Annotated in this window: 46 protein-coding genes; 26 read left to right on the forward strand and 20 right to left on the reverse strand. The window is 41.8% G+C overall.

Annotation, left to right across the window (positions count from 1 at the left end; genetic code table 11):
- Together ACM5QX_RS15945 and ACM5QX_RS15950 are read right to left on the reverse strand one after the other, a co-directional pair.
- Nucleotides 1-479: FG-GAP repeat domain-containing protein (locus ACM5QX_RS15945; RefSeq protein WP_414754407.1), on the reverse strand; the 479-nt coding region annotated here is incomplete at its 3' end.
- 86 nt (nucleotides 480-565) lie between these two features.
- Nucleotides 566-3,313, reverse strand: a complete 2,748-nt coding sequence (locus ACM5QX_RS15950) for a TIGR03032 family protein (RefSeq protein ID WP_414754408.1) — start codon at nucleotides 3,311-3,313, stop codon at nucleotides 566-568.
- 599 nt (nucleotides 3,314-3,912) lie between these two features.
- Between ACM5QX_RS15950 and ACM5QX_RS15955 the strand changes: the two genes are divergently transcribed.
- The 3 genes from ACM5QX_RS15955 to ACM5QX_RS15965 all read left to right on the forward strand — a co-directional run bounded on the left by ACM5QX_RS15955 (nucleotide 3,913) and on the right by ACM5QX_RS15965 (nucleotide 6,563).
- The gene (locus ACM5QX_RS15955; protein ID WP_414754409.1) at nucleotides 3,913-4,887 is read left to right on the forward strand and encodes a cysteine synthase A; all 975 of its coding nucleotides are present in this window, start codon (nucleotides 3,913-3,915) and stop codon (nucleotides 4,885-4,887) included.
- 221 nt (nucleotides 4,888-5,108) lie between these two features.
- Nucleotides 5,109-5,438, forward strand: a complete 330-nt coding sequence (locus ACM5QX_RS15960) for a (2Fe-2S) ferredoxin domain-containing protein (RefSeq protein ID WP_190566990.1) — start codon at nucleotides 5,109-5,111, stop codon at nucleotides 5,436-5,438.
- 249 nt (nucleotides 5,439-5,687) lie between these two features.
- The gene (locus ACM5QX_RS15965; protein ID WP_414754410.1) at nucleotides 5,688-6,563 is read left to right on the forward strand and encodes a DUF5331 domain-containing protein; all 876 of its coding nucleotides are present in this window, start codon (nucleotides 5,688-5,690) and stop codon (nucleotides 6,561-6,563) included.
- Between the two features lie 27 nt (nucleotides 6,564-6,590).
- On the opposite strand, the gene ACM5QX_RS15970 is transcribed toward ACM5QX_RS15965, so the two are convergent.
- The 6 genes from ACM5QX_RS15970 to ACM5QX_RS15995 form a co-directional block, all read right to left on the reverse strand.
- Entirely contained in the window at nucleotides 6,591-7,634 is a 1,044-nt protein-coding gene (locus ACM5QX_RS15970; protein ID WP_414754411.1) for an adenosine deaminase, read from the reverse strand.
- Between the two features lie 91 nt (nucleotides 7,635-7,725).
- Nucleotides 7,726-9,456 carry an ATP-binding protein gene (locus ACM5QX_RS15975; protein ID WP_414754412.1) on the reverse strand — a complete coding sequence of 577 codons (1,731 nt, stop codon included), beginning with the start codon at nucleotides 9,454-9,456 and terminating at the stop codon, nucleotides 7,726-7,728.
- Between the two features lie 1,110 nt (nucleotides 9,457-10,566).
- Nucleotides 10,567-12,627 carry a ribonuclease catalytic domain-containing protein gene (locus ACM5QX_RS15980; protein WP_414754413.1) on the reverse strand — a complete coding sequence of 687 codons (2,061 nt, stop codon included), beginning with the start codon at nucleotides 12,625-12,627 and terminating at the stop codon, nucleotides 10,567-10,569.
- 214 nt (nucleotides 12,628-12,841) lie between these two features.
- On the reverse strand, nucleotides 12,842-13,057 hold the full coding sequence (gene rpsR / locus ACM5QX_RS15985; protein WP_010998584.1) for a 30S ribosomal protein S18: 216 nt from the start codon (nucleotides 13,055-13,057) through the stop codon (nucleotides 12,842-12,844).
- A gap of 2 nt (nucleotides 13,058-13,059) precedes the next feature.
- A complete protein-coding gene (rpmG, locus tag ACM5QX_RS15990; protein WP_010998585.1) occupies nucleotides 13,060-13,254 on the reverse strand; it encodes a 50S ribosomal protein L33 in 195 nt (64 codons plus the stop codon).
- 44 nt (nucleotides 13,255-13,298) lie between these two features.
- On the reverse strand, nucleotides 13,299-13,859 hold the full coding sequence (locus ACM5QX_RS15995; RefSeq protein ID WP_011318155.1) for an RDD family protein: 561 nt from the start codon (nucleotides 13,857-13,859) through the stop codon (nucleotides 13,299-13,301).
- Between the two features lie 138 nt (nucleotides 13,860-13,997).
- On the opposite strand from ACM5QX_RS15995, the gene ACM5QX_RS16000 reads away from it, so the two are divergent.
- The 7 genes from ACM5QX_RS16000 to ACM5QX_RS16030 all read left to right on the forward strand — a co-directional run bounded on the left by ACM5QX_RS16000 (nucleotide 13,998) and on the right by ACM5QX_RS16030 (nucleotide 22,340).
- Nucleotides 13,998-14,489, forward strand: coding sequence for a DUF1499 domain-containing protein (locus ACM5QX_RS16000; RefSeq protein ID WP_414754414.1), 492 nt, complete (start codon nucleotides 13,998-14,000; stop codon nucleotides 14,487-14,489).
- 357 nt (nucleotides 14,490-14,846) lie between these two features.
- Entirely contained in the window at nucleotides 14,847-17,060 is a 2,214-nt protein-coding gene (locus ACM5QX_RS16005) for an Hsp70 family protein (RefSeq protein WP_414754415.1), read from the forward strand.
- The gene (locus ACM5QX_RS16010; RefSeq protein WP_414754416.1) at nucleotides 17,057-17,503 is read left to right on the forward strand and encodes a LysM peptidoglycan-binding domain-containing protein; all 447 of its coding nucleotides are present in this window, start codon (nucleotides 17,057-17,059) and stop codon (nucleotides 17,501-17,503) included. Before ACM5QX_RS16005 ends, ACM5QX_RS16010 begins: the two co-directional genes overlap by 4 nt.
- Complete coding sequence (locus ACM5QX_RS16015; RefSeq protein ID WP_414754417.1) at nucleotides 17,503-20,235, forward strand: peptidase M, neutral zinc metallopeptidase site; 2,733 nt, start codon at nucleotides 17,503-17,505, stop codon at nucleotides 20,233-20,235. The genes ACM5QX_RS16010 and ACM5QX_RS16015 overlap by 1 nt, the downstream gene beginning before the upstream one ends.
- 13 nt (nucleotides 20,236-20,248) lie before the next feature.
- Complete coding sequence (locus ACM5QX_RS16020; protein ID WP_414754418.1) at nucleotides 20,249-20,863, forward strand: molecular chaperone DnaJ; 615 nt, start codon at nucleotides 20,249-20,251, stop codon at nucleotides 20,861-20,863.
- Nucleotides 20,856-21,440: a nucleotide exchange factor GrpE gene (locus ACM5QX_RS16025; protein ID WP_414754419.1), complete on the forward strand. Its 585-nt coding sequence runs from the start codon at nucleotides 20,856-20,858 to the stop codon at nucleotides 21,438-21,440. Before ACM5QX_RS16020 ends, ACM5QX_RS16025 begins: the two co-directional genes overlap by 8 nt.
- Nucleotides 21,441-21,461: 21 nt before the next feature.
- The gene (locus tag ACM5QX_RS16030; protein WP_414754420.1) at nucleotides 21,462-22,340 is read left to right on the forward strand and encodes a hypothetical protein; all 879 of its coding nucleotides are present in this window, start codon (nucleotides 21,462-21,464) and stop codon (nucleotides 22,338-22,340) included.
- 43 nt (nucleotides 22,341-22,383) lie between these two features.
- Here ACM5QX_RS16030 and ACM5QX_RS16035 read toward each other — a convergent pair whose 3' ends face one another.
- The 6 genes from ACM5QX_RS16035 to ACM5QX_RS16060 all read right to left on the reverse strand — a co-directional run bounded on the left by ACM5QX_RS16035 (nucleotide 22,384) and on the right by ACM5QX_RS16060 (nucleotide 26,240).
- Nucleotides 22,384-22,665: a type II toxin-antitoxin system YafQ family toxin gene (locus ACM5QX_RS16035; RefSeq protein WP_414754475.1), complete on the reverse strand. Its 282-nt coding sequence runs from the start codon at nucleotides 22,663-22,665 to the stop codon at nucleotides 22,384-22,386.
- The gene (locus tag ACM5QX_RS16040) at nucleotides 22,646-22,876 is read right to left on the reverse strand and encodes a hypothetical protein (RefSeq protein WP_414754421.1); all 231 of its coding nucleotides are present in this window, start codon (nucleotides 22,874-22,876) and stop codon (nucleotides 22,646-22,648) included. The genes ACM5QX_RS16035 and ACM5QX_RS16040 overlap by 20 nt, the downstream gene beginning before the upstream one ends.
- Nucleotides 22,877-23,034: 158 nt before the next feature.
- On the reverse strand, nucleotides 23,035-23,163 hold the full coding sequence (locus ACM5QX_RS16045; protein ID WP_414752710.1) for a hypothetical protein: 129 nt from the start codon (nucleotides 23,161-23,163) through the stop codon (nucleotides 23,035-23,037).
- Between the two features lie 149 nt (nucleotides 23,164-23,312).
- Complete coding sequence (locus ACM5QX_RS16050; protein WP_414754422.1) at nucleotides 23,313-23,699, reverse strand: VOC family protein; 387 nt, start codon at nucleotides 23,697-23,699, stop codon at nucleotides 23,313-23,315.
- 4 nt (nucleotides 23,700-23,703) lie between these two features.
- Entirely contained in the window at nucleotides 23,704-24,987 is a 1,284-nt protein-coding gene (locus tag ACM5QX_RS16055; protein WP_414754423.1) for a vWA domain-containing protein, read from the reverse strand.
- The gene (locus ACM5QX_RS16060; protein ID WP_414754424.1) at nucleotides 24,984-26,240 is read right to left on the reverse strand and encodes a vWA domain-containing protein; all 1,257 of its coding nucleotides are present in this window, start codon (nucleotides 26,238-26,240) and stop codon (nucleotides 24,984-24,986) included. The genes ACM5QX_RS16055 and ACM5QX_RS16060 overlap by 4 nt, the downstream gene beginning before the upstream one ends.
- Nucleotides 26,241-26,489: 249 nt before the next feature.
- On the opposite strand from ACM5QX_RS16060, the gene ACM5QX_RS16065 reads away from it, so the two are divergent.
- The 3 genes from ACM5QX_RS16065 (at nucleotide 26,490) to ACM5QX_RS16075 (ending at nucleotide 28,669) form a co-directional block, all read left to right on the forward strand.
- Nucleotides 26,490-27,152 (forward strand): ATP-dependent Clp protease proteolytic subunit, encoded by a 663-nt coding sequence (locus tag ACM5QX_RS16065; protein ID WP_011318142.1) that lies wholly within the window; start codon nucleotides 26,490-26,492, stop codon nucleotides 27,150-27,152.
- 79 nt (nucleotides 27,153-27,231) lie between these two features.
- Nucleotides 27,232-27,825 carry an ATP-dependent Clp protease proteolytic subunit gene (locus ACM5QX_RS16070; RefSeq protein WP_414754425.1) on the forward strand — a complete coding sequence of 198 codons (594 nt, stop codon included), beginning with the start codon at nucleotides 27,232-27,234 and terminating at the stop codon, nucleotides 27,823-27,825.
- A 220-nt stretch (nucleotides 27,826-28,045) separates the two neighbouring features.
- A complete protein-coding gene (locus ACM5QX_RS16075; RefSeq protein ID WP_011318140.1) occupies nucleotides 28,046-28,669 on the forward strand; it encodes a J domain-containing protein in 624 nt (207 codons plus the stop codon).
- Nucleotides 28,670-28,831: 162 nt separating this feature from the next.
- Here the strand turns inward: ACM5QX_RS16075 and ACM5QX_RS16080 are convergent, their stop codons facing one another.
- A complete protein-coding gene (locus ACM5QX_RS16080) occupies nucleotides 28,832-30,163 on the reverse strand; it encodes a Rieske 2Fe-2S domain-containing protein (RefSeq protein ID WP_414754427.1) in 1,332 nt (443 codons plus the stop codon).
- Nucleotides 30,164-30,343: 180 nt separating this feature from the next.
- Here ACM5QX_RS16080 and ACM5QX_RS16085 point away from each other — a divergent pair, with 180 nt between their 5' ends.
- Nucleotides 30,344-30,604 (forward strand): MoaD/ThiS family protein, encoded by a 261-nt coding sequence (locus tag ACM5QX_RS16085; RefSeq protein WP_011318138.1) that lies wholly within the window; start codon nucleotides 30,344-30,346, stop codon nucleotides 30,602-30,604.
- A 47-nt stretch (nucleotides 30,605-30,651) separates the two neighbouring features.
- On the opposite strand, the gene ACM5QX_RS16090 is transcribed toward ACM5QX_RS16085, so the two are convergent.
- Both ACM5QX_RS16090 and dxr read right to left on the reverse strand, forming a co-directional pair.
- Nucleotides 30,652-30,849, reverse strand: a complete 198-nt coding sequence (locus tag ACM5QX_RS16090) for a hypothetical protein (RefSeq protein ID WP_011318137.1) — start codon at nucleotides 30,847-30,849, stop codon at nucleotides 30,652-30,654.
- Nucleotides 30,850-31,327: 478 nt separating this feature from the next.
- A complete protein-coding gene (gene dxr / locus ACM5QX_RS16095) occupies nucleotides 31,328-32,524 on the reverse strand; it encodes a 1-deoxy-D-xylulose-5-phosphate reductoisomerase (protein WP_011318136.1) in 1,197 nt (398 codons plus the stop codon).
- A 533-nt stretch (nucleotides 32,525-33,057) separates the two neighbouring features.
- Between dxr and ACM5QX_RS16100 the strand changes: the two genes are divergently transcribed.
- A complete protein-coding gene (locus ACM5QX_RS16100; protein ID WP_414754428.1) occupies nucleotides 33,058-34,362 on the forward strand; it encodes a mannosyltransferase family protein in 1,305 nt (434 codons plus the stop codon).
- Between the two features lie 209 nt (nucleotides 34,363-34,571).
- Complete coding sequence (locus ACM5QX_RS16105) at nucleotides 34,572-35,759, forward strand: hypothetical protein (RefSeq protein ID WP_414754476.1); 1,188 nt, start codon at nucleotides 34,572-34,574, stop codon at nucleotides 35,757-35,759.
- 60 nt (nucleotides 35,760-35,819) lie between these two features.
- Here the strand turns inward: ACM5QX_RS16105 and ACM5QX_RS16110 are convergent, their stop codons facing one another.
- Both ACM5QX_RS16110 and ACM5QX_RS16115 read right to left on the reverse strand, forming a co-directional pair.
- Nucleotides 35,820-37,367 (reverse strand): ArnT family glycosyltransferase, encoded by a 1,548-nt coding sequence (locus ACM5QX_RS16110; protein ID WP_414754429.1) that lies wholly within the window; start codon nucleotides 37,365-37,367, stop codon nucleotides 35,820-35,822.
- Nucleotides 37,368-37,389: 22 nt separating this feature from the next.
- Nucleotides 37,390-39,825 (reverse strand): hypothetical protein, encoded by a 2,436-nt coding sequence (locus ACM5QX_RS16115; RefSeq protein WP_414754430.1) that lies wholly within the window; start codon nucleotides 39,823-39,825, stop codon nucleotides 37,390-37,392.
- A gap of 1,274 nt (nucleotides 39,826-41,099) precedes the next feature.
- Here ACM5QX_RS16115 and ACM5QX_RS16120 point away from each other — a divergent pair.
- Nucleotides 41,100-42,017, forward strand: a complete 918-nt coding sequence (locus ACM5QX_RS16120) for a polysaccharide deacetylase family protein (protein WP_414754431.1) — start codon at nucleotides 41,100-41,102, stop codon at nucleotides 42,015-42,017.
- 384 nt (nucleotides 42,018-42,401) lie between these two features.
- Here the strand turns inward: ACM5QX_RS16120 and ACM5QX_RS16125 are convergent, their stop codons facing one another.
- Complete coding sequence (locus ACM5QX_RS16125; RefSeq protein ID WP_414754477.1) at nucleotides 42,402-47,090, reverse strand: glutamate synthase-related protein; 4,689 nt, start codon at nucleotides 47,088-47,090, stop codon at nucleotides 42,402-42,404.
- Between the two features lie 755 nt (nucleotides 47,091-47,845).
- Here ACM5QX_RS16125 and ACM5QX_RS16130 point away from each other — a divergent pair.
- The 9 genes from ACM5QX_RS16130 to ACM5QX_RS16170 all read left to right on the forward strand — a co-directional run bounded on the left by ACM5QX_RS16130 (nucleotide 47,846) and on the right by ACM5QX_RS16170 (nucleotide 57,634).
- Complete coding sequence (locus ACM5QX_RS16130; protein ID WP_414754432.1) at nucleotides 47,846-49,828, forward strand: phosphodiester glycosidase family protein; 1,983 nt, start codon at nucleotides 47,846-47,848, stop codon at nucleotides 49,826-49,828.
- A 278-nt stretch (nucleotides 49,829-50,106) separates the two neighbouring features.
- The gene (locus tag ACM5QX_RS16135; protein WP_011318128.1) at nucleotides 50,107-50,529 is read left to right on the forward strand and encodes a phosphomannose isomerase type II C-terminal cupin domain; all 423 of its coding nucleotides are present in this window, start codon (nucleotides 50,107-50,109) and stop codon (nucleotides 50,527-50,529) included.
- A gap of 484 nt (nucleotides 50,530-51,013) precedes the next feature.
- A complete protein-coding gene (locus ACM5QX_RS16140; protein ID WP_414754433.1) occupies nucleotides 51,014-51,352 on the forward strand; it encodes a HesB/IscA family protein in 339 nt (112 codons plus the stop codon).
- Nucleotides 51,353-51,449: 97 nt separating this feature from the next.
- Nucleotides 51,450-51,833: a 30S ribosomal protein S12 gene (gene rpsL / locus ACM5QX_RS16145; protein WP_006196398.1), complete on the forward strand. Its 384-nt coding sequence runs from the start codon at nucleotides 51,450-51,452 to the stop codon at nucleotides 51,831-51,833.
- A gap of 487 nt (nucleotides 51,834-52,320) precedes the next feature.
- Nucleotides 52,321-52,791 carry a 30S ribosomal protein S7 gene (gene rpsG / locus ACM5QX_RS16150; protein WP_010998477.1) on the forward strand — a complete coding sequence of 157 codons (471 nt, stop codon included), beginning with the start codon at nucleotides 52,321-52,323 and terminating at the stop codon, nucleotides 52,789-52,791.
- Between the two features lie 140 nt (nucleotides 52,792-52,931).
- Complete coding sequence (gene fusA / locus ACM5QX_RS16155) at nucleotides 52,932-55,010, forward strand: elongation factor G (protein WP_414754434.1); 2,079 nt, start codon at nucleotides 52,932-52,934, stop codon at nucleotides 55,008-55,010.
- Between the two features lie 22 nt (nucleotides 55,011-55,032).
- Nucleotides 55,033-56,262: an elongation factor Tu gene (gene tuf / locus ACM5QX_RS16160; protein WP_011318125.1), complete on the forward strand. Its 1,230-nt coding sequence runs from the start codon at nucleotides 55,033-55,035 to the stop codon at nucleotides 56,260-56,262.
- Nucleotides 56,263-56,464: 202 nt separating this feature from the next.
- On the forward strand, nucleotides 56,465-56,782 hold the full coding sequence (rpsJ, locus tag ACM5QX_RS16165; protein ID WP_010998474.1) for a 30S ribosomal protein S10: 318 nt from the start codon (nucleotides 56,465-56,467) through the stop codon (nucleotides 56,780-56,782).
- 201 nt (nucleotides 56,783-56,983) lie between these two features.
- Nucleotides 56,984-57,634: an LON peptidase substrate-binding domain-containing protein gene (locus ACM5QX_RS16170; protein ID WP_010998473.1), complete on the forward strand. Its 651-nt coding sequence runs from the start codon at nucleotides 56,984-56,986 to the stop codon at nucleotides 57,632-57,634.
- Nucleotides 57,635-57,671: the final 37 nt, after the last annotated feature.

Consider the following 57,671-nt stretch of genomic DNA (forward strand, 5'->3'; position numbering starts at 1 on the left):
GTGCCGTCCCGTTCCCCAACGATCGCATCCAAGTCGCCATCGCCATCGATGTCAGCTAAGGTGGGAGTACTGCCAAACCCCACATCAATGCCATTGAAGGGGTTGGTTGTGCCTGTTTGCACTGTGTAGACTGGGTTGATGGCACTGCCCGTGTTTTTGTAGTGCTTGAGTGTGCCGTCCCGTTCCCCAACGATCGCATCCAAGTCGCCATCGCCATCGATGTCAGCTAAGGTGGGAGTACTGCCAAACCCCACATCAATGCCATTGAAGGGGTTGGCTGTGCCTGTTTGCTCTGTGTAGACTGGGTTGGTGGCACTGCCCGTGTTCTTGTAGTACTTGAGCGTGCCGTCCCCTCCCCCAACGATTGCATCCAAGTCGCCATCGCCATCGATGTCGGCTGAGGTGGGAGTGCTGTAAGACCCTACATCAATGCCATTGAAGGGGTTGGCTGTGCCTGTTTGTTGGTTAAATATTGCCATTTTGATTTGTTTTCCTTGATTTGAAATTTATCTTGCAGCCAAGCCTTTTTGGTGTGGCGGTGATCTGCCCACCGGATTAATCTTGCTCATTTATCCCCCACTAAGTTGGCAAGATTTTGGTGTGCTACTGCCAAATCGGGCTTGAGTTGAATTGCCCGTTGATAAGCAGCGATCGCCTCTTCTGTCTTCCCCTGCATCTGCCAGATGGCTCCCAGGTTGCAGTGCGCCTGGGCAACGTTCGGATTGAGGCTGAGGATTTGTTGATAAGCGGCGATCGCTGCGTCCAGTTGCCCCAACCCCTGAAGGGCATTGCCCAACTGGTTATAGGCTGCGATATAGTCTGGTTGCAGTTGGATTGCTGCCTGAAAACAGGCGATCGCTCTGGTCAGATCCCCCTGACGCGCTTGGGCTTTGCCCTGGTGAAACTGTGATCGGGCAGTCTCAACAATTGGGTGATTGGACAACGACTCCCGTTGCTGCAATCGAAATTTACCCGTAGCTTCATCCACCACAAGGCGCAGCATCTGTGTTAAGCCACGCCTTTGTAAAGCTTCGTTAACCGCCCGCTCCGAATATTGCCGTTGCATCAGCATTTGTTGATGGGACAGTCCGTTAGGGTTGATCCGGTAAAAGTAGAGTGGTTCCTCTAAATGATAGATTTGCGTGACTTCTGAAACCCGCAACGACAAGTCGTAGTCTTCCGCAGGCGCAAATTCAGGATTGATCCCGCCTACGGCCTCAAAAATGGCTTGTCGCAACAGCCGAAAATGAAAGGTCAGCATATTAACTAATAACCCCATCGGACTGTATGGCATTTGACATCGCTGCCCCAACCCCTGCGGCTGACCGTGTGTGTCCATATTGATGTGGTTGGTGTAAACCATGCCATAATCTGGGTGGCTATCCAGAAAGCTTACGGTTGTTTGCAATGCGGTCGGTGCCAGTTGATCGTCCGCATCTAGCCAACCCACATAATCCCCTCGCGTCAGACGATGCGCCTGGAGCAACGCCTTGCCCCGTCCCTGGTGTTCCCCAACATAAAACCGAATCCGAGCATCCCGTTGGGCATAGCTTTGAGCAATGGTCACCGACCCATCCGTTGAACCATCATCCCAGAGGATCAATTCCCAATCGGTGAAGGACTGTGCCAGCAGTGAGTCTAATGCCTCAATCAAGTAAGCCTCGGTGTTGTAAACTGTCATCACTAAAGACACTTTGGGGCTAGTTGCTGCGGGTAAGACTAGAATTTTGTGCAATTGCTTTTCCCCATTTTGGGTAATTTGTGGTGAGTGCCAACCTAGTTTTTGTAACAAAGGTTTGAGTGCCATCTTTGTTAAGGCTGTCGGCTGGTAAATTACCTTTAGCTGATGGCAACCTTCCGCCACCAAAGCTTTCTCTAAATACTGCAACAGCTTGGTAGCAATACCCTGTTGCCGATATTCTGGGGCGACAAACAGCGAAATTAACTCTGCCGTTGCTTCTGGTAACATTTCCGCAATGGCAAACGCCACCATTTCCCCCGCCACGGATGCCGAAATCCCCACCAATTCCCCCCGTTGGGGTTGGGTTTGCCATCGTTGCTGCAAACTGGGAAAAGTGAAAGCATCGTAATCAGCTAGGCTGCTGGGGGTGAGGTGATAAACGCGTTGGTATTTTGGGGCATCGGGAATGGGCGATGGGGCATTGGGGGATTCTTCAGTGTTTGAAGTTTCCCAGATTTGCCTGGGTAATCCGGCGACGGGGGCTATGCTGCCGACACTGGGGCGTTTTGCTGTGGGTTTGGTCGTGACAATGCCACCAGAACCAGGAAAGGTGACTAGGCGTTCGATTGATTCTGACTGGAAGCCTAAAGCCTGGGGTTGACGTACCCCTGGTAGCACTACTACATCAAATAGTTCTTCCACTACTCCATCTAGTTGCAGCCAATGCACTGTTTCCCCAGTGTTGATATCAATTACCATCAGCCCACACTGGGAAGTTTTGCCTAGATTAGTCAGCCTTTCTTCTAGGGGTAGTCCGCTAAAAGTAGGCGATCGCAATTTCGACAAGCCCACAAAGGCGAAGTTTTCCCAAAATGCTAACCCCCGCACAAACCCCGGACAAAAGGTAATCGGCACTAATTTTCCATCTTCCAGGTAGCCAAAATCCCCACTCCCCGCATTCAACATCCACAGTTTGCCTTGATACCAGCGCGGCGAGTGGGGCATAGATAAACCCGTGGCGATGATGTCGTTAGTTTGCACATCAATCACCACACCCCCTCCTACTCGATGGTTACGCCATCCGGCGGCGGTGTCAGTGGTGCTACAGGCGGTGACGTATCTTGGTTTCCCATCGCGCAACCCCAACCCATTGAGGTGACAACGGTCTTCGGCGGCTAATTTGGAAATAAAGCTTGGTTGCCACAGGGGAACAAAACTATAGTTGTGGCTGATGGTGGCAAGACAACTAAAATCTGTATTGACAAAGACGATATTTTCTGAGTCATCCAGCACGACATCGTGGACATTCAAATCACCAGTGGTATATGCAGTGCGAGGGATGTAAAGGCAGTCACTTTGCTGATATATTTCTTCTGGTAAAAGTAAATTTTTAAACCGCCAAATTTGATAACGTGTGCTGACATATAGGCTTTTATTTACTGCATACATCCCCATTGGCTTGTCAAACAATCGCTCGTGAGCCGCTACTCTACCTTGATCATTACAGCCAATAAAAAACAGTCGATTAGTTTGATAAGTAGTGAAAGCGAGACTAATCTCCTGAGTTTTTAACCAAGGCGCTAACTGCGGTGAGCTGCTAATATTGCATTGAGATGTAGTTAATAACGTCATAATATCATCATGTTACAAAATGTTTTTAAAAAATCTGCCGAGGGTTCATTCATAACTTTGGACACAAAAAAATTGCCCCAATAACTTTAAAAAAGAAAAATTTTTGGGGTCTAGGTTTATTTGATTTGTATTTTGTTTAGACAAGTTGTAAGTAATATTACGGCTAAACTTGAAATTGTCGCAGTAAGTTTATGAAAAATTCAACAAATACATATAAAAAATGTTGTTAATTGCTAATTTTCTTGTTATTTCACCAAAGGCGGCGGGAAGCCTGCCCCTTCAAGAGGTGAGATGAGCTTAAAGCAATTAATCTTTTCTTAATTACTTGAAACAGGGAAAAATCGATTTTTGCAGATTTTTTAGTCAAGACTAAATTGCTCTGATGTACTACAGACTAAACATAATACGCAAACGTAAAGGCAGAAGCTTTTGCATTGATGGGTTGCAGGCGTTTAGCTCCCCGATTTTTTAAAAAAGTCAGGGAGCTAAAGCGTTATCGAAAAACTTAGTGCGATCGCCTAACGATTTGAATTAAGTGTATATCCTGCCACCGCTATAAGTCACAATTTTTATATGCACTCCACTCAAGTCAAGACACAATGGATATCAAAAATGGCTTTGTAGGCACTGTTGGCAACACACCACTGATTCGTTTAAATAGTTTTAGTGAAGAAACAGGATGTGAAATCCTGGCTAAAGCAGAATTTCTCAATCCCGGTGGTTCAGTTAAAGACCGCGCCGCACTTTACATCATCGAAGACGCAGAAAAAAAAGGACTACTCAAACCAGGCGGAACCGTTGTAGAAGGAACTGCCGGTAATACTGGTATTGGATTAGCGCATATTTGCAATGCCAAAGGCTACAAATGCTTGATAATTATTCCTAACACCCAATCACAGGAAAAGATTGATGCACTCACAGCCTTGGGTGCAGAAGTCCGTCCTGTGCCGGCTGTACCCTACAAAGACCCAAATAACTACGTTAAACTTTCTGGCAGAGTTGCTGCGGAATTAGACAACGCAATTTGGGCAAATCAATTTGATAATTTAGCTAACCGCCGCGCTCACTACGAAACCACAGGGCCAGAAATTTGGACACAAACCGATGGTAAAGTTGATGGCTGGGTAGCTTCTACTGGTACTGGTGGCACATTTGCCGGTGTAGCCATGTATCTGAAAGACCAAAATCCTGCTATTAAATGCGTAGTAGCTGACCCACTAGGTAGCGGACTATATAGTTATATCAAAACTGGAGAAATCAAGATAGAAGGAAACTCTATCACCGAAGGTATTGGTAACAGCCGCGTCACAGCTAATATGGAAGGCGCGCCAACTGATGATGCCATCCAAATAGATGACCATGAAGCTTTGCGGGTAGTTTACCAACTGTTGCGGAAAGATGGCTTATTCATGGGTGGTTCCACAGGTATTAATGTAGCAGGTGCTGTGGCTTTAGCGAAGCAATTGGGGCCTGGTCACACCATTGTTACCATATTGTGTGACAGTGGTTCTCGCTACCAATCCCGCATATTTAACCGCGATTGGCTTGCATCCAAAGGACTAACTGTAGATTAGTCATTAGTCATTGGTCATTAGTTATTAGGGTGCGTCAGTATGAATAATTTTTTGGTACTGCTAGATTTTATCGCACTGACGCACCCTACCTACATCTTGAACTATTGATGTCCTAACACTACTGGCGACAGCTATATCAAACGAGGAGAAACATTGGCAAACCCGTGTTAGGCGAGGCGAACAACAGCACAATGTAACCGAAAAGATTTCAGGGTGAAAAGATGACTAACATTACGCAACCATCAAACTTGCCTTTAACAGAGCCTTCCACTCCTAGATGTGTACGCGTATGTCAACATCGCACCTGTAAAAAGCAAGGTGCAAAAGAGGTGTTAAGAGCTTTTGCAGCTTTACCTGTTGTAGATGTGACTGTAACAGGTAGTGGTTGTTTAGGTCAGTGTGGAAACGGGCCGATGGTGCTGATTTTACCCGATATGGTTTGGTATAGCGGCATTCAACCTCATGAAGTACCTCTATTGGTAGAACAACACTTGCTAGGTGGTCAAAAAGTCCAGCAGATGCTTTATTATCGGTTTCATCCCCAGGGATAATACCAATTCAAAATTTAAATTTCAAAAAATCATATATTAGGATTTATATTTGATTTTTGCAATATACGTAAGCTGGGTTGTAATTACTAAAAATATGATACAGTAAGCATTGCCTAACTTACTTAGGACTTGTTCAAGAATCAAATTAGATTTCTTATCATTGGGGATCTCAGGTTTAAATCTGTTTCCCTGTTTTAGAGAATTGGTACATACAGGTCTGCACTATTTTTGACTGAAGCGAGGCATCCGATGGACATTCAGGAGCTGCGTCAATCTTTAAAGATCAAGTGGCTGAGTTATTACGAGCAAAATCGTTCTTGGTTGGTCAAAATGAAGGTTTGGGCTACTTATAATGGTCTGCGGCGACCTTCTTCTGGATTTATTTTGGCAACGCTATCTGTTTTAGAACCACAGTTTGAACAGACACTTGCTTTTATTATGGAACTGAATAATAACCCCGATGAGATTGTTGCTGCTTTGGGTCTGAATTTTAATCCCGATGTTGAATTACGTTTAACAGACTCTCACACCAACCAAGAAAAACAGCAGACAGAAAGCGAAGCCATCACATTAAATGAATTTGCTCTCAAGAATGTTTCCCATAAACAACATTGGGAAAACCAACCTGTTTTGTCACTGGTAGATAAACCTTTGCGATCGCTTGCAGAAACTCAGGAGGCTGATGATACACATCAACTTAAACCAGCAATTCTCTCTTTGAGAAATGCTCAAACAGCAATCAGCTACAATACATCCAAGGTAAACGCAGTTTCTAGCAATTCTCAGCTAGGGCGATCGCCTGCAATTAACCGTAGGTCATCTCCATCTGTAACTATAGAAACTCCTGATAAAACTAAACCTCTACCATCTTTAAGATTAGCTTTAGCTACCGAATCTCACCGTAATGGTAAAGCAGTGAGAGTACTAGAAATTATCACTAATGTTTCAAGTCAGCCAAAAACTCTACCATCACCAACAATAGCTACGGAAGTTACCCAAAACGGACAATACGCAAATAAACAAACACCAGCACCGAACCAAAAATTTCAGCCATCACTTGGTACTCATGCCAGTAGTCTAGCTTCTTGGGTGGATGAGTTTTGTCAGGGTACTGGGTGTTATTAAAATAAAACTATTTCCATATTTGAGTGATTAGTCTTTCAGTGCTAAAACTTTGGTAGTTTCCGGTTGTAGTAATTCATTCAATAGGGATGCAGGACGTTCACCATAAGGCCAAGCAAAGGCATGGCGGAAAGCTGCATCCTGACAAGCTTGTAACTGTTCAAAGTTGATAATGTCATAAGTCAGGAGATTTTCATACTCGAATGGCAAACGTACATTATGCAGCCCGGCATTATCAGTACAGATAGCAATATCTACCCCAGCATCAAAACATCGGTCAAAGACTAACTTGAGTTGACGGATGTCTTGTAAAGTACCTGTTTGAATATAAGTTGTGGGACAGACTTCTAAACACTGACCACGCCTAGCTACATCTGGTAGTAGCTCTGGATACAAGAGTGGGATTTGGATACCGTGACCAATCCGCATTAGGTAAGGTAGGAGTTGGGGGTAACAACCAGATGGGGTTTCATAAAAGTGTCCAGTGGTTTTAATCCCTAGCGATCGCGCATACTCATATAAACTGATCCATTCAGAAAGGCGATCGGCGTAATGGCTATCACCCCCAGCTACATCTATTCCACACACATAATTTTTGTTTTGCGCCGCCAAATCAATAATTGCCTTGTTCACCTCATAAGGTAAGCGTGTGTGCATACACAAGATTTGGCTGGTGACAATAGGATATTCTGGCTGGCTACTAGCCTCCCCTACAACTTTGACAATTTCTGCCATCTTGTCAATTCTTTGGGACTGGCTGAGATGTTCTGGTGTCCGTAAGTAGGGGGTGTAGCGCAGTTCCAGATAAGCCAAATTCTCAAAAATGTAAGCACCCCGTACCAAACGATAAATAAAGTAAGGCAGGGTTTCTACAGTTTGTACACTTTCCACAAGAGTATGCAGTTCTAAATACTCATCTAGGGTATTGCGGGGACGGGTATAAAAGTCTTCAAACTCCGGGTACTCGGCAAACCGGGAAATCAACTCTGATGAGTGTCGCTCAAAATAACGCCATAAGACACGGGGGACAACAGAACCACCCAGGTGTCTATGCAATTCTGCATATAATGCCATAGTGTTACTTTTTGATAAAAATTTTAATAATATTAACAAAATTACTGAGATAAAAAATCTATATCTTCAGGAAGATTCTGTAAATTCACTGTTAATTCTCAGTGTGGACAGTATGAATTGTCTGTACTAACTCTTTAGCTGTGCAGGGTTTAGATAAAAATGCCTTTACTCCCATGTTAGCAATTGCACTCTCATGGGGTTCCGATAGCAGCCCACTAATAGCGATAATTTTGATCTGGGGATTAATCTTTTGTAATTTGCGGATAGCGATCGCCCCATCCATTGATGGCATCATCATATCTAACAACACCACACTAATTTGTTCTTGGTGTCCTGTATAGATTGATACGGCTTCCTCGCCATCACTAGCAGTCAATACTCGATAATTATATGCTTCTAGAGATGATTTAGTAATTTCACGAATAATAGCTTCATCATCTACTACTAAAATTAATTCTCTATTACCAGTAGGCGATTCCATCTCTACAGAATCAGCTAAGGGAGTTTCCATATTAGAAACTAAAGCCGGCAAATACACCTGAAATCGTGTACCTTTACCTTCCGTACTCTGCACATTGATAGAACCACCATGATTATCAATAATATTCAGCGCTGTAGACAGTCCTAAACCTGTGCCTTTGCCTACCTCTTTTGTAGAAAAGAATGGTTCAAAAATTTGCTTTTGAATTTTAGCGGGTATACCTAAACCCGTATCTTCTATAGATAACGTAATATAGTGCTTACCCTGGGGAGAAAGCACCACATTATCAGCCGTTATTTTCAATATCCCGCCATTAGGCATGGCATCACGCGCATTCAACACCAGATTCATCAACACTTGATGTAGTTGGGTTGTGTCTCCTGATACATACCAAAGATTTTCGGGAATATATGTTTGGCAGATAATTGATTTAGAGAATGTTTGCTGGACAATTTGCTCTATTTCTAATATCAACATCCTGACTGGCACAATTGTCTTTTTCCCTTCAATACCTCGTGCAAAAGATAACACTTGCCTAAGTAAATTCGCGCCCCGTTTGACATTACTCTCTAAAGTATTCAGCACCTTTTGTATCTGCGGTTCATGGAGTTTCATCTGTAAGAGCTGAACCGCCATTAAAATAGGAGTTAAGATATTGTTGAGGTCGTGAGCAATGCCACTTGCCAGCGTACCGATACTTTCCAGACGTTGCGATCGCAATAGTTGCGCTTCTAGTTGTTTTTTGGGTGTAATTTCTGTATTTACACTTAAAATAGATTTGGGTTGTCCTTCCTCATCCCTAACCAAAACCCAACGACTTTCAACAATGATTTCCTCACCATCTTTGCTGAGTTGATGTAACTCTCCTCGCCACTCACCTTCACTCATTACGGTGGACAGCGCTGATTTTAACTTAGTTAAGCTTGGTTGGTACAAAAGTTCTGTAATATTTTTTCCAAGTGTCTCCTCAGCTTTCCAACCATACAACCGTTCAGCACCTTTATTCCAAAAAATAATTTGATGGTCAATACTACTTACTAACACAGCATCACTAACTACATTCAAAATGGCAGTTTGTTCACGGATCTTCTGCTCTGCCTGTTGACTTTTGGTAATATAGAGACACAGTAATTTATATAAATAAGTTAGTAATAAGAGATTGACAAAAATTGCTAAACAAAATGCTACTAGAGTTTTGTGTTCTAAAATGTAGAGATATGGCTGATTTTCCATCAATCTTGTAGTATGACTGTAAGTAATTACAGTGTTTGTCAATAAAACTACCAATGCTATGACAAACAATACTTTCAGCTTGTGAATGACCGAAAATTCTTTCCCCATGCGATCGCCCTTAATACCCAGACACCTCCAAATAGTTAGAACTAAAACATAAAATTACTGAATCTCAAATTCACAAACAGATTAAAAATTTAATAATTACCGTAATCTCTAGCTAACTATAATTATTTACAACTATGCAGACACAATAACCGCAATAAAGGTTCCTTTTCCTGAAAAAAGAGCTTAGTAAAAATTGCCCCAAAACCCGTGAAAAAGGCATCAAAGTATTTTCAAATCAGAACAACTGGAAAAAAACAACTATGTTAAATATTGTAAAAACAATAAGATTGAGTTCGTAGTAAGGACTTTAATCCTTGTAAGGTTCTCACTACAAGTCTTTAATTATCCACCCTGTTCTACTCAGTTCATTTAAGGCTAACAACTTAGACGTGGTGGTAAGTTGAAGCCGTCTCTCCACTGAACTGTATTGATATATAACCAACAAAAAAGGCTTGGTCGGGCCAAGCCTTTATGTATACCAAGCATTTACTACACCAAGCTTAATTTAAACCCTCTAGCACTTTAGTTCATCTGTCTTTAGACTGTATGCAAATTCTTTCAAACCTGGTATGAACTGGCATATTTACATACAAAAAAGGCTTGGTTCAACACCAAACCTCGATAATTGCTGTGCTTAACAACGTACTAAATTAATTTAAACTGGATTGTTGTCCTTATCATCTTCCTTTAGTATGTGTTGCCAAAAAACAAAAAATGATAAGTGATTTTGACTTTTCAGGAAAATACTTTTGATCAAAAATAAATATTTTAAATATAAAATAGAGGCTTGAATAACATTTCAGCCTCTATATTTACCAGGTGTTTACCATATATCTCTAATTTATTCCTTTATTAATAATAGTTCATCTATCGAATTGGTGTGTACAAAAAGTTAAAAATTTGGTAATACCAATTTGAAAAAAGAATGGCACAAATAAACCATTTGTTTGTAGAGACGCGATTCATCGCGTCTTCTTCACCCAATGATGTGTTGCCCATTTCAGGCGTAGGGCGTGTCAGATATCAAAAATTTGTTGATTGACTCACCCTACTAGTATGGTTGCTCAAAAACTACTCAAGAATAGCCAAGGCGAAAATCGCTAATTTGCTCTAATTCGCTGCTGTCTGGGCCTCTTGATAAATTATTTCTTGGAACTGAATTACATCCTTTTGCGGATCAGAGATACTAACTTTTACTAATACCTGTTCACCGAGTCTCACCGATCGCTTGAATACCATCGGTAATTGTAAACCCAAATCTTCTAAAAGAATCAGTGCCAAGTTACTATCTTCCCGTAACCACATGAGAACTGTTACTTGCCAAATCTCTTCTGGATGACGACGCAAATATTCCAACGCCCAGTATCTATTCGTCTGACGTTCTACCATTGTCAGCTCTTGGGTGGTGCTGGTGACGGTCATCATCACTTCTTTGAGTTCTTCGGCGGTAAAGGGAGGAACTTCACCCCGCAGGTGGGCTTTGAGTTGAAAGTGCGTGAGTAAGTCACTGTAGCGGCGGATGGGGGATGTGGCTTGGGTGTAGGTGTCCAAACCTAAACCAGCGTGACGCACAGGAGTAATACTCATTTCACTCTTGGGCATACAACGCCGCATAGCACAAGCACGGACAAATCCGGCTGGCAGTCTGAGTAATTCGTCTTCTGGGGGTAATTCCGGTTGTGGTTGACCACGAAAGGGCAAGGGTATGTTGTGTACTTGACCGTAACGGGCTGCTACTTCCCCAGCTAAAATCATCATTTCTGCTACTAACTGTCGGGAACGGGAATCATCTAAAATGTCGATACTGATATCGTCATTTTTGACTTTAATCATCGCCTCTGGCATATTGATGCTGATCGCACCTTGATTATACCGCCAAGATTTGCGCTTAGTTGCCCAAGTAGCGATCGCCGCAATCTCTGGTTCTGCTTGTACCCCTAATTCCAGCATTTCATCTACATCTTCGTAGGTGAGGCGATAGGTAGGCTTGATTAAGCTGGGATGAATAGTAAAGTCTTCTACTGCCCCTGTCTCATCTAAGACAACGCCAAAACTCAAAGCACAGCAGACTCTTCCCTGTACCAAACTCATGGGGCCAGTCGCCAATATTTCAGGGAACATGGGGATCATTCCCGTGGGTAGATAAACTGTACTACCTCGCTTCCTGGCTTCTAGGTCTAAATCATCTTCTGGTGCTAAGTAGCGGGTAGGATCGGCGATATGCACCCACAATCTTTCCCGGCTATCGGGGAGTTTTTCCCAACTCAATCCATCATCTATTTCAGTGGTGCTTTCATCGTCAACTGTGTAGACCTTCAGGTGAGTCAAATCGAGGCGATTTGTGTCTAAGTCTGTCGGCGGGAAATCCAAACGCTGTTGCGCCACTTCTAATACCTTGCTAGGAAACTGAACTGGAATTGACGAACGACGCAGGAACAAGTTTTCTGTGGCACTCCACCACCCCAAATCTACCAGTAATTGAAAAGCGCCTTGGGGGGTCGCGGGTCGCCCCAGCATATTCATTGTTTCTAAAACTAGGGCTGGGGGAGGATAGGCACGCGCCAGAGAATCATAGTTTAGCCCCACCTTTACAATGTCAGCCAAAAGTGTTCCATACTTTTCCAATCCTTCTAGGCGTTGGCGGTCATGACGCTGCCACTCTACTGCTTCCCCTTGGAGTGCTTGTTCTACACGCGTCAAAAATTCCTGCTGTCCCCTAGCTTTGAGGGCTTCTACTTCTATCTGGTGTTTGCGCTCTGCTACTTGAGCCGCCGTTCTCGGTTCGTAAGCATCACCTTTTTGTTTAAAATATAACTTGTCATCTGATAACAAGCAATGAGCAGCATAACTGGGAGCTGAGTTGGATTCTGAAAACAGTAGATTAGCCATTTGGGATGGCGTGACTGTTTCTCCATCTTCTACTAGTAATTCCCACGCCACTTCTAAGCTGGAGGGGTCGAGATAAGGCTTGACTTCCTCCAAAAACTTGTCAATATCCGATGGCTTATAAGTGTTGCCGTTAACTGTATATGTAATTTGTCTAGGCGCGAGGCTGTGGGATTGACCGCGTTCATCTACCACAAACCAACGGGTTTTTCCATCTGGGCGGTCTACCACGCCCAAACGGCGATCGCCTTGAACCCTAAATTCAACTAGCGTCCCCTTCTCCACAACTCTCGCAATTAATTGGTTAACAAATAGATTTTAGATTTTGGAGTTCAATAATGACTACTAAATCCAAAATCCGGTGATTTTAACTGTAGAACAATATCCTACACTAATTGAGATTTTAGATTATGGACTCAGACGATTTAAAGCTACATAACACTGTTTATGTAGCCACTTCCGTTTATCCAAAATCTAAAATTCTCGCCACTGACTAGAATTAGCCTTCCGCATTGATAAATGGCAACAAAGCCACAAGACGGGAACGTTTAATTGCTAATGTCAATTCTCGCTGTTGTTTAGCGGTTAGCCCAGTAATTCTTCGGGGTAGTATTTTACCACGCTCGGTGATAAATTTACGCAACAAATCAACGTCTTTGTAATCAATCGGTTCTCCAGGCTTAATTGGAGACAGGCGACGACGGTAATAGCTCATCTTTACTTGATTTCCTTGTGAACGGTATGTTTATTACAGTGGGTACAGAACTTTTTCAGTTCTAGACGATTGGTGGTGTTACGACGGTTCTTGGTTGAGGTATACCGGGAAACACCTGGCGATCGCTTGTCTGGATTTGTCCGGCATTCAGTACACTCTAGTGTGACTATAATGCGCGCACCTTTACTTTTAGCCATAATCTTATCAAACGCTAAAGCCTGAAGAGAATTAACACAAATGACTATCGTCTCACATTTCGTCGTAAAGTTCCAACTATTCGCTTAATTTTTAAATCAAGAGAATAGCCCCGACTCGACGAAACTATGAAAGTTCCAGCGTAGCGGTCATGCCAAGCCTGCCGCATCTGGGTATCAGAGAAAGCCGCACCACAGTCAATTGCCAGAGGAATCACTAGCAATATGGCAGTAGGGTTGAGTCTAATGTTGCCCAAAGCAATGGACAGCAAAAGAACACCAAAGCCAATTATAACTTCTCTCTTGAACAGTGCCAGCAATTCAGGAATCCTGGGGACAACTTCCCCGTTTTCCACTTCCAGCACCTTTAAATCAAACGCCCAACGCCCTAAACTCTGTCCTTGGTTGTTAAAGACAACCAACACCCGCAAAATTAACCAACCAATCACAAAAACTAAAATTTGCACAACTTGAATACCGATACCACCACTATTACCCAAGAAGGAACTAACTAACCAAACACCAAGAAAATCGACACCCAAAGCGAAACCTCTTCGCCAAATATCAGCCTTAGGATAATGTTTTTTGGGAATGCGTTCGATAGTCATAAAAATGGGGGGTGGGGAGTAATTCTTGTTGCTTATATATTTTAGGACTTACACAAACAGGTTGTCTGTTGAGACCGGTGTAAGGGTTTCCAACATTTATACTCGAATGGGTATTAAACTTTGAGGAGTATATTGCTCATGTTACGTCTACTAAAACCTTTCGCTTCTCGCCAACTCCTATGGGGTATGGTTTCGGCAGTATTATTCTTGACAAGTATGGTCATATTTCCTGCACCTACTTGGGCTTCTCATTCTGGGTTGGGGGTTGATAGCGGTCATTTAAGTGCTTGTCCGAGTTCCCCAAATTGTGTTGTCAGTCAAAATGCTGATGTTAAACACGCCATTGAACCAATTCCATATCATGTAGACCGCGAAAAAGCACGAGAAACTTTACTCAAGGTGCTGACAGTTGTACCGCGTACGGAGGTTGTAGAACAGACTGATAACTATATCCATGCCCTTTCTAAGAGCCGTATTTTTAAATTTGTTGATGATGTAGAATTTTATTTACCTGCAAATGAGTCAGTAATTCATCTGCGATCGGCATCTCGTATCGGAGATTCGGATCTTGGTGTTAATCGCAGGCGTATGGAGCAAATTCGTCTGGCTTTACAGGATTTGAATATTTAAGGGAAAATCAAACCATAAATTATCCGCAATTGCTGGTTTGGTGGGGTGCGTCAGTATGAATAATTTCTGAGTATAGTTAGGTTCTATCGTACTGACGCACCCTACACTTGGATATTTTTTTACAAGAATTATTGCCTAGTATTTTATAAACAACGAGTTAGCAGTTATAACTGCATATAAACTTTTGCTAACCTGTGGGTTTGACAGTAGTTTTGCTGAGGTTGGTTTTCAAGCGTTTTGTATAACATTGGTTGAGCAAAGTCTAAGTAATTAATGAAAACCCTTAATAAATAGGGGTTTTACTCGCATACAAGCTTAGTTTTTCTCAACAATTTATACAAAAAGTCTTGGGTCAGCATGGGTAAGGCAATCGGGATTGATTTGGGAACAACTAATTCTGTTGGTGCGTTTAAGTTAGCGGAAGTAGAAGTGGTGACAGCTAACGATAATACGCCACCAGATAGAAAATTGACGCGATCGCTTGTTGCCTATGACCAGGATAAATTATTGGTGGGAAATCAGGCTTACAATCAGTTACGGGCTGACCCTGAAAATGTGATTGTTTCGATTAAACGGTTAATAGGTAGGGGTTTTAGTGACCAAGCAGTCAAAAAACAAAGGTCAGAGGTTGGTTACAAAATTACTGAACCTAGCTACGGAACCGATAACAGCATTGCGGTTTGGCTAGGAGGTAAGGAATACAGTCCAGAGGATATCTCGGCTGAGATTCTTAAAAAAGTCGTATCTAATGCCCAAGCTTATCGTCAAGGAATTGGCAAAATAGACGAAGTAATTGACCAAGCGGTGATTACTATCCCTGCCTATTTCAACGACCAGCAACGCCACGCCACCCGTACCGCCGCCCTCAAAGCCGGACTGACACCGTTAGAATTACTACCAGAACCGACTGCTGCCGCCATATCTTACGGTTTTTCGCCAGATAGCGAAGATGTGAAGACGATTTTGGTTTACGACTTTGGTGGCGGTACATTTGATGCTTGCTTGATCACCGCAGCTGGTACTTCATTTATTGAACAGGGGAAAGCGGGAGATTTATGGTTAGGTGGGGATGACATTGATTCTCAAATTATGAGCTTTGTGAAAACCCAAGTCGCCCAGGAGGAGAGAATTGCGGATATTGATGGCTTAATAGCCAAAATGCCTTATTACCAAAGGCTAAGATTTAACGCCGACCTGAAAATGGCGGTAGAACGTGCCAAGGTTGAATTAAGTAGCGCCCAAGTAGCCAGGATTAGCCCAGCAACTCAATTACTGGATGAATTAGGCATTGCTATTCCTATTGAGGTAGAAATTACTCGTCAGCAATTTGAGGCGATGATTAGCGACTTGGTTGATCGTTCAGTGCAGATTTGCCGCCTCGCCTTACAAGATGCAGAATATCACTTGGAAATGGTGGATATAGTGTTGTTGGTTGGGGGGTCTTCCCAAATTCCTTTAGTACAACGCAAAGTTAAGGAAGCCTTTGGTAATAATAAGGTGGTTTTGCATCCGCGGCCGATGTATGCGGTGGCGGAAGGTGCGGCGATTGTGGCGGCTGGGCAAACGGATAAAGTCACAACAGTATCCCGTGATTACTACATTAAGTTACTAGACGATCGCTATAAAGTGATTAACCGCAATGATATTCTGCCTATCATCACATCCCACACCTTCAAAACTGTGGCTGATGGACAACGGTTAATTCACTTCCAGTTTTTTAGCCCTGACCAGGTGAGGGAAGAATTGGATGGGGTCGATAAAAAAGAAAGTATTGGGGATATGTGGTTGGGTTTAAACCAGGTTTATCCCAAAGGAACGGAAATTTTAGTTAATTTGGAGTTAGACGAGAAAAATAGCGCTTTGAAAATGACAGCCACCCTGAAAAATGACCCGGCGGAAAGAGTAAGCTGTACATTTTCGCGGGGTCGCTCGGATGAGAGAATTTATAGGGAATTAGAAGTAGCGATCGCTGAACTCAACAAGCAAGACTTAACTCAACTTGGCGTAGAAGAAGCATTGAAGCTAGCAGTTCCAGTAGTCAAATTAGCTAACAGTATTATCGACCCGAAAACTGAGGAAGAACGCATTGATAAACGTGAAGACGCTCAAGTAAGCTTGCAGAAATTCCAAGTTTCCATGTCTAAGGAAGCTTTAGACGCGGAGTCTCTGATGAATGAATGCGATCGCATCGTTCAAATCTGCGGTTTCCTCATTCCCCCACCACAAAAGGAAAGATTACAAAAGCTGAGTCAAGATTTGCAAGGGGCAATTAATACCCATGACCTATCGAGAATGGAATCTTACAGCGAAGATGCTAGACGGGAACTGGATCATCTACCAAATGAAGTCCAAGTCATTCAAGCTAGTTTGTTAGCTATTCGCCAAGCCAGGCAAGTTGCACCCACCCAAGCCAGCGCCATGTCGGATAAACTCTATCGTCTACTGGAAGCGATGGAAAGTGGCAATCCACAAGAAAGCGATCGCTTGTGGCAAGAACTACAGCCAGATGTCAAACTTTGGCTCAATCAGGAATTACCTAGCAATATGATTGCTACAGGAATCAGCCGATGATGCAAGTTAATTGTCCTGTGTGCAGTTACCAAGATATTACAGGCGATACTTGCCCCAATTGTGATGCCGATTTGCGTGTAATTCGGATGCTGCAAGCGTTACCGCAAGTCCCTACTCAATCGCCGTGGCCATTAAGAATTGCCCTGTTGCTGCTAATTATTGCCATAGGTGTGGGAGTGGCGACGAATTTGATATTTTCTCGACCGCAGTTAAATACAGTAGTTATTACTCAACCAAGCCCTGTTACACCCCAAAAGCCCCCAGAACCAACCACCTACACAGTTCAACCAGGAGATAATCTCAGTGCGATCGCACAAAAATTGTGTGGTCAGGGAGTTTCTTTGCCAGCAATAGTACAAGCCAACCCCCAACTCATAGGTAGAGAAAATTATCTAGAAGTGGGACAGGTGTTGAAAATTCCTAAGTGCCAGGAGGGTATTTGATGAACCTGCTGGAAAGCTTGAATAGATTAACTAAAAATCATTTGGGGATAGGAATTGTTGATGCTTGGTTGCAAGCACCACAAACTAAGGAAGCTAGCCAAAAAGCAGCACAACTAGCTCAAACAAAACACCTACGGGAGGCTGTCACCATAGCCGAAAAAGCCCTGAGTTGTTGGTCAAGAAAACCGGGGTTTTGGGAACGGTTGATTTGCCAAATCCTCTTAGGTAAGTTGGTCAATCAACTAACTCAGCAATTACAAGAATGGCGCAAACAAGTAGGGACAGTTGACAAACAACTTGCTAGCGCTAAAACTCTACTCAAACAAGATACTGGCGATCCTTGGGAAACAACAAACCTGACAAATATCATCACCATTTATCAGCGTTGTAGCAAAATCCTCTACGACGAGAGGATTTTGCAAGCCATTCAAAAATGTCAACAAGAACTACAGAAACGCCACCAGTTCCAAGAATTGGTAAAGCAAGGCCAATCCCTGGTAGAAAATCTGTTTTTTAAAAATGCGATCGCCACTTACCAGCAAGCTGAACAACTTTACTCCACCCAGCTACTAACTCAAGCCATTGCTACCGCTACACAGCAAGTTCCACAAGAAGAAGCTTACGGCGCTAGTTTACAAAGAGTGCGACAAGGGGAAGCAGAAGGAAAGTTACGGGGAGCGATCGCCCTTTTAGAATCGGCTTTAGCTAAATTTCCCCGCACCGACGGCCATGAGTTACTACACAAACTTAAATCACTCGTTCAAGGTAGAGAACTATTTCGCCGAGGTTTAGCCGCAGAAAAAATGGGTGATTTTACCACAGCTATTTCTTTATATGAAAATGCTGAATCTTTACTACCAGAAAATACTAATTGTCGGATTCGTTTAGGCTTAGTCACAATTAAAACTCAAGCCTGGGAAACAGCACTATCTTACTTAGAAGATTTACCCGGAGAACAAGCTGCATATCTACGGGGATTTGCTTATGCACAACAGGAAAATTTACAAATAGCCTATCGAGAATGGCAAGGATTATCTGGTGTAGAAATCAGCGAACAAAGGGAAATTCTCAAAATTATCAGCCAAAGACAACGCCTGTTTTGTCTACAAAATATTGAAGAATTAGTTAAAGCTGAAAATCTAGAACAAGCAAAAATAGCTAGTAGAGAATTTGCTCAAAAATTTGGTTTTAACCAGGTAGTAGAAGAAAATCTCCAACAACATATCCAGCCACGTTTAGAAGCAGCATTTTGGCAAGGAACTAACTGGCAAGTTATTAGCCAACAAGCTGAAAATGATTGGATTGCCGAACCTGATATTATTACTTTACATAATTGGGCGGTAGCTAGTTATTATCATGCTCAAAAGGATGCAAGTCAACTGATAAATTTAATTATTTCTTTATCCACAGCCTTAGCAAATCTGCATAAAGATATAAATCTTCAAGATGTGTCTTGGCTAGGAACCCAATCTGTTGATTTTCAATTAGTATTTAATCAAATCAAAAACAAAATAGAAACATCTATTGATTCTGCAAAAGATAAAAATATTGACGATTATCTAAAGTTCCGTGATTACTGGCGTTTGGAAATATTAGCTCTAGATTTAATGGGTAACCCCCCAATTACAGGCATAAAAATCAACGATATATTTTTAACTCCCGGTTGTTATAATCACTATCTTAATTTCGACAATAATAATAATAATTTTAACCCAATAGATCCTAAGCAAGAAATTCTACATTGCTTATACACAAATTGGGGATTATCAGTAGCAGCTTGTGTGGCGGGAGATAGCCCAAGAGCAATTAAACTTAAACCGATAAATCCAGCCATTTCTGATTTAGAAATATTTGCTCATAACTTTGTAGCTTACCATGAAGGATGCTATTACCTACAACAATATAAATGGCGTGAAGCAATTAACCCACTCAAGCAAGCAAAATCAGCAATTCAGGTTAATCAAGAATGGCAAACAGAAGTAGATAGACTTTGCCTATTACAGCGTCAAAACATCTCCGAAGACCACGAACATTTAACCTTTGCCCAATTTTGGTACGATATTTTAAATAGTACCAAGGCGAGCGCTTATTTAGCTGAATACAAGGCAGAAAGAATTAGAGAGCAACTTGCTAATAAACAAATATCGAAGCAGAAAGCTCTGCAAGAACTAGAGAAAATTAAACTAATTGATGCTGATAACCCTATTGTAATCGATTTAATTCAGCGAATTGAAGTAGCATTGGCAGTAGAAGTAATTGAAGAATTTTTGAATAAAAATAATCTGGAAGGAGCCGTTAAATTTGCCAAACAGAATCCATATCTGAAGGTTAAAAATATAGTCACTGAAATTTGTGTAGATATTTTAGTTGATGGATTTAAAACCAGAAAATTAGGCTTTGAAGAAATTTATGATTTAGGTCGTTGGGCTTATGAACTTAGTCCTGATGAGCCAAATATTCAAGAAATTTATCTGATTAGCCAAGAACTCCATAAAATCTATCATCTCATCAAAGGCGATCGCCATCAAGAAGCCGTTCGTCGCGCCAAGTCTTCAGAATATGACGCTATTCGTTCCTATGTTGGCGATTATTTGATGATGACCTTGATTAGAGGACTTAAAAGTGAAACATTACCTACCCATTTAGTCCATCAATTAGGTCGTTGGGTTTATCAACTCTGTCCTGATGACCCAGATTATCAAGAAATTTACCACCGACTAAATATTCGTTGAAAAAAGGTGAAACATGGAACAGAATCCCTACGATATTTTGGGTGTATCTCAAGCAGCATCAAAAGCTGAGATTACCAAAGCTGTAGCAGTAGCAATGAAGCGCAAGCAATATCCTGTAGATGTGATTGCAAAAGCGCAAAAAAGCTTGATGAAGCCAGAAGAACGCATCATCGCCGACTATTTACGTCCTATATTGCCTCCCATCAAACGTTTTAAATATAGCGACTTATCAGCCTTCGCAGAGTCCGCCCCCACCTTAGCTATATTGCCAGAATTTGATGGATTGGAAAAGGCGATCGCTCAAGCAACCCAAGAAGAAAACCGAGAACGAGAACCCTTAACCATCCCCCTAGCAGAACTCTTAAGCGAGGGTGTCACAGCTTGCCAAGAGAGACGTTACCCCAAAGCCATAAAATACTTAGAAGACTACTGCCACATCTGTCAAGACCGTGATACTCAAGCTTATATCCAAGCCCAGATGTGGCTCATCAAAGCATATCAGCTAGGTGGACAATTACAAAGAGCCGTGGCACTCTGCCAGATGTTAGTCAATCATCCCCATCCCCAAGTGCAAACTTGGGCAAATAAAACTCTACCTCATTTATCAAAAGAGATGTCCCGTGTCTGATTCACCCTCAATTTATCTCCAAATCACCAACTGGCTAAAATCCACTTTTTTGGGTGCAAAGCCAGAAATCCCCACATCTTCCCCAGATGTAGCGACATTTATCGAGAACCGCTATCTGCTGACTCAAGCACAACGGGACTGGTTAATCCAAGAATTTAGCAGCTTACAAAAGCAAAATACCTCACTCCAGCAGTCCCTACGAGAACAACAAACTCAAACCACAGCCAATACTGAAGATTTATTCTTAGAACTCCTAGAAGTTACCGACGCACTCGAAGCCTTACTCAATTACCTAGAAAACAACCCAGACCCCAGCCCAGAATTTTGCCAACGCTTACCCAAATCCGTAGGCGCAGTCTATCGTAAATTTCTCAGCGTCCTCAGCAAGCGCCAAGTTTTACCTATAGAATTACAAAGTGACCAACCCGATTTTAATTTCTGCCGAGTGGTAGACCGGGAAATTAGAAATGATGTAGAAGACCAAACAATTACTAAAATAGTCCGTCAAGGTTTCCTCATCGGTGAAAAAGTTTTACGTCCCACAGAAATCATTACCTCAAAATCAGAACAGAATTAAAAACAGCAACCAGAAAAATTCATGACTGGTAATACTGGAACTAGATCATTACATATACCGATAAAGCAAAACTATCAACCACAAGCGGCCGATACAAATATCGATGCTGATATTTATTTATTTACTCGTTTGCAGCAACTTTCCATCAGTCAAAGAATAAAAATGTTGACTGCACATGAGCGTGGGATAAAAAAATTATGCCTAGCAGGGATTAAATCTCGCCATCGTGGTGCTTCCTTAGAGGAAATTAAGTATATATTTGCGTGTGCTGTACTAGGGGATAAATTAACTCCTCATTTCCGACCAACAGGTATTGATGAAAGTATGTGGATTCAAGACTCAATTACCCTTGCAGGCGAACTACATCAAATTTTTGAGTCAATTAATATTTCTTACTATGTTAGTGGAGGTGTGGCTAGTTCCATTCATGGTGAACCTCGTTCCACCCGTGATTTAGATTTGGTGATAGAAATCCAACCCGACCAGATTGACTTACTGATAATAACGCTAGAAACTGCGGGTTATTACTGTCCTTTAGGGGCGGTTGAGGACTTGAAGCGAGGACAAGAGCGAATGCTCAACATCACTCATACGGAAACGATCGCTAATGCTGACCTTTATATCACCGATACTTCACCATTTGCATCATCGCAGATGGCGCGTCGCATTTTACCTGATTTAGATGGTATATCCCCTTTTTGGGTAGCTTCTCCCGAAGATACAATTTTACAAAAGTTGTTATGGAGTCGCAATAGTCAATCAGAAAAACAGTGGCGTGATGTATTGGGAATACTCAAGTTACAAGCGATTAATTTAGATTATGCTTATCTTACACAATGGGCGGAAGACCTCAATTTAGTTGATGCTTTCAGCCGAGCCTTAACCGAGGCTGGTTTATAATCTTCTTCAACTGGTCGCGGCATTAGTGAGCGATATTGATAATTTAATAAACTTCATCGTGGCTACCAATATCAACCAATAAAATAACCATTTCTAACAAATTTTCATCCTCAGAGAAAGTAAATATAATTCTACAATCATAAGTAACAGAACAAGACCACAAACCAGCTAAATTTCCTGTTAACTTATGAGACTTTAAAGAAGTTGTAAATGGGTCGTCTGCTAAAAGCCTTAATACCTTAACTATCTGATCTTTTAATTGTGGTTTTTTCTTGATAATTTTCTTAAAAGAGCGCTTAAATCCACTACTCCAGACAACTTCCATCATCGTCTCCTAGTAAATCAGCGATCAAATCATCAACGCTTCCTCTATGAGCTGTCCCATCTTTCAAAGCCTGCATTACTTCCTGACTATTAGCCAAAATTTCAACCCGTCGATTCTCAATTCTTTGCTGGCGAAGAAACTCAAATAAATACTCTTGATCTTCTGTGGGTAAACTTTCAATAGAATTAATAATTTCTCGTAAAGTCATCATAGAACTTCCTAAGCAAGTAAATTCTACCTTTCCTAACTCTATTTTAACGTGAGTTCGACAAGTCTTTTCTGACCTCTCCCCCAGCCCCTCTCCGAAGCGGCTAAGGTGTACACACAAGTCTGAAAATTCCCTTTAGTACTTGGTTTCGTCATCTAGCTTTAGGTTGTGCGATCGCTATGAAAACCTGTCATTGCGTTCGCGTTAGCGTCTCGTAGAGAGGAGGAACGACGACGCAATCGCAAAAACCACGGGATTATGTGATTACTTCGCTGCGCTCGTAATGACATTTTAAGGGGCTATAACGCCTGAAACCCTTGCAGATAGTACTTGTGTGTACACCGTAGCTCCGACGCGGAGAGGGGAGTAAAGAAACCCGGCAATTTGCAGTTAGGTTTAATTTAGCCCTTATACTTAGAGGATGTTTGAAAATTTTCTATTAATGTTCATATATTTCTAACGGCAGATCATCCGGGTCTTTAAAGAAAGTAAATTTCTTACCAGTAATCTCATCGATTCTGATATTTTCTACCTCTACATCATGAGATTGTAAATAAGCAACAGTCTCTTCTATACTTTCAACAGCAAAGGATAAATGTCTTAAACCACAAGCTTCTGGAGTACTTGGTCTTTGGGGAGGATTCGGAAAAGAGAATAATTCAATTTGGGTATTTTCGTTAATGCGTAAATCTAATTTATAAGAATTTCTGGCAGCACGAAAAGTTTCTTGAATAATTCCCAATCCTAGAACTTCCACATAAAATTTTTTTGATCGCTCATAATCTGAGCAAATAATCGCTACATGATGAATACCAGTGGTTTTCATATAATTAAAAACTTTGTAAAACTGTCTTAGACACAATTCTAGTCTTCTTTAAATCTGCATTTGAAAGTTTTTCCCCAGCTTGCAGGCGGGTAGCAGAAGTTTGTAAAACTGTGGCTGCATTATTATCGCCGATTTGTAAAGCTGTTTTGGCTGCTGTTTGTAACATTGTCGCGGCACCAGAGCGATCGCCTTGACGCAATTTTGTCTCTGCTAATTGAGTTTGGCGATACTTAGCCAATGTCAAAATAGATTTATGTACATGGGGGTCAAAATCCGCTTGATAGGCCTGCATCACATTTGCATATATCGGCCAAATTTGTGAAAGCAGCCCCTCTTCATGCAAACTCGGATTATCATAGCGGACTTGTACATTACCAATTACCTGCTGTCCTTCCGGTAGCTTTCCCAGGTAAAGATTCGCTAAAACCACCCGGTTCTCATCTTTCATCAAATCTCCCAAACGAATAATAAAACTCCCATCTGCTTCTGGTTCTACCGGTAACTCAATAATATCAGGGGCAACTTGGGCAATAGGCCGCAGTTCTGCTAGCCGGACTTGGGGCGCAAGAGACAGTATGAGGTAAGCATTAGTTAAACCCACCGATTGCACCCTCGCAAACAGGCGATTAAAGTGATGGACAGCTTGTTCTGGACGCTCAATGTGAGCTAGAGTACCACCACCAGCATCAGCAATTGTTTCTAATAAATCCTGATTCCAATTATTACCAAAGCCCAAAGTATTGATAGTGAGGTTGATTTTTGCCGCCTTCTTGGCAAATTCCCGACAACGCCTGCTATCATCTGGGCCGATTTCCCACTTCCAAATTTTGAGACTATCTTCACCATGACCATCCGTAAGGAGGAATGCTTGGGAAACAGCCCCTCTTGTCCCCTTCATCAGTTCTGTAATTCCCTGTTGCAAACCCTCAGCAATAACTGTACCGCCGCTAGCCTGTAGCTTCTTTCTAATTTGGGTTTTGATACTTTCGGGGTCTTCGACTATTTGATTGGGGATAATGACTGTCGCAGACCCAGAAAACGCCACAACTGAAATCCGATCGCCTGGCTGTAACCTATCTAATAATCTCTCAACAGCCGCAATTACCATTTTCAACGGCTTACCGTGCATGGAACCACTTTGATCTAAAATCAAGCATAAATTGAGTGGTAAATTTTGCTCAAACTGCTCGGCGACAGCAGAAATGGAAATTGCCAATTGACGCTGGCTGCTCAATTGAGTGGCATCAATATTAGTATCACTTAACGCTCTTAGCAATTGAACTTTCATTTAGGAGGGATATCTTGCAAGACGGTTTTGGAGACAATCCGGGTTTTCTTGCGATCGCTTTCTGATAAATCTTGCCCAGCCTGTAATTGAGTCGCAGAGGTTTGTAAAACTGTCGCCGCACCTGTGTCACCCATTTGCAGGGCAGTTTTGGCAGCAGTTTGCAACATAGTAGCCGCACCCACGCGATCGCCTTGTTGCAATTTGGCTTCTGCTAGCTGGGTTTGCCGATACTTAGCTAAGGCTAAAATCGACTGTTGCACCTGGGGATTAATAGCTGGTTGGTACTCCCTAACAACATTGGCATAAACGGGGATATTGGGAGTGAATAACCCGGTTTGGTCTTGTGCTGGGTTATCATAACGGATCTGCACATTGGCAATGGGTTGTTTACCCTCTGGCAATTGACCCAGATAAATATTAGTCAAAATCACCCTTTCTACATCCTTCATCAAATCTCCCAGGCGAACAGCAAAACGGCCATCTGTTTCTTGTTGCAGGGGTAACTCAATTGTGTCTGGGGCAACTTGGGCAATGGGTTTAAGTTCTGCCAGACGGACATTAGGCGCAAGAGACAATAGCAAATAGGCGTTTGTCAAACCCACCGTTTGTATCCGACTAAACAGACGACCAAACTCATCTACCGCTTGTTCGGCTTTCTGGATATAAGACAAGCTTCCCAAGCCTGCATCCGCAATTTTTTCTAGAACATCTTGGTTCCAGTTGTCGCCAAATCCCAGAGTATTCAAAGTCAAGTTATAACCAGCAGCTAATTGAGCGAATTTCAAGCAGCGATTGTTATCGCCGTGTTCATTTTCCCCATCGGTTAACAAAAAAGCTTGAGAAATCGTTTCTTTTTTCCCCTTGGCTAATTCCTCAATTCCCAAACGCAAACCCTCATCAATGGCTGTCCCACCATCCGCCGCCAGCCGATTGATTTGTTTCTTGATTTGTTCTGGGTTGTCGATGACTTGATTAGGGACTAAGACCTTAGCACGGTGATCAAAAGCTACCACACTCAGGCGATCGCCAGTCTTGAGACGGTCAACTAAGCGAATCGCCGCCTGTTTGACTATTTCTAACGGTCGCCCATTCATCGAGCCGCTATGGTCAAGAATTAGACATAAATTAAGCGGTACAGTGCGGTCTTGAGGTTCAGCACCAGCTGAGATGGAAATTGCCAACTGACGCTGGCTGCTTGGCTGTTGTGCATCCAAATTGGCATCATTGAGGACAGGCTGCAAATTAACTTTCATAACCCTTAATTCCTGGTTAGTATATATACATTCATGAATAACTCCAAAACGCTACACCAGCGCTACGGAAAACTTTATTAAAGTCAATCCATTAATATATTTCAGATAATATATTCAGAATATCTTAGGAGCCACCTGTTGGCAGATGCTCTGTTACCTCCGATTAGCGAGAAAACCGCACTTGAAGAGAGCTAGCATCGCGCTAGGATGTATTACAGTTAACGGCACAATATCAGGCGATCAGTTGCTATGGACATTTCCCCCATCAAGGCTGTTCAAGCCCCTTACTACGGTGACAACTCCTACAGGACACCGCCACCAGATTTACCCTCCCTTTTACTCAAGGAACGAATTGTCTATCTGGGGATGCCACTGGTTCCTGCTGTTACGGAATTGATAGTCGCTCAACTATTGTATTTACAGTCCGACGACCCCGACAAACCAATTAAAATCTATATAAACTCCACTGGCACCTCCGGTTATAGTGGCGAACCTATTGGCTTTGAAACTGAAGCCTTCGCCATCTACGACACCATGAAATACATCAAGCCTCCAATTCACACCATTTGCATCGGTTCGGCGATGGGGATGGCAGCAATGTTACTGAGTGCTGGGACAAAAGGTTGTCGCGCTAGTTTACCCAACGCCTCAATTATCCTGCATCAACCCAAGAGCTACGCCCAAGGTCAAGCAACGGATATTCAAATTCGAGCCAGGGAAGTCTTGGTAAACAAAGGTTCAATGGTTGATATTTTCGCCCGCACCACCGGACAGGCACCAGAAAAAATCACCAAAGACATGGATCGTCTCCTATACATGACTCCTTATCAAGCCAAGGATTACGGTTTGATTGACAGAGTTTTTGAAAAAGAAGAACTTGCAAATCCACCACTACCAGCAAGTGTTCTTTAAACAGTCAATAGTCAATAGTCAACAGTCAATAGTGAATGAACTAATGACTCATCACTAATTACATACGGAGTCAAAAAAAATGCCTATAGGAGTTCCTAAAGTTCCGTACCGGATGCCAGGCGGCCAATTTACCGATTGGATTAGCATCTACGATCGCCTCTACCGGGAACGGATTATTTTCCTGGGACGCGACGTTGATGATGAAATTGCTAACCAAATCATCGCTGTTATGTTGTACCTGGATTCGGAAGACCCAGGTAAAGATATTTACTTGTATATCAATTCCCCCGGTGGGATGGTAACATCCGGCTTGGCAATTTACGACACAATGCAGCACATCAAATCAGATGTGGTAACCATTTGTGTAGGTTTAGCCGCTTCGATGGGTTCCTTCTTGTTAGCTGCTGGTACTAAAGGTAAGCGCCTAGCATTACCCCATTCACGGATCATGATTCACCAACCCTCTGGCGGCACCCGTGGACAAGCAACCGATATCGAAATCGAAGCCAGAGAAATTCTGCGGATTCGCCACCAGCTCAATCAAATTTATGCCAACAACACCAATCAACCCATAGCCAAAATTGAAAAAGACATGGATCGGGACTTCTTCATGTCAGCTCAAGAGGCAAAGGAATACGGCTTGATTGACCGTGTGATTGAAGAACGCATCTAGAAATGGGGGCAGGGGATGAATCAATTCAAAATTCAAAATTCAAAATTCAAAATAAATTCCATCCCCAGTCCCCAATCCCCAGTCCCCAATCCCCAATCCCCAATCCCTAGAAAAACTGTCAAATGTGAACTATAAATTATAAGATTATTGTTTATTATTAAAACTTTCAGCAAAAAGCTCATCGCTGATGGCTGAATATTACAGAATTAAGTAGATCAAAATGGATCTCGGAGATTGCTACCGTTTATTGGGTTTAAGGTCGGGAGCTTCATTTGCTGATATTAAAGCCTCTTACCGACGGCTGGCGCAGCAATATCATCCTGATATCAACCCTAGTGATAAAAAAGCTCAAGATAAGTTTATTGCCTTGACTGAGGCTTACAGATTTCTGTTGACGGTAGTACCTCCAGAGGACACAGCCCCAAAGTCAAAGCAATCACCTGCGTCTAGTAGTGAAAATATCAAAGCAACTCACTCAGAGAAAGCGCCTACGGCTACCGTCACAGATGAAAAGTCAGCCCCATCAAAACCACCGAACATTATAGAAATTGAACAACGGTTAAAGTGGAAGACTTACGAACAACTGCAACGGTTTTTGCGGGAAAGAAGGTTTCCCCAAGCGATCGCCTTAGCAGAAGCTTTAGCCGCCCGTTTGCCAAAAGATCCAGAAGTACGCCAATGGCAGGCGATCGCCTATCAAATCTGGGGACGCGCCCTCATTAACGAAAATCAACTCCTCAAAGCCAGAGTCTACCTCAAAAAAGCCTTAAAAACTGACCCTCATAACAAGGCATTATGGGAGGAAGTACAGCGCGATTTCCAAAAGCTGGAACAGATATTTTAGTCAATAGTCATTAGTCAAGCGTTTCTTTGTGACTTCCAGATAAAAAATATCCAAAATGTAGGGTGCGTCAATATGAACAATGTCTGAGTATAGTTAGGTTCTATGGCGCTGACGCACCCTACTAAACCATGAATTTTGGATAATTTATTTTTTGTTGTTCCCTTATTTTTCAGCGTGGACATAATCTACAAAGTAAAATTTCGGCACCAGCCAAAATTTTAGCCAGGAGTAAAGTCCCAGTCCTAAGATTGCTGTAATTATTAAGGGTAAACCTAGCCGGACTCTTAAGGAGTCAGGTATAACGGCAACCCCAGAAATAACAAGGGCGAAATAGCCTAGTAATATCAGTTGTAGTCGCTCGATATTCTTCAGGGTATTACGACAGCTGCTGCAATGCCGGGTGTGTTGTTTGTATCTGTCTAACAAGACATCCCGGTTGTCGTTAATTGCGGCAGCTTCAGGAATGGGGATTCCCACTTCTTTCCAAGGTAATCCCCCGTCACAGTATTTATCAAACCACTTGCGAAATTCAATTACCAGGCGATCGGCGCTTGTTGGCATCTTGTAGGCTGTTTTCCAAGTGGCTGATAATTGTCTTTGTTGGATCAAATGCTCTTGCTGATTGAGCAAAATCATATCCCCATCAAGTACTAAATTACGCGTTTTGATGTGATCCCACCATCTGGGTGTAAGACGATGAAGTGTTTTAGCAAAATTGCGAGGAAACTGAGCGACAATTCTTGATTTGCCAGGAGATACAGGAAGGCAATAAGTGACAAGTCCTAACTGTTTTCCATCATTACCAACACTAATGGCGTACTCTAAACGACAAGGCGGTTCAAAAGTAATCTTGGCTGTGACTAGTCCATCTGCGACAGCCTCAATCAAACCTGGCGTTGATTGCATAATACTAATAGGTCTAGCCCTGCCTTGTTCTCGATTACCCTGCACTCCATGATGGGCAAAAGGAACATGACTAGGATCTGCCACATTTTCTACTAGAGTTTGCCAGTCGTATTCTAAATCGCGCACGAAAGAAGTCCACACAAAACCTTTGCTAGCGTCTACTTGCGGTGACAGAGGTAATGGTGTTTGATGGGCTAATTCCTGAGAGTTCACATCAGGCCAAACCCAGAGTAAATCATTCTCTTGGCGTACAGGCAAGGAAATAACACAAAAGTCTTTTCGGTTTTTGGTAACTATTTCTGGATTCTCAGCTTGAGGAATGCGGGTACAAACACCCTCAGTATCAAATTGCCAGCCGTGATAACTGCACATTAAGTTACCGGTTTTATCGTCAATACGCCCTTCACTTAAGGGTGCGAGACGGTGAGGACATTGATCTATAAATATCCGAAAACTATCTGATGATTTTGGTTTCCAGATAACTAAACGAATTCCTAAAAGAGTAACAGGGGTTGGCCGTTTGGGGTCTAAGTCTTCTATGGGTGAGACAGGATACCAGTGCTGAAAAAAATTGAATTCAGGTTGCATTTTACCTTAAAATTGAATAAATTTTATTAAGTGTATGTAAAATCAGATAAATTCAAAGTCAGCAATCAACTTGCTGTATCAAACTGCCAATTTCTATCATTACCTAAATTGGTGACTATTAATCCTCTCATCTAAATCTTTGCCAAAATCCTCGCACAGTAAGATCGGGGACAAAATATTATGTCCAATTCTGCAATCACTATCACCATCAAGTTATTTGCTGTTTACCAAGAAGCTTATGGAATACCAGAACTGGTGTGGGAATTTCCCAATGGTACACCCGTTAGCGCAGTGTGCGATCGCCTCATAGCAGAACGCCCAGAACTGGCTCAATGGCGAGATATCACGCGCTTTGGGATTAATCTAATATTTGTCGAACCCGATACAGTTTTAAAAAACGGGGATGAAGTAGTGTTAATTCCCCCTGTAAGTGGTGGTTAGGCTCAGATAGTCGTCCAAATTCTCTCATCCCTAGCCTCAATTCGCCCCTATTTCCCACCCTGTACTTGTGATAAAGTTTGTGCAAACTGCATGATTTGATGCCAAATATCCTGCGGTGTGATGCCAAAACCAATGTTTAACAAGATGAGAATGGCTGCAATAGTTAAGGCATTGGTAAGAGTTGCTTTTAATACCTTCCAAACTATAACAAATACAATCCAAGCTAAAATAAGCGTAGGAATCATAAATATAAATTCCTCAAGATTTATCTCTAATTTTCAAGGGACTTGATTAGTAAGTCTATATTTTCCGGGAAATAACTACCTATAATTTTTGTCGGGAGTGTAATGTTTTTAACATCATATTATGTCTAGCAATACCTGAATCTTTGGGCAACTATTGCAAAATGACTATACATAGAGGAATTGCTTGATTCCGGAATTTAACATGAATTTTTAGACAAATTCATAGGACTTACGCAAGTGTCATAATCAAACTAACTCTAGGGTGCGTCAGCCCCAATAATTGTGTACACATTAAAGAATTTTCCACATCTGACGCACCCTACTATTGGGTCAGTTGTGTAAGTCCTGATTCACTAAAGAGATTTTTATTTTCAAAGAATTAATAGGGGCTAAAAACCTCTGTATCTTGATGCCTTATGTGGTTTTAGATTTTTCTTACGTAAGACACCAAGATACTAAGTATTTGCAATTTCAGTGCTTAGTTGACGGAAATTATCTGAGGTTGGCTTGCTAAATTTTTAGTAGCTGTTAAAACTTCTTGTCTTGCCCATTGATCTGCTGCCAAAATATCATCTAAAGAAGGATTTGCACAGTTATCATTTTGATGGCGATCGCACACTAATTCGATACACCGGGGAATATCTAAAAATTTGATTTTCTCATCTAGGAATAATGCTACAACCTGTTCATTAGCAGCATTTAACACTGCCGGCATGGAACCACCCGCCCTACCAGCCGCATAAGCTAACTGCATACAAGGATACTTTTGATGGTCTGGTTCACGGAAGGTGAGATTGCCAGCTTTGACTAAATTTAAGGGTTCCCAGTCAGTGTAGATGCGTTCCGGCCAAGACAAAGCATACAGTAAAGGTAAGCGCATATCCGGCCAGCCGAGTTGGGCTAAAACTGAGGTATCTTGCAGCTCAATTAGTGAATGAATAATACTTTGGGGATGGATGACAATTTCGATATCTTGATAATCTAACCCAAACAGAAAATGAGCCTCAATTACTTCTAAGCCTTTGTTCATCAGGGTGGCTGAGTCTACAGTAATTTTTCGCCCCATTGACCAGTTAGGATGTTTTAGGGCATCGGCCACCGTCACTTCTGCTAATCTTTCCACATCCCAATCCCGAAAAGCACCACCGGAAGCCGTGAGTAAAATCTTCCTTAAGCCGCCTTTTGGTACACCTTGGAGGCATTGGAAGATGGCAGAATGTTCGGAATCGGCTGGCAATAATTTAACGCCGTGTTTTTCTACTAAGGGTAAGACTACAGGCCCGCCGGCGATGAGAGTTTCTTTGTTTGCTAAGGCAATGTCTTTACCAGCTTCGATGGCGGCGATTGTTGGCAGTAAACCAGCACAACCGACAATACCTGTCACCACTGTTTCGGCATCACCGTAACGAGCAACTTCGATCACTCCGGCTTCGCCCCCTAGTAAAATAGGTTGGGGATCAAGGTCTTTAATAGCTGCTTGCAGTGCTGGTAATTTTTCGGCGGCAGAAATCGCTGCTATTTGGGGACGGAACTGACGAATCTGTTCTGCCAACATTTCTACATTGCTTCCCGCCGCCAACCCCACAATCCGAAACTGATCTGGGTACTGACTGACGATATCTAGAGTCTGAGTACCAATTGAGCCAGTGGAACCAACAAGAGTAATACTTTTCACAATTGCTTAAGGATTTACCGACAACTCCCACTATAAATTGCTGAGGACTCATTAATATAGAGCGATCGCCATAATTAGGGGATTGAAAGCTAGGGATGAGGGACTGGAAACAAAACTCATGGGACATTTGAGAGATTATGTGTCTTTAAATACTAAATAACGTGATGTGCAACTTATTTTTAAAACCTCTCTCCATAGCGCTGAGCGCTTCTGGTAGAGTACCTATCCCCTACAAGGGGGGAGCTACTGCGTTGTGCGGGTTCCCCGCGTTGTAGCAAGTGGCGTAGAGGCTTTAATTATTACTTCCCTTTCCTTGTAGGTAAGGGGTTGGGGGTTAGGTCTGAGAGAAAGTTGCACATGGCGTTAAAGATTTAGTTTTAAATATTTAAAATTTTTCCGAAAATTATTGAATGACCGTTATTTTGTAGTGGCATGAAAGCCAATCATAGTTATACTGAATTTTGTCCAATTTTCTGTTGTTTATTTCTATAAGAAAAAAATGCGTAAGGGATTTTTGGGAAAGACTCAACTCTATGTTTGAAAAGCGAATATTCATCAAAAAATTTTTATGGAAAACTGATTTTCTCTTTCCTGCAATCCTCTGGTTTCTTAGCCGCATCCTGATTTGGATAACGATGTTGTTGGTTGCGCCGAATTTACCATCAGCACCAGAAAGCCTATCTAGCTTAGGTTGGGGAATTTTTGATGCTTGGGATGGGGTGCATTATAGGGCGATCGCCACTACTGGATATGAATTTGTCGATGACGGTAAGCAGCACAATCTAGCATTCTTTCCCTTGTTTCCCTTCTGTATTCGGGTATTAATGAATTTGGGTTTGTCTTTTGAAGTAGCTGGTCTTTTAATCAACAATGTGACATTTTTGGCAGCACTTTATATTTTGTACTTCTGGCTGAAAAATTCTTATGGAATCAGTATCGCTAGATGGGCTACATCCGTGGTTTCTTGTTATCCATCAGCGATGTTTACAGGGGTAATTTATACAGAAGGACTATATTTGTTTTTAAGTACAGCCGCTTTACGGGCTTTTGATCAAAAGCAGTATGGCTGGACAAGCTTCTGGGGTGCCTTGGCGACAGCAACACGTCCCACAGGAATGGCTATGATTCCCGCATTGGCGATCGCTGCTTGGAAAGAACGCAGACCACCAATTGCTTATATTGCAGGTTTAGCCACCGCGACAGGGGTGATCGTCTTTAGTTTATATTGTGCCTTCCGCTTCCACAATCCTCTCGCCTTTATCGCTGCACAACGAGGCTGGCGACCATCTCTAGGCTTTGATTGGCAAGGATGGTTAGGTATGCTGATGAAAATTGTCGTGGGGCCGCAAAACTGGCAGTTTGGTTGGGTTCAGCCTACATCTGGTTGGATTAATGATCCTTGGCATCCTTTGTTGTTTATCCTGATTGTTGGTGGAGGATATTGTTTATACTCCTTCCGCCAGTATTTACACTCCGTCAAGATCATTTATGGTTGTTACATTTTAGTGTTGTTTTTGTTACTACTGGCACCAGAAGACTTAATTAATCGCTTACTGAATGTATTCATGGTCTTTGGTGGTAGTTATGCGTTGTGGCGTTTCCGTAAAAACCTAACTACTGTAACTGTTATGTACGGCTTTTGCGGTATCGGACTGCTGCTTGCTTCTGGGGGAACAATATCCTTAAGCCGCCTAGCTTATGGCATAGTACCTTTGAGTATAGCGATCGGTGTGCTGTTATCTCGCTATCCTCGTCAAGGATATTTTGTTCTAGGTTTATTTATCACACTACTCGCTAGGTTAGCTGTGGGATTTGCTCAAGAACAGTGGGTAGGGTAGAAAAATTAGTGTTTTGTATGTGCTAAATACCTTCTTCTCTGTTGCACGCGTTTATGCAGCGTATGTTTTCGATATGCTTCCAGGTACTCTTCCAGAGAAGCAAGATACGTGCAACTGGCGTTACTTGCAGATAGAGTGGTGTTTCGCCAGTTTCCCTCAGTCATATATAATAACCACAATTTCCAGACACACCGTCCCATATGCCAGTTATGACAAATACTTCAGATAAAAGATTATTTAAACTCATTAAATATAAATCTAAAACGTTATTAAAAATATTTCCTCACCAAGTTCCCAATGATTTAACTATTGCTATTATCTGCGCTGTCCTCATTCGGTTAATTTGTGTTCCTAATAAATCCTCTGACTATACTTCTTTTTTAGCTCCTTGGTATGATTTTATAGCCGCTAATGGTGGGTTTAGTGCTTTAAAACATGGTTTTGCTGACTATACACCTCCCTACCTCTACTGGCTTGTATTGGCAGCCACTCTACTTTCAGGATTGCCTAAAATATTTTCAATTAAGCTTTTCGCTATGGCTGTTGATTTTGTTTGTGCTTTCTTCACTTACAAAATTGTTAAACTTAAATATCCACAAGGTAGACAACCAATTTTTGCTTTTATAACAGTTATATTAAGTCCTGTAGCTATCTATAACAGTGCCATTTGGGGACAGTGTGACGGTATATATACAACAGGATTAATTGCCTGCATTTATTTTTTATGTATAAAGAAAGAAATTCCGGCATTGGTGAGTTTTGGGATTGGACTTTCCTTTAAACTACAAGCAATGTTTCTTTCTCCTTTAATATTAATAATGTTACTTAAACAAAGAATACGTTGGTACTATATACCAATAATTCCTTTAGTATATTTATTAGCAATATTGCCCGCTTGGTTTGCTGGAAGACCGATGTCGGAACTATTATTGGTATATTTTAATCAAGCCAATAAATACAAACAATTAGCTAAAGCTGTCCCTAATCTTTATCAATGGATTCCTAATGATTTATATAATATAGTTGTTCCCATAGGCTTAATATCAACTATATTTGCAGTAATTTTATTAGCTTACGTTGTAAATAAAAGTAAATTAGAAATTACGCAAGAAAGATTGATACATTTAGCAACAATATCAGTTTTATTAATGCCTTATATACTGCCAAAAATGCACCAGCGATATTTTTATCCGGCTGATATTTGTTCTATTATTTTAGCTTTTTACTTGCCACAATACCGTTGGGTAGCAATAGCAGTACAGTTGTCATCACTTTTTAGTTATTTGGGAACTCCTATACATATCAAGTTTTTCTCTATTGTTTTGGGTTATGTACTTTGGTTTGTGATCCGCAAGTGTGATTTGATTTTTCCAAAATTAAATACTGCATTGCGGTAGTAAATTAACGAATTTTGAACTTTAATCTAAATTAAAGCAATAATTAGACTTTTACCTAAATTAATTTTTGGATGGAGCAATCAAAGTAAAGTTTTCCACTGTTCCTAGAATTTCGTTTCCAGATAAGTTTATTTTTTCTAAAGTTGTATTATCTAAAAGCAAATAATCATTACTTCTTCCCATTTGCTGTGAAATTGATGGCTCAGTCAGAACTTGACAATCACAGTAAAAGTCTAGACTAGGGCGATTATAGGCGAAAGAAGTATAAATCTTTGTGCCTGGTAAAACGTGTTGGCGGATTAATGCGGCCACTGGTTTGACTGGAAATGCTTCGTTTAATTCCCAAATCCATGACTGGGAACTCACAAACATAATTAAAACTAAATACATTCCTGTAAATAAAACTGGAATAAAGTTGCGATCGCCTTGATTAACCAGCCATGCTACCGTAGCCATACTCACGGCTAACACAAGACTCATAGCAATGAGAACAGGCTGGGGTTCAGTAGTCACAAAGTAGACACAACCACCTAAACCTGCGATCGCCAGTATGACAAAGAATACTACCCAAGTTATTGATTTAACATGATGGTACTGCCAAACATCAGCCAATTTAGCACCAATGGCCAGAGCTAAAAATGGATATATCGGCATAACATACCAAGGTAGTTTCGTTCTCATCACGGAAATGCTGACTAAGTAGACAATTGTGCCGACAAGAATTAAACAACCCCAGGAAGTGTCACGCTTTTTTGCAGCTAAATAAAGTCCTCCAGGCAAGAACAATAGCCACGGAAAACCATATTTGAGTATTTCCAATACATAGTACCAAGGTGGGCCACTATGTCCTTCTACAGGTTGAAAAAGTCGGTTAAAAGTTTGTGATTGCAAGTTTATTTGTAAAAAACTACCTCCATAATGTTGCCATTGAGCAATATACCAGGCGATCGCTGGCGCACTTCCTAAAAACAGCCCTGACCATAAATAAGGGCTGGTTAATAAAGTTAATTGTCTATTTGCTAAAAGAAACAAACCAGCAATTCCGCCTAATAGCAAAACCATCATCCCTTTAGTTAGAGCAATTAGCCCTAAACCGATACCCACACCTAAAGCATATTTTTGATTTTGGCGGGCTTTTATTAGACAAAACAAAACGAATAAGAAAAAGGTGATGAGTGTACCATCTAACATTGCTAGTCTTCCGTGACGTACCACAGGCAACATAGTTAAATACACTAATGCGGCAAACAAGGCTGGTAGACTGCGGTTAAAAAGCGATCGCCCTAACAAGTACAACAAAGGTACTCCCAGCGCAGTGATAAATGCGCCAGGAAAACGTGTTGTCCATTCATTGATACCACCAATCGAGTAAGCCCAGGCAATTAATAAGTGCATGAGAGGTGGCTTATTATGATAGGCCTCCCCCGCCAAGGTGGGATAAAGCCAACGCATAGAACCAACTGGAGCCTGCCAAATGTCACGAGCAACCTGTGCTATGGTACCCTCATCCCAATCTCTTAAAGGTAAGTTACCTAAAAATGTGAGCCACAAAGCCAAAGCAGCAACCAACAAAACTAATAGTAATTTTTTTTGTGTGATTGGGCGCATATTAAAACTTTTAGCTAATTTTTTAAAAGTGAACTAATGGCAAGAATTTCATAATATTTGTTACAGTTTTCAATGTTTTTAATTCCGGTATGTTTGGTTGCAGTTGTTCTGCGATCGCTAACTTTTCCTCAGCTTGTCTTGGTTGAAAGTCATACAAATAAACAAAGGCTAGATACAGCCATACATAAGGATTTTGTCTATCGTATTGAGTTAACTTGGTTAAATTCTCGATTAAATCTGGAACTTGCCTTTGTAAAAGTTGTGACAGCACCAAAGTGTAACGCCAGTTTAAATTATTCGGCTCATTTTGCAGATGATAACTGGCTGCAAATTTAATTTGGTTTAAGTAATCTTGAGTAGGATCATATTGATTAAAATTAGATATTTGCTCAAATATATTATCTAATTTACCCTTTTGTAATTCTAATCCTAATTGGGACATTCTAGAAACTAAATCTAAAGCTGGTGCCTTTTCTACTATCCCCGTATCGGACACATTTACGGTAATATTAGCAATATTCAAAGGTGTAACTTTACCATTTCTTCTATCTAAATAGAATGCTGACAGTTGATATTTTCCTAAAGGAATGGTTTTGGGAATAAATGCGGCGAGATTTTCTGTTACCTGAAAAATTCCTTGAGGATGGCATTGTAGACCACAATATAAGTTACCTAGAGCGATCGCGTGATCATGATAAAATGATGCTTCTTCATTTTGCCATTTTAATAATAATAAACCATTTTGTAATTCATCCCAAGCACCCGTTATTTTATAAGTAACTGAGTTATCTTTATCTGCTACAAAATTGTTACCAGTTATAACTTGTTTTAAAATAACCTGAGAATCGCCATCATTTAACTTTTCAACGACTACAGCAGGATTTATACGGTGATACAATCGTAATTTATCATTTTGGGGCAATTGCCATTCATCCTGTAATTTTAAATCTTTAGAAGATTCCACTAAAGATTTCAATTTTCTTTTAGTTTCTCCTCTTTCTCCAGGTTCGTCAGGTTCATTTTCTCTAGTAACATACCAAGAAAAATACTCTAAATCTTGCTCTACTTGAGATAATTTCGTGGTCAATTTTCTGCTATATACTCGAAAATCAGCTAATGTGCCAAAATAGTCTAAAGTAAACTGATTGACTTGAGGTGTTGAAACTGGAATTACGCCTAAAGCTGACCTTAAATATGGATTTCTTTGGTTAATTTTGTCTATTAGTTGGGAAAGTGGATATTTTTTTGCTTTATCATTAGGAAAATGCTTAATCCCCCATTCTTGTATCATAGGTATAGGAAATAAACTATTGAGTAAAATGATGAAACTCAATCCAATAGTTGCTATTCGGAGTCTATTAAATGATTTATTATCAATCAAATTACAAAAATAAGCCAGAATTAAACTGATTATCGGAAAACAAGGCAGAATAAACCTACTATCCTTATTAGTACCAAGAGAACAAATTACATAGCTACTCAGCAAAAAAATGATTAACCAATTTAAACTTGAATGATGCCCCCTATTTTTAATTGCATGAAAATCAAATTTATTTTGCCACAAATAAACTAGTAAAGTCCCTATACTTACAAATAATATCGGTAAGCCAACACTGTCTGGGATCATTTGTGGATAAACTAACCATCCGGCAATAGTGGTAGCTGGAGGATCACCTTCTCTTTGACCTACTCTATTAGCATTTAACGCAGATGTAATAATAGTTAACCAATTTAAACCATACCAAAAACCACAAACTAGCCAAGCTACTATCAAAGATAAACCCGTTTGGATTAACTTCAGATAACTACCTTTTCTAATAAAGTTAATTAATGTCAGTATCCCAGGAATAAAAATAAAAATAAAACCTGTTGGCTTTGCTAACATAATCAAACCTAACCCTATTCCTACACCCAAGGTTAATAACCATGTTAAAAAGCCTGTTTTTCTGTCTTTCCAAATAGTTAATATAGTGAATGTTAAAACAATAATTGCTGTTAAACCATAGTCTAATAAATAGTCTGTTCGGATAATTCCCAAGACAGGAAATAGTGAGCAAAATATACTGGCTGTTATGGCAGTTTTGCGATTTTTAAATAAATAAATGCCTAAGTGATAAACTGAAAAAATGATAATAGCTGTATATAAAAGGTTTACTAAACTTGCTTGGTCATATCCCTTACCAAATAAAAATAAGAATGGCACAGTACAAATATATACAAAAGGAGCGCGATAACTAGGAGTTATTTGCCACAGAGATAACCACCAATCACCAGAAAAAATATTAAAGTCTTGAAAAATTCGATAATGGTGCAATACCGTTGTTAGATGTGCGCTTTGATCATAAGCGGGAATAGATTCGTCTATGAAAAACCAAATTCTGTCTATGACTAATGTGATAAGAAAAATTATCAACAGGATGATATAGTCTCTTTTGATTTGAGAATCTGAGTAATTCATATTTACGGCAAAATATTAGTACAACTGACTATTATTAGTCAGCTTTGCCAATTCAGTGGCAATGAATAATGAGTATCCTAAGTTACAGAAAAGGCTAGCGATCGCTTCTTATTCATTCAACGTCACAAATCTTACTATATATGTGTCGGCCAATTAAAAAAAGATTTTAAGCTGGTCAGATTACACCCTACAATAGCCATGACGCAGCTAATCCAGTCCTGTCACAAATAAGAAAAGCTAGGTATGAAGATTAGACAACCAATCATCTATGTTAATTAAAATTCATAATAAAATTAAAAACACTATGAGCGATCGCAGTTCAATACTGATCCACAGACCCTAAAATCAGACTTTTATGTAATTTTTTAACATTTAACCCCGTTTTTCCCGTGTAAACCATGATTTCCCTTGCCAATATAGGCTCTTTTGTAGTGGTTAAATATTGCGAACTTGAGACAATTTCAGTAAATATACTGTAACAACATATATCTAATTTTTATATTAATAGGATAGTAATATTAATTCTCTAGAGACTTAAAGTAGCAAATATCAAGCTAATGTGATTTTTACCGATCCCATATATTGAACAACTAAAGTATTTTTATACATTGAATTCGGTATCTTGTCATTAATTTTGCACAAATATTTCAAAGAGTATATAGATTAACTAATCTAAACTTCTTGGTAATGCGAAACTATGTTTGAGCAAGTGTCGTCTATCTGTTGGACAACAAACTTAAGAGGCATTCAGTGAACTCAAAATTTAATTTTTTCTTTAAAAGGTAAAAATGGTAGTTAGCAGTAAAATATTTCTTATCAACAAGCAAACTTATACAGAATTTTTTAGGTGAATGGAATATCTACATCGAATAACAGTAGTTTGTCTATTTGACAATAACTGATAATTTAATGACTTTTCCTACCTTAGCTTAAGCGTTTATGTACAGTGTCTAGAAGCTATGATCTAATTCATGTATTTCATAACTCTGACGCAAAAGCATAAACATACACTCTACACTGTGAGCATAAGTTTATTTTGATATTAAATAATAGGAGTTATTACATAGACTGTCAGTCTATCATATTTCCTGTTTTAGCTGATGAATCTAAGCTAATTTAGCCATAGCTGGTATATCTTTAAATTTCTTTTAATTTGTATTAAAAATTTCAGGATTAATAGAAATTGGCTCAGTATCTAAATATTGATACAGAGATGTACAAAACGTTACAGTCTTCCTTGTCACAAATGATTCTACCCCCGAAGGAGCTATGAAGTGGAAAACAATAAGTCTTTTCTTTGGCCACAAGGAATATTATTTGCATTGTTAGCTCTCAGTGCTAGTTTGAGTGTTGGTGTGATGATGTTGCTCAAACCAAACGCATCAGATGCACAAAGCAGAGTCAATATAAACAATATCAACATAACTAGTACACCCGCTAAAGCAGGCACTCAGCAGCGAATTGAGAAATTCAAATCGATGATGCTGACTAGTTGGCAGCAAGAAGCAAAAACTAAGGGTTTGTCTTATGCTGTTCCGACTCGTTTTCAAGGTGCAACTATCAAAACAGCAAAACTTACCCACGGACAGAAAGTCATTGCCCTTACTTTTGATGACGGCCCTTGGCCTGAAAGTACGACACAAGTATTAGATATTCTTAAACAAAATAATATTAAAGCAACATTTTTCGTTGTTGGACAAAACGTAAAAAATTACCCAGATTTATTAAGAAGAGTGGCTGCTGAAGGACACGCAATTGGTAACCATACTTGGCACCATTGGTACCATTTCATGAATCCACAAGTAGCAGCTTATGAAGTTAATAATACAACCAACCTTATATATCAAATAACAGGTGTGAAAACAGACTTATTTCGTCCACCGGGAGGCATGATGAATAATGGACTAGTCTCCTATGCTAAAAACAATAAATATGCGGTGATCATATGGTCATCCGACTCAATGGACTACTCACGCCCCAGTGTACCAAAGTTAATTAATAATGTGTTTAGGTTAGCAAAACCTGGAGGAATTGTACTTATGCACGACGGCGGTGGTAATCGGACTCAAACTGTACAAGCTCTACCAGAAATTATTGCTAGATTTCGCAAGCAAGGTTACAGTTTTGTAACTGTTCCCGAACTTTTAGAAATGCAAGATAAAGATGAAAAACTTATTGCCAATCAAAAGTAATTCTTAATTAAAAAAGACGCGAGATATCGCGTCTTTTGTTTAATTGAATATTTAGCTATTCCTAATCATTGGCATATTAGTCATAAATAATTAGGACTTACGCATAAAAACGAAACATCAAGGATTTGGACAATGGTATAGGGGTATGAATCAATTCAAAATACTCTACGGGAAGCTAAAGCTACAAAATTCAAAATAAATGTTTGAAACCCCTACACCCCTATACCCTCATACCAATTCTCTATGAAGTTGCACCAATCAATGATGTAGAGACGTTGCATGCAACGTCTCTACAGTCCAGAATAAAGCACATCTTCATTAAGATACCCTACACCCGGTCTCAACAGAAAATCCGGGTGTGTAAGTCCTACTAATAACCAGTGACTAGACAGAACTCAGATATTTCTCTACTACAGCTTGGGGGTTAGCTTCTGGGCTTTCAGCCTCTGAAGGTGGGACTAATTGCCAGAACTTAGGCAAATATTCCTGCCAATTGTCCAAGATTATCTGACCTTTTGGCGAACCTGTACTTTCTACATGAGCTTTAATTAAGTCTTGCAGTTGTTTCTCGCCAGCTGTGGTTAGCACCCGTTGAATTTTCACAATTTCTCGGTTGACTAATTCAGGGAATGAACCATCTTCATCTAGGAAGTAAGCTAACCCACCAGTCATCCCCGCAGCTACGTTGCGTCCTACTTTACCAAGGACGACAATTGTACCACCTGTCATATACTCACAACAGTGATCACCAGCCCCTTCAATCACGGCTACACCTTTAGAGTTGCGGACAGCAAAGCGTTCTCCGCCTAAACCATTGGCAAATAACACCCCACCAGTAGCACCGTAGAGACAGGTATTACCCACAATGACATTTTGTGCGGGATCATAAGTAGCTTCAGCTGGTGGCTTGATAATAATTTCACCACCGTGCATTCCTTTACCTACGTAGTCGTTGGCTTCTCCCTCCAGGGTGAGAATGATTCCCGGTAGGTTGAAAGCACCAAAGCTTTGACCGACGCTACCTGTGAAATTAAGGTTAATTTGTCCCTCAAAACCACTATCTCCGTATTGAGAAGCGATCGCCCCAGCTAGTCTTGCCCCCAATGTTCTGTCAGTATTGACTATAGGTAAAGTCTTGGTAACAGCAGACTGGTTGCGAATGGCTGCTTGAATGTCGAGATCAGCCAGTAATTGGTCATCCACAACGGGGCCGTTGCTGTGGACTTCTTCATGTATCAACCAACTACGATTTTCTCTCGTGTCTGGTAGTTGGAGTAAGCAGTTGAGGTTGATAGCTTGGGTCTTGGTGAGTCGCGCATCCTTACGCGTTGTCAAAATATCAGCCCGGCCGATGATTTCTGACAAAGAACGATAGCCGAGTCTAGCTAACAGATGACGCACTTCTTCTGCAACGAAGTAGAAGAAATTTACAACGTGTTCGGGAATACCTGTAAAGCGTTTGCGTAATTCTTCTTTTTGGGAAGCAACACCCACAGGACAGTTATTGGTGTGGCAGATTCTCGCCATAATACAGCCTTCTGCAATCATGGCGATGGAACCAAAGCCAAATTCCTCTGCACCCATCAACGCACCAATTAATACGTCCCAACCACTCTTAAGACCACCATCTACACGTAAGACTACGCGATCGCGCAGACTATTTTCCATCAACACCCGATGTACTTCACTCAAACCTAGTTCCCAAGGTGAACCGGCGTGTTTAATGGATGAGAGTGGTGATGCACCTGTACCACCATCATGGCCGGAAATTTGGATGATATCCGCGTTGGCTTTCGCCACACCAGCCGCAATTGTCCCAATACCAATCTCTGCTACTAATTTCACCGATACTTGGGCTTTGGGGTTGATTTGGTGTAGGTCAAAAATCAACTGTGCTAGGTCTTCAATGGAATAAATATCATGGTGCGGTGGTGGTGAAATCAAGGTTACACCAGGCTTAGACCGCCGTAACATGGCAATGTAAGGACTCACCTTTGGCCCTGGTAGCTGTCCACCTTCTCCTGGTTTTGCACCTTGGGCAATTTTGATTTCAATTTGTTTGGCGCTGGCTAAATACTCTGGTGTGACACCAAAGCGTCCTGATGCGACTTGCTTGATGGCGCTAGAAGCTGTGTCTCCGTTCCGCAAACCTCGCAAATGGGGGAGAGTTGGCGAGTGTCCCGATGCGTCCACATCATCCAATACTTTGTAACGTACTGGGTCTTCTCCACCTTCCCCAGAGTTGGATTTACCACCAATCCGGTTCATGGCGATCGCCAATACTTCATGGGCTTCCCGTGACAATGCACCCAAGGACATCCCCCCAGTACAGAAGCGCTTGACAATATCGCTGACTGATTCTACTTCTTCTAGAGAAATAGGTGCGCGATCGCTGTGGAAATCTAGCAAGTCTCGTAAGGCTGTAATTGGTCTACCTTGCAAGTACTGTTTGTAAACTTCGTAGTGGTCGTATTTCTTCCCATCTACCGCCTCATGCAGGGCTTTTGCTAGTTTGGGATTGTTCATGTGATACTCGCCGGTGGGGCGGTAGTTGACAAACCCTAAGTTTTCTAATTTGTGGGTTGCTAGTTCTGGAAAAGCCTTGCTGTGGATGGAAAGCACCTCTTGGGCTAACTCGCTGACACTCAAACCACCGATACGGGAAGCCGTACCTTGGAATCCCAAAGCTAACAAATCGCCACCAATGCCGATGGCTTCAAAAATCTGCGCTGCTTGATAGCTAGACAGCAGCGAAATTCCCATTTTCGAGAGAATCTTTAACAAACCAGACTCTACGGCTTTGCGATAGTTGGCGATCGCCTGTTCTAACGAAAGGCTTGTAATCTTACCCCGTTCCATGAACTGTTGGGTTGCAGGGTCTGACCACCAATTCCGCACAGTATCCAACGTCATGTAAGGACAAATAGCACCTGCACCATAGCCAATTAAACAAGCAAAATGGTGTGTACTCCAACATTGAGCCGTATCAACGATTAAAGATGTCTTCGTTCGCAATCCTTCCCGAATTAGGTAGTGATGCACTGCACCTACAGCTAATAGGGGCGGAATGTAACTATATTCTGCGCTAATACCTGCGCCTACGCGATCGCTCAAAATCAGAATTTTCGCACCAGCCCGGACTGATTCCGCCGCTTGTTGTTGCAAGGCGTGGACTGCTGTTTTCAGTCCATCTGGCCCATTAGCGATCGCAAACAAGGTAGACAATTCAGCTGTAGCAAATCCCGATAGCTTAATGGCTGCCAATTCTGACTCTAATAATACTGGCGATTCTAGCTTCAGTCTTCTAGCGTATTCTGGTTTGGGTTCCAATAAGTTACCCCGTTCGCCCAGTTCCACTTTCAAAGACATCACCAGCTTTTCCCGTAATGGATCAATTGCTGGGTTGGTAACTTGGGCAAAACGCTGTTTGAAATAGTCATAAAGCAAGTGGGGCTTGTCTGTCAGCACTGCCAAGGGGATATCATCACCCATACAGAAGGTCGGTTCTGAACCAGTAGCGGCCATTGGTTGAATGACCATTTCTACATCTTCGGTGGTGTAACCAAAGGCTAGTTGCTGGCGTAGTAAGGTTTCTTTATCAATCTTTGTGGTGTTGACATGACCGTTATCTCCTACCCGGTGACCATGACCATTACCGTTACCATTGCCATTTACCTGACTGGTAAGCTGCTTGAGTTCTTGACGGTACTTTTGCAGCCATTCTCCATAAGGTTGCTGTTTGGCAATGCGCTGCTTAATTTCCCAATTTTTCAGGACTTCATGGTTGACTAGATCCACCGCAATCATTTGACCAGGGCCTAGTCTACCTTTCTCAATAATGTCTGCTTCAGGGAAATCTACTACCCCTGCTTCCGAAGCCACTACTATATAGTCATCTTTGGTAATGAGATAACGAGCAGGTCTTAAACCATTCCGGTCTAATGTTGCCCCTACTGTTTTACCATCCCCAAATACCAACAGTGCAGGGCCGTCCCATGCTTCTTGCAAACCACTGTAATATTCGTAAAAATCAACGATTTCGGGATAGTTACGCAAGGATGGTTGATTTTGGTAAGCCTCTGGCACCATAATCATCAAGGCTTCCAAGGGGCTACGTCCAGAATGCACCAATAATTCGAGGACGTTATCGAGAGTTGCCGAGTCACTGTTGCCCATGAGAACTGATGGTCTGAGTTCATCAAAGCGATCGCCCCAAATGGGATGACTCAAGTTAGCTTCTCTCGCCATCATCCAGTTAATATTTCCCAATAGGGTGTTAATTTCCCCGTTATGACCTAATAGCCGCATCGGTTGCGCTAATGGCCACTTGGGCATAGTATTCGTACTAAAGCGTCGGTGATAAACAGCAAAGGCGCTCTTATAAGCTGGGTTTTGTAGGTCTAGATAGAATGCTCCTAAAACCGCCGATCGCACCATCCCCTTATAAACAATGGTGCGACTGGACAAGGAACAAATGTAAAATTCTTCCGAGATACTTTTTACGGCTTTGAATAAACGCTTACGGGTGATAAAAAGTTGTCTTTCTAGGGCATCACCACTGTTATCGGCGCTTAAAATAACTTGCTCAATTCGGGGCTGATTTTCTTTTGCCTGTATCCCCAACAAATCCGGCTGTACCGGAACTACTCGCCAGCCCAATACAGTAAATTTTTCTTCCGTGGCAATTTGTTCAAAAATCGCTTTGGCTTTTTGGGCAATTTCTGCATCTTGTGGCAAAAAAATCATACCCACAGCAATATTCTTGCTTGACAAAAAGTCTATCTGTCCTTGGGGATAATCTTGCTGTAACAACTCCCAAGGAATAGCGGTTAATATACCTGCACCATCCCCAGAATCTTGGTCGGCGCTACAACCACCCCGATGTTCTAAACAGGTCAAAGCCGCTAATGCTTTAGCCACAATTTCGTGACTGCCATGATTTTGACGATGAGCGATAAAACCTACACCACAGGCATCTCGTTCTTCTACTAACCACCTTTGCCCCTGGTAGGTATCCCCTGAATTATTATTCGCCGTGATTTGTTGGTTTTGATGCGTCGAGTTATCATTCATAGCCTGTTCCTGAGATCGTTGAGTCACGAATTGCGCCACTGTTTGTGAGAAAAATTACTAAATTTCGTGTCCTATGAATACATAAAATCACTGAAATTTAGAGAAAAAAAATTTTAACTCCGGCTTTTTACTACCCCCGTTAAAATTTTGACGTTATGTTTTATGTGTTTATTCTATGGAAGACAAAATTTCTGTGCCTTGACAGTCCTCTACTTAATATCGTCTAGCTTGATATTTTCTCAATTTCTTTGTTTTAATTTTTCCAGCAAAGCCTATTTCTGAGTGCTAGCTATCACCTAAGGTGGGGCATAGCCCATCGCATATCAACTTCACTGTTCTTTGGCTAGAAATAATCCTGATTTAGCAGCAAAATCAGCGTAGTACAATATATACCCCTTTGACAATTACTAAAATATTTTCATTGTTGTGAGATTTTCACTGTTGCCACTACAGCCCCTACTGTGTAACCTTCACTCAAGTAGCAACAGCAGGAACAATGTATCAGGATCTAATATCTTATCCAAATATAATAACCAAAACTACTATTTCTAGTTTTGTTATAACTAGTGCTAGTTAAAGCATTCAGTTACAGTGGTTTTTGCTGCAAAATCTTAGCTTGTCATCTTTAAGAGATAAGAAGCCAATATATATCATATCACATTTACTACTAAATTAGCTCTTTATGTTTCAAGATTTCCGCACAATTAGCTAACTAGGTCGTTGGGTGATAGGTTGCAAAAGTAACTATGTAAATTATGGACAAAATGACAAATTATTGCCGACGAACAAATCACAATATTGTTACCAAACCATTAAAATACGGATACTTTCGGACTCTTGTATCCCCCATAACGGCAATATTACTTTGCTTGTCTGCTACCTATGCCACTAATGCCCAGCAGCCATCACAGGTTCTGCCAACATCGCCTGCATCACTCAGATTATCGGCCGGTAGCCAAATTATCCTTAATGGTCGTAACTTACCAGGAGCTTGGTTACAGCAACCAGGAGCAGCAAATCAAATAACAACACTAATTAATGATGGCGCTCTTAGACAATTGATTGGCGTGGACTTATTAAACAGTAATGACCCAGCCAGACAGCCAGTAGTGTGGTTTTCATCAACAACCCAACCAATAGTTTTAACCACTAGGCTTCAGGGAGGCTATCGCTATCTAGATATTACCAATCTTGCCCGAACAGCAGGATGGCAGATTCAATCCCAAGGTAACACGTTAGCGATCGCCACTTCTCCAGGGCAAGTGAGAGATATTCGCTCCAGTCAGCGACCAGGAACCCCAACCGTGCCATCTTTGCCCACAACTCGCATCGTTGTAGACCTAACCCGTCCCACACCTTGGCAAGTCAGACAAGGGCAACCCATCAAACCTCCAGTTGACCCTAATACACCAGATGCCAAACCCCCCGCATCCACCCACAGAGAGTGGACAATCATCCTTGATGGCATCGCTGATACTGGTTTAATTCAACGCTATACACCGCAACCAATAGCACCGCCACCTGCATCTGCACCCAATTTACTTAAACAATTACCGACACCTGAACCATTAATCACCAAAGTAGAGGTAGTGAATAATCAGACGGTGATTCAGCTAAGTGTTCCCTTAGCTTTGTCTCCTCAGGTTAGCACCATTAATAACCCCGATCGCCTGATTATCGATTTGCGTCCCGACCCCTTACAACCACGAGATATTAACTGGGCAACCGGACTGCGCTGGCGACAACAGTTTATTAATTTAGGTACAAATCGTTTCCCTGTAGTTTTCTTGGAAGTCAACCCCAAGACTGTCGGATTAAGCTTAAAACCAATTATCACTAACCCCGATACTCTAGTAGGCACAGCCCCCATATTGCAAACAGCCCAACGCTACTTGGCAGTAGGCGCAATTAACGGAGGATATTTCAACCGCAATAACCGCTATCCCTTGGGGGCAATTCGTCAAAATAGTCAGTGGTTATCCAGTCCTATCTTAAACAGAGGTGCGATCGCCTGGAACGATGCCGGACAATTTTATTTTGGTCGTCTCAGCTTACAAGAGACTTTAACGACATCTAGTAATTTGCGAGTGCCAATATTAGCCCTGAACAGTGGCTATGTCCAGAACGGTATCGCTCGTTATACACCAGCCTGGGGTAAGATGTACACTCCCTTAACTGACAATGAACGGATTGTCATAGTCCAAAACAACAAAATCACCAATCAGTTTCCAGGGAATAAAGCAGGTCAAACCAACTTTCCTATCCCTAACAATGGCTACTTACTTACATTACGTGGCAATACCACTACACTAGTTTCACAACTCCCCGTCGGTACTGATGTGCAGATTACCAGTGCCACTACACCTGCTGAGTTTAACCGTTATCCCCATATCATCGGAGCCGGTCCCCTACTTCTGCAAAATAGTCAAGTCGTCCTCGATGCCAAAAGCGAACAATTTAGTAACGCCTTTATTGCTGAAAGGGCTGTTCGTAGTGGCATCTGCACTACCCCAAACAATACCTTATTAATTGCCGCAGTCCATAACCGCGTAGGTGGCCCCGGCCCAACCCTAGCAGAACACGCCCAACTGATGAAACTGTTAGGCTGTGTCAACGCCCTCAACCTAGATGGTGGTAGCTCAACTAGCCTTTACCTAAGTGGGCAACTCCTAGACCGCTATCCTAACACCGCCGCCCGTGTCCACAACGGCATCGGGATTTTTCTTCAGCCAAAATAGCGGTACAGATAGACAGTAGATAGTTGAAACTCCACATAACTTACCCTAATCTGCACTTTCCCAATTTAAAGCTGAGAATAAGCAGACGTTCTACTTGATGAAGAATTGGTATAAACCTAGAGTTTCAACTAACATTTTGTACCCTAGCCAGATTCACTTTGCTATGTTTAGCAAGGTGCTGCAAAACTCCTGATTTCACGGTTGTAAAATTCCCCTAAATTTTCCATCAATTATTTCAGAAGTAATGATAGTTTGTTTTGTCTGCAAATGAGGTAACTATGGCTCAAACTCAAGAAACCACAACAAAAACTCACACTTTACCCCTACCTACTACCATTACTAGCCGTAGTGTTGCTGCAACAGAGTTGCGTCCTTGGGGTTCTTTTACAGTACTGGAAGAAGGGCGTGGATATAAAATCAAACGGATTGAGGTGAAACCTGGACATCGCCTCAGCTTACAAATGCACCATCACCGTAGTGAACACTGGATTGTTGTCTCCGGTACAGCCAGAGTAGTCTGTGGCGAAAAGGAAATTCTATTAAGTAATAATCAGTCTACCTACGTACCCCAATGTACTGCTCACCGTCTAGAAAATCCTGGCGTAATTCCCTTAGTACTCATTGAAGTACAAAACGGCGAATATTTAGGTGAAGATGATATTATTCGCTACCAAGATGATTACTCTCGAACATCGAATTAAAGATTCTTGGCAAACTATCTCTCTCTAGTGACTTAAATACTAACTTTTCTCTGTGCCTCTGTGTTTAAAAGCATTTCCACCATCAAGACACAGAAGCACAGAAAATCAATCTTTAGGCCTTACCCATAAAAACGAAAACTCAAGGGTTTGGAGAAGGGTACAGGGGTATGAATCAATTCAAAATTCAAAATACCTTACGGTTTCGCATAGCGTTCTCGTTTGCGTTAGCGTCTCCGACAGGAGAAGCAGAAGAGTAGGCTACGCCAACAAAATTCAAAATAAATGCTTGAAACCCCCTAAACCCCTACACCCTTACACCCTTACACCCTGTCTCAACAAAAAACCTCGGTGCGTAAGTCCTAATCTTAAAGATATCATCTGTGGGATTTTCCCCTGCTTTCCTGTCTTTTCGCTGACAACTAAATTCTTTTGGCAACCCATCTGTAATACTAAAAGATGGTGTCTTCACTTGCCCAAACTAGTTATGATTCATTTGAGCCAAGCCGCAGCCAGTGAAATCAATCGCTTAAAAGCAAAGCAGCATTCCATGTCCCTATTTAGGCTCACCGTTAAACCAGGTGGCTGTTCTGATTGGTTTTACGAGATGTCTTTCGATGAAAAAATAAAAGAAGGCGATCGCATCTTCGACATTAATAATACTCAAGTAGTAATCGATCATGCCAGCTATAATTACATCAATGGTCTAGCCATAGATTATTCAGAGGATCTGATGGGTGGTGCATTCCGCTTCCAAAACCCCCAAGCAATCGTTACCTGTGGCTGTGGTAATTCTTTCTCTACCGCTACACTATCTAGTGTTTAACGAAATAATATGGAAGTTTGACATAAAACCACAAAAAAAGATATAATCAGGATTTGTTAAAACTTAGACCTATAAGCAGCTTCACGCGCTGTGACTCATGCCAACAATACAGCAATTAATACGCACTGAACGCGAAAAAGCGCGTCAGAAAACTAAGTCCCCTGCTCTGAAGCAATGCCCTCAACGTCGGGGTGTTTGCACCAGAGTATACACAACTACACCTAAAAAGCCTAACTCGGCTCTACGGAAAGTAGCACGGGTCAGACTTACATCGGGATTTGAAGTTACTGCTTACATCCCAGGGATTGGTCACAACTTACAAGAACACTCAGTAGTAATGATTCGTGGCGGTCGGGTGAAGGACTTACCAGGTGTAAGATACCACATCATCCGGGGAACCTTGGATACAGCCGGAGTTAAAGACCGCAAACAAGGTCGTTCCAAATATGGAACTAAGCGCCCGAAAGAAGCGAAAAAATAAATCAGGCGATTAATCGTGTTTGATTACGATTAGTCGCTTAACCAAAAGCCCCTAAATTCAGGCAAAAGAATCAATGCTTGTTCTGAAACAGTGATTGATTCACAGAATAAATAATCTGTTTCTGAAAATTTGCTCAAGCTTCTACCGCCAACCTGCACTCAGCGAGCAAGTGTAGGCATGATAAAAAAACAGCATTTAATTATAAATATTTCGGTATTGATAATGCTGTTTGTTTGTCTACTAAATCGAATTAGCCATCATGAACTGAGTAAATCAGGATGGATGAAAAAGGCCAAAACAACAGGTTAGAGACCAGTGTTTACGCACCACTCAGCCCTCGGAGCTTTTTCAAGTCAGCAAGTCTCTTAAATTGGGTTTGCTGCAACCTTAGAGCCAAAATGCGGAATTATGAGTTGCGCTAGCACTCAGAGAATACGCTGTCTGATAGCATATAATTTCGTTGCCAAATCCGAATTAAAGGTAAAGTATGTCTCGTCGTGGTGTTATTCAAAGGCGGCCAGTCCCGCCTGACTCTGTATATAACAGTCGCCTGGTGAGTATGATCATCCGGCGAATTATGCGTCATGGGAAGAAATCACTAGCTGCGCGCATCGTCTATGATGCTTTGAAAACAATTGAAGAACGCACTGGTAACAATGCCTTAGAAGTTTTTGAAAGAGCAGTGCGGAACGCAACACCTTTAGTAGAAGTAAAAGCCCGCCGTGTCGGTGGTGCAACCTACCAAGTACCGATGGAAGTGCGTACAGAACGTGGTACTACCCTAGCACTACGTTGGCTGGTACAATTTTCTAGAAGTAGACCCGGACGGACAATGGCCAGCAGATTGGCTAATGAGCTACTAGATGCTGCCAATGAAAGCGGGAATGCGATTCGCAAACGGGAAGAAACACACCGGATGGCGGAAGCAAACAAAGCATTTGCACACTATCGTTACTAAGTACCAAAGCGGTATATCGTGCATCAAAAAGCGGTATATCGCGGAATTACCGAACACAAGTCGGTTTTCCCTAAAAGTATAGAATCTTAACAAAGAGTAATATACAAGATATCATGAGGCAAAAACTATAGGAGGTTATTGTGGCACGTACAAACCCGCTAGAGAAAGTACGCAATATCGGTATTGCGGCGCATATAGATGCGGGCAAAACCACGACAACAGAGAGAATATTATTTTACTCTGGAATAATTCATAAAATCGGTGAGGTTCACGAAGGAACTGCTGTAACCGACTGGATGGATCAAGAGCGGGAGCGGGGAATTACCATCACTGCTGCGGCAATCAGTACCAGTTGGAAAGATTATCAAATTAACATTATCGATACTCCAGGTCACGTAGACTTCACAATTGAAGTTGAGCGCTCCATGCGGGTGTTAGATGGTGTGATTGCGGTATTTTGTTCCGTGGGTGGTGTACAACCCCAATCAGAAACTGTGTGGCGGCAAGCAGACCGTTACAAAGTACCTCGGATTGCCTTCATCAACAAGATGGATCGTACAGGAGCGAACTTTTACAGAGTTCATGAGCAAATGCGCGATCGCCTGCGGGCAAATGCCATTGCCATTCAATTACCTATCGGTAGCGAAAACGACTTCAAGGGCATCGTAGACTTGGTGCGGAAGCGTGCCTACATTTACAACAACGACCAAGGTACAGATATTCAGGAAACTGATATCCCAGCAGACTTACAAGATCAAGTCGAAGAGTACTACACCAAGTTGGTGGAAGCAGTCGCAGAAACCGATGATGCTCTGATGACTAAGTACTTCGATGGCGAAGCACTGACAGAGGAAGAAATTCGCTCTGCCCTGCGTCAAGGTACAATTGCTGGCACAATAGTACCCGTACTTTGTGGTTCAGCCTTCAAAAATAAAGGTGTACAGTTAATGCTGGATGCAGTGGTAGATTACCTACCCGCACCAACAGAAGTACCACCCATTCAAGGCACACTCGCTAATGGCGATACTGTTGAGCGTCGGGCTGACGACAACGAACCCTTAGCAGCTTTAGCCTTCAAGATTATGGCTGACCCATACGGTCGCCTTACCTTTGTTCGCGTTTATTCAGGCGTTCTGAAAAAAGGTAGCTATGTTCTAAATGCTACTAAGAACAAAAAAGAACGGATTTCCCGTTTAGTTCTAATGAAAGCAGATGACCGGCAAGACGTAGAAGAACTACGTGCGGGTGATTTAGGGGCTGCTCTAGGATTAAAAGACACCTTGACTGGTGATACTATCACTGATGAAGGCTCACCAGTAATTCTGGAATCCCTATTTATTCCAGAGCCAGTAATCTCGGTAGCGGTTGAACCCAAAACCAAGAACGACATGGATAAGCTATCCAAGGCTCTGCAATCTCTCTCAGAAGAAGATCCAACTTTCCGTGTCAACGTTGACCCAGAAACCAACCAAACTGTAATTGCAGGGATGGGAGAACTCCACCTAGAAATTCTCGTAGACAGGATGTTACGTGAATTCAAAGTGGAAGCCAACGTTGGTGCGCCACAAGTAGCTTACCGCGAAACGATTCGTAAATCAGTTACTAACGTGGAAGGTAAGTTCATCCGTCAAAGTGGTGGTAAAGGTCAATATGGTCACGTTGTGATCAATTTGGAACCTGGAGAACCAGGTACTGGCTTTGAATTCGTCTCTAAAATTGTCGGTGGTGTAGTACCTAAAGAGTACATAGGCCCTGCCGAGCAAGGTATGAAAGAAAGCTGTGAATCTGGTATTTTAGCTGGATATCCACTAATTGACGTGAAAGCAACGCTAGTTCATGGCTCCTACCACGATGTGGACTCTTCGGAAATGGCTTTCAAAATTGCTGGATCAATGGCGCTGAAAGAAGCTGTGCTTAAAGCCTCACCAGTACTATTAGAGCCTATGATGAAAGTCGAAGTGGAAGTTCCTGAAGACTACATTGGGAACGTCATTGGCGACCTCATCTCCCGTCGGGGGCAGATAGAAAGCCAAAGCACTGAACAGGGACTCGCTAAAGTGGCATCAAAAGTTCCACTGGCGACTATGTTCGGCTACGCCACTGATATCCGGTCGAAAACCCAAGGTCGGGGTATCTTTACGATGGAGTTCAGTCACTACGAAGAGGTGCCTCGCAGCGTAGCTGAAACTATCATTGCAAAAAGCAAAGGGAACGCTTAATTAAAAAAGGAAACGAGTATTCATGGCACGCGCAAAGTTTGAAAGAACGAAACCCCACGTAAATATTGGTACGATTGGCCACGTTGACCACGGTAAAACAACCTTAACGGCAGCAATCACCATGACCTTGGCAGCCCTTGGTCAAGCGGTCGCTAAAGGCTACGATCAAATCGACAACGCACCAGAAGAAAAGGCGCGGGGTATCACCATCAACACAGCCCACGTTGAATATGAGACCGCTAATCGTCACTATGCTCACGTAGACTGTCCTGGTCACGCTGACTATGTGAAGAATATGATCACAGGTGCGGCTCAGATGGATGGAGCAATTCTCGTAGTTGCTGCTACCGACGGCCCTATGCCTCAAACCCGTGAACACATCCTACTAGCAAAACAGGTAGGCGTTCCTAAGCTAGTAGTCTTCTTAAATAAAGAAGATATGATGGAAGACGCTGAACTACTAGAACTAGTAGAACTAGAATTAAGAGAACTGTTGACCGAATACGAATTCGATGGAGATGATATTCCCATCGTTAGAGGTTCAGGCTTGCAAGCTCTCGACGTTATGACCAAGAATCCTAAGACCCAACGTGGAGAAAATCCTTGGGTAGATAAAATCTACGAATTGATGGACGCTGTAGATTCTTATATTCCCGATCCAGAGCGGGATATAGATAAACCATTCCTGATGGCGGTAGAAGACGTGTTCTCTATTACCGGTCGTGGTACAGTTGCTACCGGTCGGATTGAGCGTGGTAAGGTGAAAGTTGGTGATGTTGTGGAACTAGTAGGTATTAGAGATACACGCAACACAACTGTTACCGGGATCGAGATGTTCAAGAAGAGTCTCGATGAAGGTATGGCTGGAGACAACGCCGGTGTACTGTTACGTGGTATCCAAAAAACTGATATTGAACGGGGTATGGTTTTAGCCAAGCCTGGTTCCATCACTCCTCACACCCAATTTGAAGGCGAAGTTTACGTTCTCACCGAAAAAGAAGGTGGTCGTAAAACTCCTTTCTTCGCTGGCTACCGTCCTCAATTCTATGTGCGGACAACTGATGTAACTGGTACAATTAAAGCCTTTACTTCCGATGAAGGTGAAGCAGTAGAAATGGTGATGCCAGGAGATCGCATCAAAGTCACTGTTGAATTAATCAACCCGATTGCGATTGAGCAAGGAATGCGCTTCGCTATTCGTGAAGGTGGCCGCACCATCGGTGCTGGTGTCGTCTCCAAAATTGTCAAGTAGCACTTTTTCACCCTAATAACTAAGAGCAGAGAAGCTTGCGGCATCTCTGCTCTTTTATCTGAACTTAAATAAGGTACTGGGGACTAGATATTTAGGAAAAGACAAGAAGGACAAACAGTGATTGTTGTCTAAGTGTCCCAGTCCCCAATCTCCAATCCCCAATCCCTAACCCCTCAATTCATCAGAACCTGGAAAATTTAAGATGGCAACTCTACAGCAGCAGAAGATTAGAATCCGTTTACAAGCTTTTGACCGTCGTTTATTAGATACATCTTGCGAGAAGATCGTTGACACAGCTAACCGTACTAACGCTACAGCCATAGGCCCAATTCCCTTACCCACAAAACGGAAGATATACTGCGTGCTGCGATCGCCCCACGTAGATAAGGATTCCCGCGAACATTTTGAAACCCGTACTCACCGCCGGATTATCGACATTTACCAGCCTTCATCTAAAACCATCGATGCGCTGATGAAGCTGGATTTACCATCTGGTGTAGATATTGAAGTAAAGCTTTAATTAGTCAGTAGTCAATAGTTATTTGTTCGCCAATAACTAGTAGCCACTAACAACTGACATTAGTAAAAATATTTACGCTGCCCTGAAATAAATTTTTCGGGGCATTTTATTTAGCCAGAAAACAAATGATAGAATGTAAGGAAAATACGGGAAAAGCAGAGAAAGAGAAATTTTAAAGATTAAATTTATACTCAGGTAAAAATGACATCTTCTTCTAGAATTGCCGTCCGCGAACTACCTCTGTTCCCGTTACCCGAAGTAGTTCTGTTTCCTACCAGACCATTGCCCCTGCATATATTTGAATTCCGCTACCGAATCATGATGAACACGATTTTGGAAAGCGATCGCAGGTTCGGGGTCTTGATGGTTGACCCAGTAAAAGGCACAATTGCGAACGTAGGCTGCTGTGCAGAAATTATTCACTATCAACGTCTACCAGATGACCGCATGAAAATGTTGACTCTGGGACAACAAAGATTCCGTGTCTTAGAATACGTGCGGGAAAAACCCTACCGTGTTGGTTTAGTGGAATGGCTAGAAGACCATCCACCAGCAAAAGATTTGCGCCCTTTGGCAACGGATGTAGAGCAACTGCTACGTGATGTTGTTCGTCTTTCAGCCAAAATTACAGAACAAAATATAGAGATTCCTGAAGAATTGCCAGATTTACCCACAGAATTATCTTACTGGGTGGCCAGCAACTTATATGGAGTAGCGGGAGAGCAGCAATCATTACTGGAAATGCAAGATACTGCTGCTCGCCTAGAACGAGAAGCGGAAATTTTAACCACTACTCGCAATCATTTGGCAGCTCGTTCTGTTTTGAAAGATACATTTAACCCAAAGCTCTAACTTCATGTCGTTAACTTGAGCAATAACGCAGTAATAA

It is taken from the genome of Anabaena sp. CCY 9910 (assembly GCF_963920875.1).
Taxonomy (GTDB): domain Bacteria; phylum Cyanobacteriota; class Cyanobacteriia; order Cyanobacteriales; family Nostocaceae; genus Trichormus; species Trichormus variabilis.

Excerpts from the sequence above, each read along its gene's own strand:
- ACM5QX_RS16135 (WP_011318128.1), top strand. The coding sequence starts at position 50,107 with ATGGCTCAAACTCAAGAAACCACAACAAAAACTCACACTTTACCCCTA.
- tuf (WP_011318125.1), top strand. The coding sequence starts at position 55,033 with ATGGCACGCGCAAAGTTTGAAAGAACGAAACCCCACGTAAATATTGGT.
- ACM5QX_RS16010 (WP_414754416.1), top strand. The coding sequence starts at position 17,057 with ATGATGCAAGTTAATTGTCCTGTGTGCAGTTACCAAGATATTACAGGC.
- ACM5QX_RS16085 (WP_011318138.1), top strand. The coding sequence starts at position 30,344 with ATGTCCAATTCTGCAATCACTATCACCATCAAGTTATTTGCTGTTTAC.
- ACM5QX_RS16035 (WP_414754475.1), bottom strand. The coding sequence starts at position 22,665 with ATGGAAGTTGTCTGGAGTAGTGGATTTAAGCGCTCTTTTAAGAAAATT.
- ACM5QX_RS16100 (WP_414754428.1), top strand. The coding sequence starts at position 33,058 with ATGTTTGAAAAGCGAATATTCATCAAAAAATTTTTATGGAAAACTGAT.
- ACM5QX_RS16055 (WP_414754423.1), bottom strand. The coding sequence starts at position 24,987 with ATGAAAGTTCAATTGCTAAGAGCGTTAAGTGATACTAATATTGATGCC.
- ACM5QX_RS16140 (WP_414754433.1), top strand. The coding sequence starts at position 51,014 with ATGATTCATTTGAGCCAAGCCGCAGCCAGTGAAATCAATCGCTTAAAA.
- ACM5QX_RS16130 (WP_414754432.1), top strand. The coding sequence starts at position 47,846 with ATGGACAAAATGACAAATTATTGCCGACGAACAAATCACAATATTGTT.
- ACM5QX_RS16110 (WP_414754429.1), bottom strand. The coding sequence starts at position 37,367 with ATGCGCCCAATCACACAAAAAAAATTACTATTAGTTTTGTTGGTTGCT.
- ACM5QX_RS16060 (WP_414754424.1), bottom strand. The coding sequence starts at position 26,240 with ATGAAAGTTAATTTGCAGCCTGTCCTCAATGATGCCAATTTGGATGCA.
- ACM5QX_RS16000 (WP_414754414.1), top strand. The coding sequence starts at position 13,998 with ATGTTACGTCTACTAAAACCTTTCGCTTCTCGCCAACTCCTATGGGGT.
- ACM5QX_RS16070 (WP_414754425.1), top strand. The coding sequence starts at position 27,232 with ATGCCTATAGGAGTTCCTAAAGTTCCGTACCGGATGCCAGGCGGCCAA.
- ACM5QX_RS16115 (WP_414754430.1), bottom strand. The coding sequence starts at position 39,825 with ATGAATTACTCAGATTCTCAAATCAAAAGAGACTATATCATCCTGTTG.
- ACM5QX_RS16075 (WP_011318140.1), top strand. The coding sequence starts at position 28,046 with ATGGATCTCGGAGATTGCTACCGTTTATTGGGTTTAAGGTCGGGAGCT.
- rpsR (WP_010998584.1), bottom strand. The coding sequence starts at position 13,057 with ATGAGCTATTACCGTCGTCGCCTGTCTCCAATTAAGCCTGGAGAACCG.
- ACM5QX_RS16045 (WP_414752710.1), bottom strand. The coding sequence starts at position 23,163 with ATGTCATTACGAGCGCAGCGAAGTAATCACATAATCCCGTGGTTTTTG.
- ACM5QX_RS15995 (WP_011318155.1), bottom strand. The coding sequence starts at position 13,859 with ATGACTATCGAACGCATTCCCAAAAAACATTATCCTAAGGCTGATATT.
- ACM5QX_RS16050 (WP_414754422.1), bottom strand. The coding sequence starts at position 23,699 with ATGAAAACCACTGGTATTCATCATGTAGCGATTATTTGCTCAGATTAT.
- ACM5QX_RS16020 (WP_414754418.1), top strand. The coding sequence starts at position 20,249 with ATGGAACAGAATCCCTACGATATTTTGGGTGTATCTCAAGCAGCATCA.
- ACM5QX_RS16030 (WP_414754420.1), top strand. The coding sequence starts at position 21,462 with ATGACTGGTAATACTGGAACTAGATCATTACATATACCGATAAAGCAA.
- ACM5QX_RS15950 (WP_414754408.1), bottom strand. The coding sequence starts at position 3,313 with ATGACGTTATTAACTACATCTCAATGCAATATTAGCAGCTCACCGCAG.
- ACM5QX_RS16090 (WP_011318137.1), bottom strand. The coding sequence starts at position 30,849 with ATGATTCCTACGCTTATTTTAGCTTGGATTGTATTTGTTATAGTTTGG.
- rpsG (WP_010998477.1), top strand. The coding sequence starts at position 52,321 with ATGTCTCGTCGTGGTGTTATTCAAAGGCGGCCAGTCCCGCCTGACTCT.
- ACM5QX_RS15970 (WP_414754411.1), bottom strand. The coding sequence starts at position 7,634 with ATGGCATTATATGCAGAATTGCATAGACACCTGGGTGGTTCTGTTGTC.
- ACM5QX_RS16080 (WP_414754427.1), bottom strand. The coding sequence starts at position 30,163 with ATGCAACCTGAATTCAATTTTTTTCAGCACTGGTATCCTGTCTCACCC.
- ACM5QX_RS16015 (WP_414754417.1), top strand. The coding sequence starts at position 17,503 with ATGAACCTGCTGGAAAGCTTGAATAGATTAACTAAAAATCATTTGGGG.
- ACM5QX_RS15965 (WP_414754410.1), top strand. The coding sequence starts at position 5,688 with ATGGACATTCAGGAGCTGCGTCAATCTTTAAAGATCAAGTGGCTGAGT.
- ACM5QX_RS15955 (WP_414754409.1), top strand. The coding sequence starts at position 3,913 with ATGGATATCAAAAATGGCTTTGTAGGCACTGTTGGCAACACACCACTG.
- ACM5QX_RS16105 (WP_414754476.1), top strand. The coding sequence starts at position 34,572 with ATGACAAATACTTCAGATAAAAGATTATTTAAACTCATTAAATATAAA.
- ACM5QX_RS16040 (WP_414754421.1), bottom strand. The coding sequence starts at position 22,876 with ATGATGACTTTACGAGAAATTATTAATTCTATTGAAAGTTTACCCACA.
- ACM5QX_RS15960 (WP_190566990.1), top strand. The coding sequence starts at position 5,109 with ATGACTAACATTACGCAACCATCAAACTTGCCTTTAACAGAGCCTTCC.
- rpsL (WP_006196398.1), top strand. The coding sequence starts at position 51,450 with ATGCCAACAATACAGCAATTAATACGCACTGAACGCGAAAAAGCGCGT.
- rpsJ (WP_010998474.1), top strand. The coding sequence starts at position 56,465 with ATGGCAACTCTACAGCAGCAGAAGATTAGAATCCGTTTACAAGCTTTT.
- ACM5QX_RS16065 (WP_011318142.1), top strand. The coding sequence starts at position 26,490 with ATGGACATTTCCCCCATCAAGGCTGTTCAAGCCCCTTACTACGGTGAC.
- ACM5QX_RS15975 (WP_414754412.1), bottom strand. The coding sequence starts at position 9,456 with ATGGGGAAAGAATTTTCGGTCATTCACAAGCTGAAAGTATTGTTTGTC.
- ACM5QX_RS16125 (WP_414754477.1), bottom strand. The coding sequence starts at position 47,090 with ATGAATGATAACTCGACGCATCAAAACCAACAAATCACGGCGAATAAT.
- rpmG (WP_010998585.1), bottom strand. The coding sequence starts at position 13,254 with ATGGCTAAAAGTAAAGGTGCGCGCATTATAGTCACACTAGAGTGTACT.
- ACM5QX_RS16005 (WP_414754415.1), top strand. The coding sequence starts at position 14,847 with ATGGGTAAGGCAATCGGGATTGATTTGGGAACAACTAATTCTGTTGGT.
- ACM5QX_RS16170 (WP_010998473.1), top strand. The coding sequence starts at position 56,984 with ATGACATCTTCTTCTAGAATTGCCGTCCGCGAACTACCTCTGTTCCCG.